The sequence below is a fragment of the Herbaspirillum sp. GCM10030257 genome (assembly GCF_042666555.1).
Taxonomy (GTDB): Bacteria; Pseudomonadota; Gammaproteobacteria; order Burkholderiales; family Burkholderiaceae_D; genus Noviherbaspirillum.
Genome location: NZ_JBHTDH010000002.1, coordinates 344,053 through 401,723 on the forward strand (window position 1 = coordinate 344,053; position 57,671 = coordinate 401,723).

Here is a 57,671-nt window from a genome sequence, read left to right on the forward strand (position 1 = left end):
TGTGAGTGTGGTGGAGGAGATGGTGAATATGATTTCCGCGTCGCGTTCCTATCAGACGAACGTGGAAACCATGAACGCGGCCAAGACCATGCTGCTCAAGACCCTGACAATCGGTCAGTAACCGGAGGCTAACGAATGGCGACCACCGTACAAGACACCGGCATGTCGACCGCAGTGCTCGATGCAATGAATCCCAAGAAGAGCGCGGCCGGCAAGTCAACCGTGGAAGAAACGCAGGACCGCTTCATGAAGCTGCTGGTAACGCAAATGCGCAACCAGGATCCAATGAACCCATTGGACAACGCGCAGGTCACCAGTCAGTTTGCGCAGTTGTCAACGGTGACCGGCATCGACAAACTGAACGATACACTGGCATCGATGATGAGCAATTATCAGTCGGGGCAGGCATTGCAGGCGGCGAATATGATCGGCCATGGCGTCCTGGTCCCCGGCTCCAGAATTGAAGTCGTCAAGGGCGCGGGCCTGATGGGGATAGAGTTAAAGGACCCGGCCGACAAGGTGACAGTGACGATTCGCGATTCCGCAGGTCTGGAAATCCGCAAGCTTGAGCTCGGTGAGCAGAAGGCGGGAACAACGCCGATCGCCTGGGATGGGAAAAGTGAAAACGGCACACCTGTCGCCGATGGAAATTACAGCTTCCAGATAACCGCCACCCGCAACGACGCTCCAGTGACTGCGACGGCGTTGCAGTTCGGCGTCGTCGATTCGGTTTCAACCAACGCCCAAGGCGTCAAGCTTAACGTCGGCGACCTCGTCGGCGTCAATCTGGCGGACGTCCGGCAAATTCTTTGATCCAAGTGCAAGACACCAAGGGAGAATGATATGGCTTTTCAACAAGGTTTGAGTGGTTTGAACTCGGCATCAAAGACCATGGAGACCATCGGCAACAACGTTGCCAACGCTGGTACCGTCGGTTTCAAGAAGTCGCAGGCGCAGTTCGCGGATGTGTATGCAAGTTCCCTGGTGGGTAGCGGCGCATCGCCAATCGGCATCGGTACGAAACTCGCGCGCGTTTCGCAGCAGTTTTCGCAAGCGAATATTTCCGGGACAAACAACCCGCTTGATATCGCGATCAACGGAGACGGCTTTTTCCGGATGAGCAATGGCGGCGCCATCAGCTATACACGGAATGGCCAGTTTCAGCTCAACAAGGAAGGCCGCATTGAAAACGCGAGCGGTGCCGTGCTGACCGGCTATCCGGTCGTCAACGGCCAGATCTCCAATGGCGCACCGGCACCGCTGACGATCACCAATACCGCACTCGCCCCGCAGTCAACGGATGAGTACGACGTCAACCTGAATCTCGATTCCGGCAAGCCGATTATTGCGGCTGCGACCACGCCATTCGATCACTCCGATCCGGCGACCTACAGTAATCAGACCTCCGTCGGCGTGTACGACAGCCTGGGCAATTCGCATGTGCTGTCGACTTTCTACGTCAACAGGGGACCTGCGGCTCCCGGCGACGGCAATACCTGGGACGTGTATGCAACTTGTGATGGCGTACCCATTGGTTATGTTCCACCGGCCGCGGCGGTTCCACTGACCAGTATCGAGTTCAGCACAGGCGGCGTGCCGGTGACGGCGATTGCACCTGTGACGGCGAATCTTACTCTGACCAACGGTGCCACATCGCCGCAGGCAGTGTCGGTTAACTTCTCGGGAACAACGCAGTACGCGCTGGAGTTCGGTGTGCGCGATCAGACCCAGAATGGTTATACCGCAGGCAATCTGGTTTCCTTCAATCTGTCCCCCGATGGCAAAATCGTCGGCAGCTATACCAACGGCCAGACCAACGTGCTGGGCCAGGTCGCACTGTCGAGCTTTGCAAATCCGAACGGACTGAATGCAGTGGGCGACAACGCCTGGGTTGAAACGGCAATCTCCGGAGCGCCCCTGGTCAGCACGCCCGGCAATAGCGGCCTGGGCGTGGTCCAGTCTTCGGCGGTGGAAGAGTCGAATGTCGATCTGACGGCAGAGCTGGTGTCCATGATCACTGCGCAGCGTATCTATCAAGCCAACGCGCAGACGATCAAGACCGAAGACCAGATCATGCAGACATTGGTGAATCTGAGGTAAGTCGCTAACGCATGACCATATCTGATTGCGGTCCCCGGCTATCGATTTCAGCCGGGTGCCCGATCGTAGGGGAAACAAGATGGACCGTCTGATTTATACCGCCATGACTGGCGCAAAGCACATCATGGAGCAGCAGGCCACGGTGTCGAACAATCTCGCGAATGCGACCACCAACGGTTTTCGTGCGCAGCTCGATTCGTTTCGCGCCGTGCCCGTCATCGCTGAAGGCCTGCCGACGCGTACGTTTGTTGTTGACGCGACCGTCGGCTCGGATTTTCGGACCGGACCAATTCAACAAACGGGACGTGCACTGGACGTGGCAGTGCAGGGCGACGGATGGATCGCAGTAGAACGCGCCGACGGGTCTGAAGCCTACACCCGTCAGGGCAGTTTCAAGCTGAGTGAAAACGGACTGCTCCAGACCCAGAGCGGCTTGAATGTAATGGGTGACGGCGGCCCGATTACGATTCCGCCTGATGTGATCGTTACTGTGGCGAAGGACGGAACGATCTCATCCGTCCCTGCGGATGCCGGACCGGGCGTCAGTACCGTGATCGGCCGCATCAAGCTTGTCAATCCGGCCGAGGCATCCATGGTGCGCGGTGATGATGGCTTGTTCAGTGTCAAAGACGGAGAAGTGGCCGACGCCGACGCCAACGTGACACTCCTGGGCGGGGCGCTGGAAGGCAGCAATGTCAATGTGGTCGATTCGATGGTCAGCATGATCAGCTTGGCACGACAGTTCGAGCTGCACATGAACATGATGAAAAACGCAGAGAACAACGCCGCTAAAGCAGACCAGTTTCTCGCTTTGAGCTGATAACCCGGGCGTCACAATCGTGCTAGCGGGAATATTGAAACGCTTTCCGACGCCATCGCATATGCACAGGCGGCGGAAGTAACGCAGGGACTAGGAGATAAAATGATTCGTTCGCTTTGGATTGCCAAAACAGGCCTGGATGCGCAGCAGACGCAGATGGATGTGATTTCCAATAACCTGTCCAACGTCAGCACCAATGGCTTCAAGCGGTCGCGCGCGGTATTCGAAGACCTGCTGTATCAGACCATGAGGCAGCCGGGAGCGCAGTCGTCCCAGCAAACGCAGCTGCCCACCGGCCTGCAGGTCGGCACGGGCGTGCGTGCGGTTGCCACCGAACGGATTTTCACTCAGGGCAATCTGCAGCAAACAGGCAACGATAAGGATGTGGCAATCCAGGGCGCCGGTTTTTTCCAGGTCATGATGCCTGACGGGACCGCCGCGTATACCCGCGACGGCTCATTCCAGGTCGATAGCCAGGGACAGCTGGTAACCTCGAGCGGTTTCCCGATTCAGCCGGCCATTACCATTCCCAATGATGCGCAGAGCATCACCATCGCACGCGACGGTACGGTATCGGTGAAACAGCCTGGCTCGCCCGCGCTTACGCAGGTCGGCGCCTTGCAACTCGCAACGTTCATGAATCCGGCGGGCCTGGAAGCCAAGGGCGAAAATCTGTATGTCGAGACCGCCGCCTCCGGCAATCCAAACAATAACGTTCCTGGAACGAACGCCACCGGGCTGCTGACTCAGGGTTACGTTGAAACGTCAAACGTCAATGTTGTTGAAGAAATGGTCAACATGATCCAGACCCAGCGAGCGTATGAACTCAACAGCAAGGCCATTTCGACCTCCGACCAGATGTTGCAGCGGCTGGGCCAGCTCTAAAAATAATCGTTCGGAATTTGCGGCAATGAAAGATTCGACTCCACGCAGGAGCTTGCAATGAAGATGGAATTTCGCGGCGTGGTGTGCGCCGTTCTGCTTGGACTGCTGTCCGGTTGTAGTTCGACGCCGGAATCGATTACCCATCAACCGAGCGGAAGACCGACACTTCCTGTGGTGACGGCAGCGCCGACAAATGGCGCCATTTTTCAGGCAGGTGCCTACCGGCCGATGTTCGAGGACCGCCGCGCACGTCTGGTCGGCGATATTCTGACGATTGCCATCAGCGAAAGAACAAGTGCCGGCAAGAGCGCCGCCACGTCGGCCAGCAAATCGGGCAGCACCTCCACCGGGGTGTCCAAGTTGTTTGGAGTACCGGCCTCGACACTGGCGAAACTTGGCGTTGGCGCAGAATCCGACAATGAGTTTGAAGAGAAGGGCCTGGCGAATTCGAGCAACAACTTCTCCGGAACCATCACTGTGACGGTAATCGATACCCTGCCAAACGGTAATCTCGTCGTGAGCGGTGAAAAACAGGTTGCGTTCGACAAAGGCGTGGAGTTTGTCCGGTTTTCAGGTGTGGTCGGCCCGGATACGGTAGGGCGGGGGAATGTCGTCCCGTCAACCCAGGTGGCGGATGCCCGTATCGAATATCGTACCAACAGCAGGATCGACAGGGCGGAGCTGACTTCGCAGCTTGTACGCTTCTTCTTCAGCCTTGCGCCTTTGTAGGCCACTGTTATGACCATTACTTCTTTTCGTCCACCGGCATTCAAAAAATTTCTCGTCCTGGCGCTTACCGCCGGATGCATCGCTTTTCCGGTCAGCGCCAAAGCCGAGCGCCTCAAGGACATCGCCAGTATTCAGGGTGTGAGGCAGAACCAGTTGATGGGTTATGGTTTGGTCGTCGGCCTCGACGGTAGCGGAGACCAGACCACGCAGACTCCGTTCACTGTTCAAAGCGTGGTCAGCATGCTGCAGAACATGGGTGTCAATCTTCCGCCGGGAACGAATCTCCAGCTGAAGAATGTGGCCGCGGTGATGGTCACGACCTCCCTTCCGGCATTCGCGCAGCCGGGCCAGACGCTGGACGTTACCGTGTCCTCGATGGGGAATGCCAAGAGTCTGCGGGGCGGCACACTGCTCATGACGCCTTTGAAAGGCGCTGACGGCCAGATCTACGGCATTGCACAGGGCAATGTGCTGGTCGGCGGGGTTGGCGCCGCCGCAAATGGTAGCAAGGCTCAGATTAATCATTTGAGTGTCGGCCGCATCTCCGCCGGCGCAACGGTTGAACGCGCGGTGCCGAGTGCGCTCGGGCAGGGCGATGCCATTCACCTGGAACTGAATGACAGCGATTTTTCGACGGCGAGCAGGGTGGTCGCTGCCATCAACAAGCGCTTCGGTCCTGAAACCGCTGCCGCCATGGACGGACGAGTCATCCGCGTCCGAGCGCCATCGAGCAGCGACGAGCGGGTATCATTTTTGGGGGCGCTCGAAAGTCTGTCCGTTACGCCCGCACAGATGGCTGCCAAGGTGATCCTGAACGCCCGTACCGGATCGGTGGTCATGAACCAGGCCGTGACGCTCGACAGCTGCGCGGTCTCGCATGGAAATCTCTCGGTCGTCATCAACACCGATCCTGTCATCAGCCAGCCGGCGCCATTCTCCGGCGGGCAGACGGTCGTTGCGCCGGTTTCCCGGATCGACATCAATAAGGAACCGGGGCAAGTGCTGATGCTGAAGGGCGGTACCTCGCTCGCGGAAGTGGTCAAGGCGCTGAATGCCATCGGTGCCACGCCACAGGACCTGCTGGCGATTCTTCAAGCGATGAAAGCGGCCGGCGCATTGCGGGCCGAGCTGGAAATTATCTGATCCCGTCATGAGTATTCCCGTCAACCAGTCTTCCGGTCTTGCGATTGATGCCAAGGGCGTTGAATCCTTGCGTCAGTCCGCCCGGCAAAAATCGCCGGAAGCGCTGAAAGAAGCCGCCAAGCAGTTTGAAGCACTGTTCATGAACATGATCATGAAGAGCATGCGCGAGGCGTCGCCAAAGGATGACCTGTTCGATAACGATCAAACCCGCATGTACACCTCCATGCTCGATCAGCAGATCAGCCAGAATATGGCTTCCAGGGGTGTTGGACTGGCCGACATGCTGGTGCGTCAGTTGTCCGCGCACTCGGCAAGTCAATCCGCCCCGCTTGGAGCCGAGCAGGCAGAAGAGCCTCGCGATCTGAGCAATCTCTTGAAGAACCACTACAAGGAAAATCCGGTGCCGCTGGCGGCGCCTGTTTCCGATGCGCAGACCTCCGGCACCGAAAGCCACAAGGCGCAACCGGCTCATGTTCAGGCATTCCGGGACCGACTAACCGCACATGCGGAAGAGGCCAGTCGAAGTACCGGAGTTCCGGCAAAGTTCATGTTAGGCCAGGCTGCGCTAGAAACAGGGTGGGGCAAGAAAGAGATCGTCGGCCGGGACGGCAGCCCCAGTCATAACCTGTTTGGCATAAAGGCAGGCCCGGGCTGGAAAGGGCGTACCGTGGACGCGGTCACCACTGAATACGTCAATGGCGTAGCGCAAAAGCGCGTGGAAAAATTCCGCGCCTATGACAGCTATGCGGACTCGTTCAAGGATTACGCTCGTCTGCTGCGTTCCAATCCGCGTTATGAGAATGTACTTGCCAATGCAAGTGATCTCAATGGTTTTGCACAGGGCTTGCAACGTGCGGGCTACGCGACCGACCCCAAATACGCTGCGAAGCTGACACAGATAATTTCGCGAAACTTGTCTGGCTGACAATTCATTCCAAGCCGCGCCATCACAGTGAGCATGTTTTTTTCGGAATAGGCTCAAGTTTTACCTTTGGCTGCCGTTCACGAATGCATCCCAGTGTCGCGACACCAAGGAAGAAAAAATTATGGCCAATATCCTTAGTACCACGAACAGCGCTCTCGCAGCCGCACAGGCAGGTCTTGCCACCACCGCCCACAACATTGCCAACGCGAAGACGCCAGGCTACAACCGCCAGGTTGTGCTGCAAGCCGCGGTCGGCGGCCAGGACGAGGGCGGCGGATTTATCGGCAAGGGTACCGAAGTCATCTCGGTCCGACGTATTTACAACGAATATCTGGGTGCCCAGATCCGGGTAGGGCAGACTACCAAAGGTCAGCTTGAAAGCCATTACGCCCAAATTAATCGCATCAATAACCTGCTCGCCGATCCCACCTCCGGTCTGTCTCCCGTCCTGCAGGACTTTTTCAAGAGCGTCCAGAATTTGGCCGCGAATCCGGAAGCCAGAGGATCTCTGCTGGCCTCGGCTGAGTCGATGGCAAGTCGTTTTCAGAGCATGGATGGCCAGCTCCGCGAGCTTCGCGTTGCAGTCAATACAGAGATTTCGACCAGCATCACCGCCATCAATTCTTACACCCGGCAGATCGCCAATCTGAACGAAGCGATTGCGAATGCCCAGAGCGGCAGCGGTCAGATGCCCAATGACCTGATGGATCAGCGCGACTATATGGTCGGCGAACTGAGCAAGCTGACCAAGGTGACTGTGTCAAAAGACGGCAACAGCTACGGGATTTTTATCGGCAACGGACAGCCGATGGTCGTCGGTTCCACCGTATCGGAACTGGCAGCAGTCACCTCGCCGACCGACATCAGCGAGGTCACGGTTGGACTGGTGACCAATGCTGGCACTATCAATCTTTCCGAGAACAGTCTGCAAGGTGGGAAATTGGGCGGCCTGTTCGATTTCCGCGCCACTTCCCTGACGAATGCGCAGAATTCGCTGGGACGTATCGCTATTGGATTGGCCACCACCTTTAACGAGCAGCATCGACTCGGAAAAGATGCGACCGGGGCGATGGCCGGCGATTTTTTCCGCATGGCGCCTCCCGCCACAAATGCCAACATCCTCAACACGGGTAACGCGGTTCTCAACGCCAGCATTACCGATGTGAATGCCTTGAAGGCAAGCGACTATAAACTCAACTTTGACGGCAGCAACTACAGTGTCACGCGTCTGCGCGATAACGTGTCGGTAGCCTCGGTTGCAGGGCCCGGCTTTCCGGCGGCCGGCATTTCCGTGGATGGCGTAAATATCGCGGTTGCTTCCGGCTCCATGGCGTCGGGCGATCAATTTGTGATCAAGCCAACCGTCAATGCCGCTTCGTCCTTCAATGTGCTTGTTACCGATTCAAATAATATCGGCGCGGCCGCACCGATCAATACCTCCAGCCCGACGACCAATTCCGGAACAGGCGTGATCAGCGCAGGCACGGTCGACAAGCATTTCACGACCAGCATGACCGCGACCCCGACCACCTTGACTTTCGTGGCAAGTGTCCCTCCCACCATCCCCGTATCCGGGACGTTGAATGATTCAGCGACGTCTCCAGGCACCGGTTTCGGATTTGAGGTGAAAGTAACGCACAATGGCGTCTCGACTATCTATCCGCCAAACACGCCGGTCCCTTATGCGGCGGGCGCAACCGTGACGTTTGGCGCCAGCTTGGCCGGTCCTCCGGCCGACGTCGGCGGTATCAGCGTACAGATCTCGGGAACGCCAGGCGATGGCGACACGTTCACCGTCAAGAACAATCTGAGCATGTCGGGCGACAACCGTAACATGGTCCTGCTAGGAAAACTGCAGACTGCCACGGCACTTGACGGGAGTTCGGTCACGTTTCAGGGAGCGCTGGCCCAGCTGGTCAGTTCGGTAGGTAACAAGACGCATGAACTGCGGGTTGGCAGCGAAGCGCAGTCCAACCTTGTCGATCAGCTTCGGCTGGCACAGGAATCCGACTCCGGCGTCAACCTTGACGAGGAAGGGGCGAACCTGCTGCAGTATCAGCAGGCCTACGTCGCGGCCGGCAAGGTCATGCAGGCGGTCAAGGAAATGTTCGACGCACTGATATCGATCGGTCGCTGATCGCGGTCCGCACGAGTGAATTGCAGACGGGAAGTCAAATGTATTTAATCAGGTCGGGTCGATAGGAGCACGGAATCATGCGCATCAGTACAAACATGATGTATGAAATCGGCAGCAGGAAAATCGGTGACCTGCAGCACGGTCTGGTCAAGACCCAGCAACAGCTGTCAACGCAAAAACGCGTCCTGACACCAGCGGATGATCCCGTTGCCGCGGCCAGCATACTTGGAATCACGCAGTCCTTGTCGATGAATGAGCAGTTCGCGGTCAACCGGCAGAATGCCAAGAACTATTTATCTCAGGAAGAAAGTATTCTGCAAAGCGTGACATCTCTGCTGCAGGACGCCAAAACCCTGGTTGTCAATGCCGGCAACGGAGCAATGGAAGATTCGCAGCGAAAATTTTTGTCTGCGGAACTGCGGGGGCGGGTTGATGAATTGCTGGGACTGGCAAACAGCCGCGATGGTGCCGGTAACTTCATGTTTGGCGGTTTTCAAATTTCGTCGCAGCCATTTTCCGCAATCCCGACAGGGGCGCAATACAACGGGGACCAAGGACAGCGAATGCTTCAGATTGGCGCCTCACGCCATATTGCCCTGAACGATACGGGCAGTTCGGTATTTGAAAACATCAAAACGGGCAACGGCAGGACGCTGACGGCGGCAGTCGCCACCAATACAGGCGGCGGCATTGTGAGCGCCGGCGCGGTAGTCGACCCTGCCGCGTTGACCGGCCATAACTACACCATTGAGTTCTCGGTCGACCCCGTAGGTGCTGATCCCTTAGACCCGCTCGTGACAACGTACACGGTTCGGGACGAGGTCACGGGCTTTTATATGAATCCGGCAACCAAAGCATTCGATGTTGCTGCTCCCATTCCTTTGCCGCCCGCCGGCCCCCGCATACCGTATGTCAGCGGGCAGTCGATCACTTTTGACGGTGTGCAGCTCGACATCAAGGGAGCTCCCGCTACGGGCGACAAGTTCACACTTGAGTCAAGCGAGAATCAAAGCATCTTCGAGACGTTGAACACCCTCATCCAGACATTGGAGATGAATGCCGTCGGCGCTGCAGGACAGGCGAAACTCACTAATGGACTGAACGCTGCCAATAACAACATTGATAACGCTCTGGCGAACGTGCTGTCGGTGCGTGCCTCGGTTGGTACCCGACTCAAAGAGATTGATGTCCTGGACAGCACCGGCGATGACCTGAACGTTCAGTACACCGAGGCCATGAGGGCGCTGGAGGAAATCGATCTGGCAGAAGCCATCTCCAACTTCACGCAGCAGCAAATTACTCTGGAAGCTGCGCAGAAGTCCTTTCTTCAGATTTCCCGTCTGTCACTGTTCAACTATATCTGACGCCGGAACCAACGCAGTTTCATGCTTTCCGGATTGCGGATGTTGCCGGGCTCAAGGCAACATCCATTGACACCGAGCTTCGCAAGCGTCTGGCAGGCCGTTGAAAACTACTGCGCGTCCCGGTGTCAAGGACCGCAGTGCCCTGAATACGCTCGTAAGCGTGCGCTCTTCGGCCTCGACCTCGATCCGCCCCGGCACTTTTTTCAGCGGCTGGCTACCGGATCTTTGGAATCATCGTTATTGTAATCTGCCGCATTGCTTCAATCCCTTCGTAGAGTACGCGCACTATCGGCGTCGTAAGATAGGGAAGCGATAATGTGAGCATAATGAATCCGATGCCGATTGTGATCGGAAATCCAATGCCGAATAGATTCAGCTGTGGCGCCGCACGCGTCAGAATTCCGAGCGCCATATTCGTCATTAATAATGCAGCAACAATCGGCAAGGATAGCTGTATTCCAGCGCTGAAAATGCGGCCAGCCCATATGACCAGTTGCTGAAAGCCGCCGTCCGTTACCGCCGCCGTCGAGATCGGCAAGGTGGAAAACGTGTCGGCCAGGGTCGATAGAAGCACAAGATGAAGATTGGTCGCCAGGTAGATCATCAGGGTCAGCAGCGCAACGAACTGGCTGATCGCCGACGATCGCCCGCGCGTCTGGGGGTCGTAAAATACGGCAAATCCCAAGCCCATGGTCATGCTGCTGATTTCCCCCGCCAGTTCGATAGCGGCGAATACGATTCGCATGGCGAACCCCATCGCAAGTCCGATGATCAGCTGTTGCATAAGGATCAGCACACCCGGAAGGGAGAACGGGTCCGTCGCGGGCAGCGAAGGTACGGTAGGTGCGATGATCAACGCCAGCATCAAGCCAAGGCCTATTTTTACGCGCGCGGGCACGCTCACATTGCCAAAAAGCGGGGCGACAGAAACCAGGCCAAGGATACGTGTCAGCGGCCAGATGAACGACGCGATCCAGATATTCAGTTCGGCGCTGGTAAAGGAAATCATGTTTTAGCGCTGCGGCTGGCCTGCCCGGACTGATGGAGCGACTCGAACCGGTAGTTCATATGGCTATGGAGAAATTGAACGAACATCGCCGCACACCGAACTGACATCTTCATTTCAATAAAGGCAATGACGTGAAACACGATGAGCCGTGGCAGCCGGCAGTAGGTTTCATCCGATCATGTTCGGAATGTTGGTGAACATCTGTCGCATATAGTCGAGCATGATCGTCAGCATCCACGGGCCAGCCACGACCAACGCAACGAATATGCCGATCAGCTTCGGGATGAAGGACAAGGTCGTTTCGTTGATCTGCGTTGCGGCTTGAAAGATACTCACGACGAGGCCGATTACCAGTGCCACGAGCAGCATGGGCGCCGCAACCATCATGGTCACTTCCATTGCCTGGCGGCCCATCGTCATGATGCTTTCCGGTGTCATCAGTCGTCTCTCAGTAAAAACTTTGTGCAAGTGAGCCGATCAGGAGCTGCCAGCCATCCACAAGGACGAACAACATCAGCTTGAAAGGCAGGGATACGATGGCCGGTGAGACCATCATCATGCCCATCGACATGAGAACGCTTGCGACCACCATATCGATGATGAGGAATGGAATGAAAATGGCGAAGCTGATCTGAAACGCGGTCTTCAATTCGCTGGTGACGAACGCCGGGATGAGCACGCGTAGTGGAACGTCTTCAGGTCCATTGAAGGCGGGAAGACGCGACATCTTAGCGTAGAGCGCGAGGTCCGTTTCGCGCGTTTGCTTGACCATGAAGGTTTTCAATGGCGCCACGCCGCGGTCAAGAGCTTGCGACATGTTGATCTTGTTTTCAGACAGCGGCTGATAGGCATCGACGTAAATTTTGTCAAAGACCGGGCCCATAACGAACAGTGTCAGGAACAGGGCTAGCCCGATCATTACCTGATTCGGCGGAGCGGTCTGCGTACCTAAAGCCTGGCGCAGCAGCGATAGAACGATAATGATGCGCGTAAAGCTCGTCATCATCATCAACGCTGCGGGAATGAACGACAGACCCGTGAGGAGCAACAGCGTCTGCAGGCTTAGGGAGTATGTCTGGCCCCCTCCCGCGGTCGGCGTGCTGGTGAAGGCCGGCATGCCGGCCTGCTGAGCGGCCGCAAGCAGAGGCGTCGACGTCAGCAGCACGATCAGCATCAGGATCAGACCACGGAAAGGCAAAGGGCGGATCGACTTCACCAACGGAAACTCACTGTGCATTACGTTTTTCAATGGTTTGTTTCAGCCACGCTGAAAAATTGTTTGCACCCGGGACAGCCAGGCTCTCTGTCGCGATCTCCTGCCGGCTCATCGTCGACAACGCGTTAACGCGACCTGGTGCGACACCGACCACGATCCACTGGTCGGCGACTTCCACGACCAGAATGCGTTCGCGGCTTCCGACGCTCACTCCGCCGACGATCTTTACCGCGCTGACCGAAACGATTTTTGACACGCCCAGGCGCCGGATCAGCCATGCTGCACCTGCCATGAGCGCCAGTACGACTATCAGTCCGAAAAATACCTGAAAAAGACTGCCTACCGAGGCCGGGGCAGTTGCGTCGACGGCATACGCGGCGGCACTAAGACCGCCAGCCGGAAGGAGGAGCAGGCATCGCGTGAAGAACGTCATTACTTATTGAGCCTTCTGATGCGCTCGGACGGACTGATGATGTCAGTCAGACGTATACCGAATTTGTCGTTGACCACCACTACCTCGCCCTGAGCGATGAGGCAGCCGTTTACCAGTACGTCCATCGGCTCGCCCGCCAGGCCGTCGAGTTCGACCACGGAACCTTGCGCGAGCTGCAACAGGTTCTTGATCGCGATCTTCGTGCGTCCCAGCTCAACGGTCAACTGGACCGGGATATCGAGAATGAATTCGATATCGTTATGGGTTTCGGTTTTCATTTCGGTGCTGGAAAAATCCTTGAACGCCACGGGCGCCGGACTGCCCGCTTGCGCCGCAGCCGCGTCAGTGCGAGCCTGTTCGGCGAGGGCCGCGCCCCAATCGTCGTCGTCGTTCATTTGTGAATCTAGTTGATCAGCCATCTTTACCTCCTTGCTGTGATGCGTTGTCCCGAGATGCGTCGCTCTCGGCCAATGACCCGGTTTCGCGCAGCCTGCGCAACGATTCATGCGCACGCAGCGACTCGTCGGCGCTATAAACCAGTTTGTTGATTTGTAGAGCGTATTGCCCGTTCATTTGTCCATAGTTGCATTCAAGGACTGGAACGCCGTCTACGGTGGCTGTAATGGGGTCGGGCACGCTGAGCGGGATGATGTCGCCTTCCTTCATGCGCAGAATGTCGCCGAAGTTAAGCTGAGCCGAGCCCAGATTGGCAATCAGTTCCACTTCGGCCGTCTTGATCTGCTGCTTCAGCAGGCGGATCCAGCGCTTGTCCATTTCCAGCGTTTCTCCCTGGAGGCTGCTGGTCAGGATGTCGCGGATCGGTTCTATGGTCGAGTAGGGCGTACAGAAATGCATCTCCCCGCTTACCGGACCCAGTTCGATAGTAAATGTGGTGCTGACAACGACTTCGTTTGGCGTGGCGATATTGGCGAACTGCGTGTTCATTTCCGACCGAATATATTCGAATTCGATCGGATATACCGGAGCCCACGACTTCGCGTAAGTTTCAAATACGATATTCAGTACCCGTTGGATGATGCGCTGCTCTGTCAGGGTAAAGTCGCGGCCTTCCACGCGCGAATGGAAACGTCCGTCACCGCCAAAAAGATTGTCAACGAGCAGAAAAACCAGGTTCGGGTCGAACACCATGAGCACCGTGCCACGCAGCGGCTTCATGTAGACCAGATTGAGGTTGGTGGGCACAACCAGGTTGCGAATGAATTCGCTGTATTTGGTTACCCGAACAGGTCCGATCGACACTTCCGCTGCACGATGCAGGAAATTGAACAGGTTAATCCTGAACAGGCGTGCGAATCGCTCGTTGATGATTTCGAGCGTCGGCATCCGGCCGCGGACGATACGTTCCTGAGTCGCAAGGTCGTAGGGCCTCACGCCGTCCGGGTTTTCAACGGTGCGCGTCTCCTCCTGATCGCCGGTTACGCCCTTGAGAAGGGCATCGACTTCTTCCTGGGAGAGAAAATTTTCAGCCATGGTGCCTACTGAACGACAAACGAGGTGAACAGCACGTCGCTGATCTGAGGCTCGGGGCCCTGCGGTGTAAACGGCTGCTTGAGCTGCGCGATGATGTCGGCGGCCAGTTTCTTTTTGCCGTCTACCGACAAAATTTCTGACGGTTTCTGGCTCGACAGGAGAATCAACAGGCGATTACGCACGTGCGGCATTTGCGTCTTGAGCAGTTCGATTTGTGTCTCATCGGCAACCTGCAAGGTCAGATTCAGTTGCAGGAATTGCTGGATGTCACTCGATTGCAGGTTGACCGTGAATGTCTCGAGCGGCATGAAGACCGGCGGCAGATCTGGTTGCGCTTTCGAGGCGTTACCGGCGACGGGGCTGTCCGAACCCTTGGTAAGATAAAACCACGCACCGCCTGCGCCTGCGAGCAATAACACTCCCAGAATAGCGATAACGAGCAGCATGCGGCTTTTCCCCGGGCTTCCGGCATTTCCGGTTCCGGGAGATGGGACGGCTTTCGGGCCGGTGGGGGCTGCTTTCGAAGCAGAGGTGGCCATCGTGAATCCTCTCTATTGCGGCATTAACGACTACATGAACTTCCGGTCATTATCTGAAAAACCCGGATAAAGAATGCCCGGAAAAGAAGGAGGAAGACCGCGCATATCAGGGCATCCGGGTAGCGGGCATCGAGAACCCCTTATACGCTTGATGACAGGGCACAAAATGCGCTCGCTTCTACCACTGATATTTTGATGCCGCGCCGACCGTGACGAGGCGGACGCAGAGCAGCGCGCCTAGTGTTGTTTTCAGGATCAAGCGAACGTATCGACGAGTCCCTGCCTGCCCGTCACTATCGTCCTGCTTATCGTTTGCATCGGCAGTTCGCCCGTATCAGCGCGTTCTTCGCCTTGCCGCTCCGATGGAGAGCGTTCCGAGTGAGCGCCTTGCTGGTTGTTCGGCGTGCCCGCGCTGACGTTCGCTTCGCCAAGCTGGATACCGGCCTCGCTCAGCATCTCACGCAGCTTTGGCATCGCAGTCTCGAGTGCCTGGCGTACTTCAGGTTGAGCGGCGGTGAACTGGGCGGTCGCCTCATTGTTTGTAACGTTCAATACTACTTGAAGCGGTCCGAGATCCGGCGGGTTAAGCGAGAGCGAGGCGCTCTGCTGACTTCCGTTCACCATCCAGACAACTTTTTGTCCCAGAGCCTGATCCCAGCCAGAACTACCCACGCGCGGGGAAAGCTGATTTTCCTGTCCGGGAATTGCGGCGGCATGGATCAGCTGCGACTGCTGTGCCTGCGAAGCGGGAGCCATATTGAAGGAGGGGGCCGCTGCCGGCATGTCCTGTACAGGCGTAGTTGCGCGCAATTCGGTTGTTGTGTTGGCTGGCACGGTAAGGTCGGCCTGCGCGGAAGCGGTTTGAGTCGGTTCTGGTCGCTGCTGTGTCACCGGCCTTTCACCGAACTGGCCCAATGCGTCCTTGAACTTGCCGGAAAACTCTGGCGTGTCCTGACGTCCATCCGGAGCGGCGGATACACTGTCTGCCGTTTGCGTAGCCTGTTGCGTATCGATGGTCGACGGCACCGCGACATCCCGGGGAGTGGCGACGGTCGTGCCGGTCGTGCCCGCGCCGGCCAACAAAGCGGCATCTTTCGAGGCGAGGGCGGCAGCGGCGGCAGGCAGACCGGGGGCCGCCGCCATAGCTTTGTCGGCGACGCCGACAATCGGATCGGACTTTACCGTTACTGGCTCGATTGCCGGTGGCGATCCAGCCATACCGGCAGCCGTATCCTCATCCAGCAATTCTGCAGCCTTGGCAAGTGGATCTTCGGAATCATTGGACTCCAAGGAACGATCCTCCACCGGACGGTCGGCAGAAACGCCGGCCGTACCGGCGATAAACTGATTGAGTTCGGCAACGAGGGCAAGCAAATCGGCTGGCGCAGTGGTAATGGCAGCCTCATCCTCCTTCTGCTGCGCAAGTGCGGTGTCGTCACTCCTGGCAGCCGGGTCTACCGCGCGGCCCTCTTTCGACGGCGTTGGCGGAATTTCGTTCTGAGGCTCCGCGGCGGTCTGGGAATTGTCGGCTGAAGAGGCGCCCTGCGATGCCTGACCGGCCGATCCGGCCTTGTTTTCGCTGGTGCGTGAATTATCAGCTTTGCTCGCCGCGTTGCGGTTCTGGACCTCGCGCGACAATACCTGTCCGAATGGAACGTCGGAAGGAGCAGTCGATTTTTCGGACGAACGGGAGTCGGCAGGGGCTCCAATATTCGTTATCGCCAAGGTTTTCATCATGCTGCGCCTTTTTCAATTCTCATTTGTACAGCAACCGTCTGGCCGCGAACTCGTCCGTTGTTTTCTGGTCGAGTTTAGCTTCCTTCTGCTCTTTTGCTTTAAGTGCCCGTGTGGCAAGCGTGTCATACGAGACGCGTTTGCGTTCGCTGTCCTGCCACGCGCTGCGGGCCGTGCCGGCACGCTTTTGTGTGTCCTGCAGCACCCGTTGTTGTCCGGCGATCGCTTCGTCGAGCTTACCCAAAAAGAGCTGGAAATTACGGTAACCGGTCGCAGTCACTCCAGCCATCAGGCTCGATTGGAAGCGCGCCGCGTAGTCATCACGGTATTGGAGCAGCATGTCCAGCTTTTGCTGCGCATCGTCCGTGAGCCGGATGGCGCGCCCAAGCCGCTTCGACGCGTCGTCGCATTCTTTTGTTGCAAGTTCGATAAGAGTGTCAAGTGCGGATTGTGTAGCCATGTCTTCGAGTATAAGTGGACGACAACGCGCTTAATCAACCGAACAGCGAGGTAAGTTGCCCCAAGCTCTCGTCAAACCGTGATTGCTCGGTAATTCCTTGTTGCAGAAAAGCTTCAATACGCGGATTCAGGGCTATCGCCTCATCCAATACGGGATCGGTTCCGGCACTGTAGGCGCCGACGCTGATCAGGTCGCGACTGCGCTGATAGCGGGCCGTCAGTTTTTTCAGGCGACGGGCGCGTTGCTGATGATCGTGCGAAGTAATGCTGTGCATTGCGCGGCTGATCGACTGCTCGATATCGATGGCAGGGTAATGGCCGGCTTCGGCCAGGCTGCGGTTAAGCACGATGTGACCGTCAAGAATGGCACGCGCAGCATCCGCAATCGGGTCTTGCTGGTCATCTCCCTCGGTCAAAACGGTGTAGAACGCTGTAATCGAGCCGCCGCCATCCTTGCCATTGCCGGCACGCTCCACCAGCGCAGGGAGCTTCGCAAACACGGACGGGGGATAGCCTTTGGTTGCGGGAGGTTCGCCGATCGCGAGAGCAATTTCGCGTTGAGCCATTGCGTAGCGTGTCAGCGAGTCCATGATCAGAAGAACATTCTTTCCCTGATCCCGAAAGTGCTCTGCAATGGCGGTCGCGTAGGCCGTGCCTTGCAAGCGCATCAACGGAGATGTATCGGCCGGCGCGGCGACTACTACTGAGCGCGCCAGGCCCTCCGGTCCAAGGATCTGTTCGATGAATTCCTTTACCTCGCGGCCGCGTTCGCCGATCAGCCCGACAACGATCACATCGGCACTTGTGTAGCGCGCCATCATGCCGAGCAGCACGCTCTTGCCGACGCCGGAGCCGGCGAACAAACCCATTCGCTGCCCGCGGCCGACGGTCAGCATGCTGTTGATCGCGCGCACTCCAACGTCGAGAATATCGTTAATAGGCGCCCGCGTCAGCGGGTTTGCCGCCCGTACGTTGAGCGGTGCCGAATGCACGGTATGCAGGGGACCCAGATTATCGAGAGGGCGCCCGGCGGCGTCCAGAACGCGACCCAGCAGTTCATTGCCGACCGGAAGATGGCGGCCCCGATCGCTCGGACGGCGCCGCGGATGGCTGACGGCACCGGGGGGCGGCAGCGTTTGCGTCACTTCGAGCGGAAACACCTGGGCTCCGGGCAGGACGCCTTCGACGTCGCTTTGTGGCATGAGAAACAGGCGGTCGTTTTCAAAGCCGACAACTTCTGCCTCGATCCGAGTGCCATTCGAGAGAGGCACGATGCATGCGCTGCCGACCGGCATTTTCAGCCCTACGGCTTCCATCACCAGACCGGTTACCCGCGTAACGCGTCCCGACACGTGAATCGGCTCCGCGATGGCAAGCAGGGCGCTGCAGTCCCTCAGATAAGCTTTCCAGCGATCTGAATGTGCCGTTTCCGGTGTCATGTGTCGAGCCAGTCCAGTTCCTTGCCGAGTGCGGCGGCAATGCGTTTCCAACGCGTGGCGGCGGACGCGTCAATCTGATTGCTGGCGGTTTCGACCCGGCACCCGCCGCGCTGCATGTGCGGATCTTCGACGACCCGCCAGCCGGATTGCTCAAGCTCATCGCCCATTATTTGTTTGACGAGTAGCGCGTCGTCCGACTGGAGAAAAAGCAGGGCGGGTTGCTGTACTGTCGGGAGATAACGGATCGCGTCGCCGATCACCGGGATAAGCAACTCCGGACGGACCTTCAGCGCATTCTTGAGCATTGCCTTGGAGAGATCGAGTGCAAGATCGAGAACGTCGACGGCGACCCGTTCGCTTGCCTGCGTCACTTCGGATTGAAATGCTGCTGCAATCCGCTGTAATTGCGCTGCCTCTTCCTTGGCCTGGAGGCGGCCTTCTTCCAGTCCCTGGGCATGGCCTTTGGTGAGGCCGGCAGCGTGTCCTTCCTCCATCCCTTGCGCATGACCTTGTTCGTAGCCGGCTGCGCGGCCTTCTTCCACTCCCACGGCGTAGGCGCGTACCCTAGCTTCATTGATTCCCTGCTCGCGCTGAGCAGCCAGCTCTGCCTGCGTCGGTGGAGGAGGGCTGTCAAATGACGCCAGCTCCCAGCGCTGATATGCAGAAAGCTGCTCCTTGGGAATAAAGTTAGACATACGTATCTTCACCCTTTGGTCCAATCATAACCTGGCCTTCGTCTGCAAGTCGGCGGACGATCGCGAGGATTTCCTTCTGCTTTTCTTCAACCTCGGACAAGCGGACAGGGCCTTTGGCCTCGAGGTCTTCTTTCATCATCTCGGCGGCGCGCTGCGACATGTTCTTGAAGATCTTGTTCCGGAGTCCCTCACTCGCGCCTTTCAGGGCGACGATCAGGGAATCCGCCTGGACTTCGCGCAATATGGTCTGGACGCCGCGATCATCGATGTCGAGGATGTTCTCGAAGACGAACATTTCGTCCATGATTGCCTGCGCCATCTCGGCATCGTGGCTCTTGAGAGCTTGCATTGCCGAACTTTCATTCTCGCCGCCAAAGAAGTTCAGGATTTCGGCTGCCGTGCGGATGCCACCCATCGGCTTCTTCTTCAAGTTCTCGTTGCCGGTCAAGAGCTTGGTCAAGACATCGTTCAGTTCACGCAAGGCGGCTGGCTGTACGCCGTCCAGTGTCGCGATACGCAGCACGATGTCATTTCGTAACCGTTCCGTGAAGTATTCGAGCACCTCGCATGCATGATAGCGCTCCAGATGCACGAGAATCGTTGCAATGATCTGCGGATGCTCATTCCGGATCAGTTCGGCGACAGACTGCGCATCCATCCACTTCAGACTTTCAATACCTCGCGCTTCGCGTGCACCGAGAATGCGATTAAGAAGCGACGTGGCCTTGTCATCGCCCAAGGCTTTGGTCAGGACGTTACGGATATAGTCGTCGGAATCCAGGCCGAAGGAAGTATTCGATTTTGTTCTTAAGCGAAATTCCTGCAGGACGCTTTCGAGTTCGTCGGACGTCACTGCCTTCATCGAGGACATTGCGGTGCCGATCTTCTGCACCTCGCGCGGGCCGAGATACTTCATGACTTCTACAGCTTCTTCCTCGCCCAAGGCAAGCATCAGAATTGCGGCTTTTTGAATGCCGAGATCACTCATTCGGACACCCATTCCTTAATAACATTGGCTACTACTTTCGGATTTTCCTTGGCCAGTCGCTTGGCGGCTTCAAGGCGTTTCTGGTACGTGCTGATCTGTTGAGCCATCGAATCATCGTCACTCAAATCGTCCATCCCGAGTTGAGCTGGTGCAGCGCCGGATTCATCTTTGAGGACCGGATTGCCTGCCTCATCTATTTCAGGGCTTTCGAGCAGCGGTGTGCCATCCGGACCGATTTCTTTTTCTTTTTCCTTCTTCAATAGCGGTTTAAGAACCTTGAAGTAGAGAAATAACAAGAGCAGCAGAAGCAGAGCGTACCTGCCGGCTTCCTTGGCAAGGTCGATCATGTCCGGCTGCCGCCAGAGAGGAACTTCCGGAAGCGCTTCTTTTTCCAGACCGGCGAACGGGCTGTTGACGACATTAAGGCTATCCCCACGCTCCTTGTTGAACCCCATCGCTTCGCGCACCAGATCGGTAATCTGCGCCTTTTCCGCCTCGGTCAACGGTCGCGTGGTGACTTTCCCATTGGCGTCCAGTATGCGCTTATAGTTGACAACGACGGCGACAGACAGACGTTTGATCCCACCCATTGGTTGCTGGACATAGCGAATCGTCTTGTCGACTTCATAATTAACGGTGCTGTCACGCTGTGCCGATCCGGTCGATGTGGCGGGCGCGCCAGGCGCCGCTGCCGCGCCGTTAATCGGTGCGGTTGCGGCTGGCTGTGGTTGGTTGGTCAGTGCGCCAGGAACGCCGGATGCCGTGTTGTTGCCGTTTTGTGATTCGCTGCTGTGCTGACTGCGTACCGCGGCCGTATTGGGCGTCTGATTCGGCTTGTAAACCTCGGCGGCCTGTTCGCTGGAGGAAAAGTCAACATCCGCCGTTGCCTCGGCGCGAACATTGTTTGGTCCAACGATCGGTGTGATGATCGATTCGATGCGACGGACGATGCTCTGCTGCAGTTCCTGAATATACTTAAGCTGCGTGGGATCGAGTCCGTTCGAGCCCGGTGATTTTCCGGTCTCGGAAAGAAGATTGCCGCTTTCATCGACCACGGTGACGTTTTTCGTCGGTAGCTCCGGCACACTACTGGCGACCAGATGCACGATGGCGCTCACCTGCTGCGGATCGAGTCCGCGTCCGGGGTGAAGATTCAATAAAACAGAAGCCGTGGGTTTCTGTTGTTCACGCACAAAAACGGAGGACTTGGGCAGCGCCAGATGGACGCGGGCGGACTGGACTGCGGCGACCGACTGGATTGACCGTGCCAGCTCACCTTCCAGGGCACGTTGAAAGTTTACCTGCTCAAGGAATTGTGAAATGCCCAGCTTCTGATTTTCCATCAGCTCGAAGCCGACATTGCCTCCTTTCGGGAGACCCTGCGAAGCCAATTTGAGCCGAGCATCATGCACTTGATCGGCCGGGACCAGAATTGCCCCGCCACCCTCGGCGAACTTGTAGGGCACATTCATTTGTTGCAAGGACGCGACGATGGCGCCGCCATCCCGGTCCGAGAAATTGGAAAATAACACTCGGTAATCGGGTTTCTGCGCCCACAACCACATGCCGGCGATGATGGAGATGGTCGCAGCCGTGCCTGCCATGATGGCAATCTTGCGTCCTCCAGCTGTCTGGATAAAGCGCATGGGGTTGGGCGTGGACGCCGGCTGCTGCTCGTCCAGAGCTACTGCCATAAGCCGCCTCCGGAAGCGTCACTGATTTGTTTGATCGTGCTGTTCACTTGGATTCTTGTTCGTAGAAACTCGTTGGCTCAGTGTGGATTGTCGGGGCGTCGCAGGATTTCAATCATTGGAACAGAGCAACATTTCTGCTCTTTATCCAGCCAACTTATAGTCATGGGAGTGCTAGGATGGCGTTGTAAAAAGCGGAGGAGTCCGTCATCCGTATATGGGTGACGGCTTAACGAAGGAAGGCGAGAAATGAAAGCAGGCATGATCGACGCAAGCAAAATCGAATCAATGTTGGCTCAGCTGAAGACTGCGGCTACCCGCGCGCAAGGCGGCGTCAATCCGGTTCAGAGCGAAAAGCCAGCAGTCAAGGCAGATTTTGCTTCAGTCCTGAAGCAGTCTCTTGACCAGGTCAACAGCGCGCAGCATCGCACTGAAGTGCTCGGGCAGCGATTCGCAGCGGGTGACGAAAGCGTCAACCTGTCCGATGTGATGATCTCCATGCAAAAATCGAGTATCTCTTTTCAGGCAACTGTCCAGGTCCGGAACAAGCTGGTTTCGGCTTATCAAGACATCATGAACATGCAGGTGTAGCATCAAATATGATGGCGCTGGTAAAGCGCCGGCGGCTGCACTCAAGGCGAAAGGCCTTTAGCTGCTCATTCCGGTCTTGCGAGCGTTCTGCTCGCGCTCCAGTTTTGTGATGTAGCGCTGAATCGCTGCCACCCCTGCGTTTGAAAAATCGACAAACCTGAATCCCAGGCGTCGAATTTCCTTGCGGCTTGCAAGCGAAACCTCGTGTGAATTCTGAAACTGAAGCGTCGTGACAACGGCCCCGCCCGGCAAATCGATCCGGCAATTTTCATAAATTGCGTACAACGGCGGATCGATCTGCATCTTGTCATCAATGACAGCAATTCCGCCAGCGCTGACGTTATACAAGGGCAGCGATACTGTTGATGCAATTTTGCCGGTTTCGTCAGGAATCGGAATATGGCATTTCACCTGGTCACTTAGCGGCACAGTCACCCGATAGGAATCCCGGCGCTGCAAGCGAATCATGATTTCGGGAACCGGAACTCTCAAGGCAGGCCGCTCGTCATAGTCGCAGTTCTCCGCATGCGGCACGAAAAACAAAATACGGATGTTCTCAAGGACGGTTTCGAAGGAAATCTCGTCGCTGTCCACGATCCGCCGATTCGTGAGCGCATTCGGCGCGCAATCGATGATTACCATGTCATTTGCATCGTCGACATCCAGTATCGAGGTTACCGCCGAATCGCTGCCATCCTTGGTTTGCAATCGGACCAGTTGCCGGCGTTGGGAAACGGCGCGAAGCAAGTTCACAATTTCACGGCGCGAACGAACTCGGAACGGGCTGAGATCAAGCTGGTCATCATCAATCATAGATGTCATGTGAACCTACCTTCAATGGCGCAAATCAAAACACAACTCGTCATGATACCTTGTCGTTCCCTTTTTGAGCAGCCTCAAGATGGTGCAGCCAGGCCAATAATTCCGCGACGGCCCGATACAATGCGGGAGGAATGTGATCATCCAGTTCCACTTGCATCAGCAGCGCGACCAACTCCCTTGATTCATGTACGAATACGCCATGTTCCTTGGCACGCGCGATAATTTCATCCGCGATCAATCCTTTGCCTTTGGCGACAACCTTGGGCGCGGCATCACCCAGATTGTAGGCAAGCGCAATGGCATTCCTGTTAGGTGGCTGAGCCATTATTCTCGCCCCTTATCTGCGTCCTTGTACCTTATATCAAAGCCATCAAGGGCAACAGGACGCGGCGCCGAGGCAGTTTGCCTGGCGGCAGGCGTGCGAAAGATGTCGGCCTGCGCAAGCCTGTATCCGATGCGTGCCTCAAACCATGTCATCGCGCTTCACCGTCAGCAGATCGACCGGCGAGCCGGCCGCCCCGAGCGCGGACACCAGCTCATTGCCATGGGTCCGCAATATCAGGGCAGTCTCTTCACTGGCCGCCCGAATCTGTACCTGCAAATGGTTTCCATTGAGGCGGATCGCTGCCGATATGGCGCCAAGGGCAGGCAGTTCGAAACGGACCACGCTTTGCCATGAGCGATCGGCGTCATCATGACCGCCATGCGCGGTATCCTCCGTCACCTCCCATTCCATTTTCTGGCCAGGGAAAAGTTCTCCCTGCCAGGCGACGCGGCGCTGTTCCAGAGTATCAAGCTGCAGGCTGATCATCCGCGCGGATTCGCTAGCAGGACTGTCCGTGCGCGACGGGGCAAATGCATCCGAAAGTCCTGCTGCATCAGACCGCGGGCCGGCGTCCGCCACGCCATTTGCACGAAAACCGTCGCCCACTCTTAGGTTGACCGATATTTTGTCCTGAACCGGCTCCTGAGCTTCGGCTCCGGGTTCCTTGCCGATCACATTGTCTTTCTGCCGTGGTGCGGATGCAGAAGCCTGGCGATTTTCGGTCGCTGCGTGCTCGGAACCAGCATCATCGGTTTGTCCATTCGCTGCGCGCGGCGCTTCCGCTCGGATATCGTCGTGCGTGCCGGTCGTTACGTGCGGGAGCGGGGCGTCCAATACGGGAGCTGCATGCTTCGCCTGACTCGTGTCTGGTGTAGTACGCAACGTGTCGGCTGCAGTATCCGCATGAAGCGGTGCATTCTGCGAATTCTGTCCATTCTCTCCATGCTGCCGTAATGCGGCGTTTACCAATGCCGGGTTGCTGAGTTTCCCCTGCGGTTCGCGCATCAGCTCGGTCAGCGGCCGCTGACCACTTGCCCATTGCTGCACGTGGGACTCGTAAAACAGGCCGCTGTAGGACAAGGTGTTTTTCAGCGCCACAGCAATCTGTGTCGGCGGAGCGGCAGGCGAGTCAAGCAAAGGAGCTTTGCCGACAAGAGATGTCGGCGCACCTTCTTTTTGCGTTGCACGCAGCACATTGTCGATCAGGCGCGCGGTATCGCTCAACTTTGCTTCTGTTTGCACGGCCGGCAAGCGCAATAGAAAAGTCGGCCGCGGTTGCATCCCATTGAACGTCAGATCGAGCGTGTCGCCGGTTTGTGTATTCGGCGGGAGGCTCATGCGCACAGGCGTATCGAGCAGTTTTACCATGAAGGAACCGTCATTCATGCGCGACAGCACCTGCGCCTGAAGCGCCCGGCCGACCGCCATCTGGTTCAGTCGTTGATATAAATCTTGCCGTGCATCCCCGATGGAGACGATCGGTCTGGCCGCTTCGACTGCGCCAACGGGCCGGGTGCCATTCATGTCGGCGCGCGGGAACACCGATTAGCCCGACTGGTTCGATCCGTACGCCTGAGATAGTTTGCGCTCGGCGCCGGTGCTGTTAATCATCGCAGACAAGTGTCGCATCCAAGGCTCGGTGATATTACGGATCTCGCGGTCATCGGCCAGGATCTTCTGGATAATGCGTACTTTCTGTTCACGCGCGACCGTTGGCAAAGGCACTGGCGCCTCTTCCTGCTTCAGGTTCGCCACATGGCTGGCGCACAGCACTTCGAGCGCTGCCAGCTTTTCCCAGTCGCCTTCGCGTGCGGCAGTGACCATTTGATTGGTAATGCCTGCAACGGTCTCGTACAGGGAAATGACTTCTTCGCTGTTCATAATGAATTAAGCCTTAACGAGTGTGGACGTGCTCGGCGCAAACGCGTCGTATGCGGATACCCGGGGAGGGGCGGCAAGAGCTTGCGCCGAAGTGGCGGCAGCCGGGTCAATTGCTTCCCAGGCACCTTTCAGATCTTTCAACAAACGCTGCACTTCCTCAATCATCTCCGGCCGATTTTCCAGGTTTGCTGTCATTAGCCGGGTGCTCATGTATTCGTACAGGGCATCCAGGCTTTGTGCGATTTCCCCGCCTGCCTCTTTGTTGAGGCTTGCACGAAGTCCGCTGTCGATGATGGCAATTGCCTTGGATATCGCTTGGCCTTTGCCAGCGATGCTGCCGGTTTGCATGTGCTGCAAGGCGACGGCGAGCGCGGTCAGCGCTCCGTCGAACAGCATGACAATGAGCTTGTGTGGGCTTGCAGCGACGACGCCAGTTTCCACGCCGACCTTGGCATAGGCATTTGCACCGCCATGGGAGGATCCGAACATTGATGTTTTCCTCTATATTCCTTTGTTGCTTATTGCTGAGACATGCTGCTGATCTGGGCAAGCTGCTGAGATAAGTAAGCGCTGGTCGAACTCATCCGGCTGATCATTGTGTCCAGGGCCACGAACTGCTTGCGGTACCGCGCCTCTGTATCCGCCAGCCTTGCATTGAGGACTTCATTTTGTTTACCGATGTCCTTGATAGAACTCTTTAATCCATTGGTCCGTCCCGAGATCAGGCCGCTATTCCCGAGGAATCCGTCGACGAGATTATTGAGGTGGAAAGCAAAACCTTGGGAGAAACTGACCGTTCCTCTGCTCGCATTCTCCGCCCCGCCGGTAATTTCCAGTTTCAGTCCGGCCGCTGGCGACCCGGTTGCTCCCGTCAGGAATTGTCCCGATCCACCCGCGGTCACACCGCCAATGGTGCCGGCAACATCAAGGCCATCGGTGGAAGCCGGCGTAGGAGTGCCGAACAGCGAGTTGGTCGCACTTCCGGTGACCGACACCTTCGATGTCGATCCGTACTTGTTTGAACTCACCACCAACTCGCCAGCGCCGTTGATAGTGACCGCAACTGCGATGCCGGCGGAGGAGAATCCGGAGGCGGAATTGATGGTCGATTGTAGATGTGCGGCGAGCTCGGCTGCGCTGTACGCGGTTCCGCGCGGTGTAAGCGACACTGAGGCGGTAACCCCGTCGATTGTCAATGTCAGGTCTTTATTGCTTGCATCAATCGTTGTTGCACCCAAAGCGCCCGTTCCTTGCACTTTGCCTTGCGTTGCAAGCTTCGTAATAAATACTTCATGCGTGCCTTGGGTGCTGGCCGCTGTCGATCCTGCAAAACTGACAAGACTATCCGTTGTTTTTCCGATAGACGAGAACAAGGCGGCGACATCCGTCAAGTCTTTCGTCATGGCTGCGGACAGTTTGGTGGAGTCCGCAGACATCACTCCATCCTTAGAGATGGAAATACCCACCTGATTCAGGGTTTTCAGCGTGCTGTTAGAGCCGCTTGACGCCGATGAAAACATCTTGCGCAACTGGGATTCAATGTTGCGAATGGAGGAGTCGCCAAGCAGCACGCCTGCCTGTCTTGTTTCTGCATCGTAGCTGGTCAGCTTGTCGATGGTTGAATCAAGGTCGTTATAGGCTTTAACAAGCGAGGTGACAGCGGATTGAACGCTGGCTGTATCCCGTTTGACATTCAAATTGGCTGTGCCGACTTTGGAAACATCCAGCGAAATACCTTCGATGGCGCCGGAAATGGAATTGGTCTGGCTCGTGACGGAAATGCCGTTAATGGTAAGCGCTGCATTCTGCGCGGCGCTGGTTTGCGTCATCTTCTGCGTTCCGGCCGGATCGTAGGTAAACAGATTCGTCAGGTCAGGTTCGGCTCCTTGCACCTCGATCTTCATGCTGGATGCTTCGCCGGTCTTATTCGACTTCAATACCAGGTGATAGGGTGTCGCACTGCCATCCGAAACAATGCTCGCCGTGACGCCGAGATTGGCTTTGTTAATGGCATCGCGAATTCCCTGCAGCGAATTGTTTGTGTTGTCGATTGTTACTTCGCCGCTGGTCTGGTTGGCATCCTGGGTAAAGCTTGCGCCTCCGTAGGTGCTGTACGTCCCTGCGGTGAATCCCGCGGCCGATGGCGCACCGCCCGCGATCGTAATCGCGCTGGCGGAACTGAGGGAGACGGAGCTTGTAAACGTCTTGGCGCTTCCGATACCAATGGCTGCAAAGCCACCCGAGGTACCCGATTCCTGGGCAGTGATATTGCTGCCGTCAGCCATGGTGAATTTAAGCGTTCCCGAGGCCGCAAGACCCGAAAAGGAAATGCCTGCGGCCGCCAATGCATTGGCAACAGACGCATCCTGCAATCGGGTGTCGATATTGGCCCCCGTGGTTGCGGACGTACCGAGTACGGCCTCATCGATAATGGTGACTCCACCGACTGCAAGTAGATAATCGCCGGCCCCGGACGTGGTGGTGAATGCCCCCAATGCGCCCGTATCGGTTGTCTGCGCCGTGGCGGTTACGCCGGTGGTTGCACTTGCAAGATTGATTTGAGTTGCGAGCGCTTTTGCGCTGTTCGTGGAACCGCTGGTGGTGATCGTCGTGCCATTGATGCTTAGGGAATTCGCAGCGATTCCACTTGCAGGAACGCTGGCGCCGAGATTAGTGCCAGCGTTGACGATATTGCCACTGATCGTGCCAAATTTGAAAAGCAGCTTGGTGCTCGTGCCTGTTCCGAGTGTCCCGTTTGTGGTTGCTATGCCGGCCGACGAAAGCGTTTGCGCCTGGGCCAGTTTTGTCACGTTGACACTGTAGCTGCCGGGAGTAGCCTTGGATGTCGCCGCCGCCGAAACGGTTTGCGTATCCGACGAACTGGCAACCAGCGACTGAAAGGTTGTCGGCGTATTCAGCTTGGTTAGTGCATTTTGGAATGCGCTAAGCGAGCCGGACAAGGTGCCAAAGGCAGAAAGTTTGGCCTGGTAGCTTGCCTCCTTCTTGGCGAGTGCTGCCAACGGCCGTGCTTCAGCCTGCATCAGCTTCGAAATGATGCCATTGATATCCAGATTGGAACCGATACCGGGAGATGAGATAGCCATCTTGCCCCTCCTTTGCAAACGTGATCACTCTATCTCAATATCGGCAGCGCCGAACCGGACTTTAGAGCAGGATTTACCCGCCTGTTTTACTTAAGGTCATGCCTTTTCTCTAATTAGCAAGCCTTGCACCCGATCCAGTGCTTTTGCGATTTCAAGCGCTTCGGCAGTTGGTATTTGACGGATAACTTCTTTTGTCTGCTGGTCGACGACCTTGACAACTGCCTTCTCGGTATCGGAATCCAGAGAAAATTCAAGATCTTGCGAAAGCTTCTTTAGAGTTTCGTTGATCTGCGCGACGGCAGAGGTAACCTGACTCATCGAGGGAACGTCGGCTGCCTGTTTAACGGCATTGACAGTTTGTACTGGGGTAGCTGCTTCGCGCGCCGCGATTGAGGGAAGGTCCGCGCTGAAGTTGCCTGTGTCAGAGATCCGTTGGCCTGACTGGGCCGTATTATTGCCAACTGGTTTGATATCCACGATCTTCTCCTTAAAAAGACGCCCCGACTGAAAAGGTTCCAGCCGGGGCGTCGTTCTACACTAGCTTGCCGCCTTGGTTAATTAACCGCGGAGGAGAGCCAGCACGCCGTTTGGCAGCGAGTTTGCCTGAGCCAGCATGGCGGTGCCTGCCTGCTGCAGGATCTGGCCACGGGTGAGGTTGGCCGTTTCCGACGCGAAGTCGGCATCCTGGATTCGGCTACGTGCGGAGGACAGGTTCTCCGACGTGGTCTGCAGGTTGCTGATGGTCGAGGCGAAACGGTTCTGGATCGCACCGAGTTGCGCACGCGAGTTGGTGACGCTGGTGAGGGCGGCATCGATGGTACGCAGCGCATCATTGGCACCGGCAGTCGTGCTGATGTCGAGCGAAGCGATCGACGACAGCGACGAAGCGTTCTGGGTATTTGCCGCACCGGCGAACAGACCGCCTGTGGCGGCGCTGGAGCTGACGGTGTAACCAGTGCTGGAGCTCAGCTTGATCTGGCCGCCGACACGGCTGCTGTCGGTGCCGCCGCTGGTCAGGTTCACTGCAGCGCCGCTGGCGCCGCCAGCGAACGGATCCTGGCCTGTCAGGGTAACAGTGCCGCCGCCGGAGTTGATGAAGTCTTCGACGGCAATGTCGTAGCCATCCTTGCTGGTCAGGGTGACGGTGCCGCCGCTGACTTCAGCGGTGATGCCGGTGGAAGCGGTCTGCGCATTGATTGCTGCCGCCAGTGGCGACATGTCGCTTGCGCTGCTGATGGTGGCGCCGATCGCTACCGAGCTGCCGTTGCCAGTGAGGTTGAAGGTCACGGTACCAGCTGCGCTCAGGCCGCCCAGCGTGGCCTTGGTTTCTGCAGTTGCCGTCACACCGGTGGTGGATGTCTTCTGGTTGATCTTTGCAGCGATGGACTGCGAGGATTCGCCGGCGACCACGCTTACAGTTTCAGTCTCGCCATTGCCGGCGATGGTGACGGTCTGGGTATCGACGTTGTTGGCGGCAGCCGTGCCGGAAGCGGCGGCGACGGCGGCGCTGCTGGAGTCGGCACCGCTGACGGACTTCAAGCCATAGTTGCCGATTTCTGTGCCGCGGGCGCTGGCGATGCCGACCGTGATGGTCTGGTTGGCATTGGCGCCGACCTGGAACTGGGTGGCCGACAGCGAGCCGTCGAGCACGTTCTGGCCGTTGAACTGGGTAGTGGTGGCGACGCGGTCCAGTTCCTGCTTGAGCTGCGAGACTTCCTGCTGCAGCGAAGCACGGTCGGAAGCGGAGTTGGTGCCGTTGGCCGACTGCACGGCCAGTTCACGCATACGCTGCAGCAGGTCGCTGGCGGTGCCCAGGCCGCCTTCAGCGGTCTGAGCCAGCGAGATGCCGTCGTTGGCGTTACGTACTGCCTGGTTCAAGCCCTTGATCTGGGACGAGAAGCGTTCTGCAATGGCCAGACCTGCGGCGTCGTCCTTGGCGCTGTTGATGCGCAGGCCGGAAGACAGACGTTGCAGGGAAGTGGCGAGGGACGACGCGGAAGTCGTTAAATTGCGTTGTGCATTTAACGATGCCGAGTTGGTGTTGATTACTGCTGCCATGGTGGCTCTCCTTTAGAGGACTGAGAAATCCGGCACTAGCCTGGTAACTCCGGCCTGCCTTCCCTGAGCGGTAATGGCAAAACAGCCGTTGTCACAAGGTATATCGGGCGAGGTTGGGAAAACTTTAGCCTTTATGCATGATGTTTTTCCAAACTTGTCCAAACCCGTGTCGGGTATCTTCTTTTCGGATGAATTTGACAAATCTTTAGACGGGAAGCGAGCCAGGCGGTCTTTATGAAAATTGACGGCTATGCAAAAAAACGATTTGAATATTCTTGCAGAAATGGCAAGCAGGCCAAGGGCGAATCAGATCTTAAGGCCGCATTTAATGCGACAGATTCGAGGCAAGGCACAAAAGAATGCGGATGTTGAAACTGCAACGGAATTTTGGAGGGGGGAACCGAAGCGAAAAAGAGATGGGTAAAAAGAAAACCCCGACGGGACGACATCCGGTCGGGGTGTTACATATATATATATATATATGCGGTTACGCTGATTAGCCGCCACGGAGCAGGGAAAGCACGCCGTTTGGCAATTGGTTTGCCTGAGCCAGCATGGCGGTGCCTGCCTGCTGCAGGATCTGGCCACGGGTGAGGTTGGCCGTTTCCGACGCGAAGTCGGCATCCTGGATTCGGCTACGTGCGGAGGACAGGTTCTCCGACGTGGTCTGCAGGTTGCTGATGGTCGAGGCGAAGCGGTTCTGGATCGCACCGAGTTGCGCACGCGAGTTGGTGACGCTGGTGAGGGCGGCATCGATGGTACGCAGCGCATCATTGGCACCGGCAGTCGTGCTGATGTCGAGCGAAGCGATCGACGACAGCGACGAAGCGTTCTGGGTATTTGCCGCACCGGCGAACAGACCGCCTGTGGCGGCGCTGGAGCTGACGGTGTAACCAGTGCTGGAGCTCAGCTTGATCTGGCCGCCGACACGGCTGCTGTCGGTGCCGCCGCTGGTCAGGTTCACTGCAGCGCCGCTGGCGCCGCCAGCGAACGGATCCTGGCCTGTCAGGGTAACAGTGCCGCCGCCGGAGTTGATGAAGTCTTCGACGGCAATGTCGTAGCCATCCTTGCTGGTCAGGGTGACGGTGCCGCCGCTGACTTCAGCGGTGATGCCGGTGGAAGCGGTCTGCGCATTGATTGCTGCCGCCAGTGGCGACATGTCGCTTGCGCTGCTGATGGTGGCGCCGATCGCTACCGAGCTGCCGTTGCCAGTGAGGTTGAAGGTCACGGTACCAGCTGCGCTCAGGCCGCCCAGCGTGGCCTTGGTTTCTGCAGTTGCCGTCACACCGGTGGTGGATGTCTTCTGGTTGATCTTTGCAGCGATGGACTGCGAGGATTCGCCGGCGACCACGCTTACAGTTTCAGTCTCGCCATTGCCGGCGATGGTGACGGTCTGGGTATCGACGTTGTTGGCGGCAGCCGTGCCGGAAGCGGCGGCGACGGCGGCGCTGCTGGAATTGGCACCGCTGACGGATTTCAGGCCATAGTTGCCGATTTCGTTGCCGCGGGCGCTGGCGATGCCGACCGTGATGGTCTGGTTGGCATTGGCGCCGACCTGGAACTGGGTGGACGACAGCGAGCCGTCGAGCACGTTCTGGCCGTTGAACTGGGTAGTGGTGGCGACGCGGTCCAGTTCCTGCTTGAGCTGCGAGACTTCCTGCTGCAGCGAAGCACGGTCGGAAGCGGAGTTGGTGCCGTTGGCCGACTGCACGGCCAGTTCACGCATACGCTGCAGCAGGTCGCTGGCGGTGCCCAGGCCGCCTTCAGCGGTCTGAGCCAGCGAGATGCCGTCGTTGGCGTTACGTACTGCCTGGTTCAAGCCCTTGATCTGGGATGTGAAGCGCTCTGCAATGGCCAGACCTGCGGCGTCGTCCTTGGCGCTGTTGATGCGCAGGCCGGAAGACAGACGTTGCAGGGAAGTGGCGAGGGACGACGCGGAAGTCGTCAGATTGCGTTGTGCATTTAACGATGCCGAGTTGGTGTTGATTACTGCTGCCATGATGCTTCTCCCTGTTCCGAAATTCGTTTGTCTTGGTGCGATACCGTGTTGTTTAGGGTATCGGCTGGCTCTGCAAAATCTTTAGCGCTGTTCTGACTGTTTTTTATTTCCAGCCAGTTTGCTGCCTGGATATTTCGTTGTCGGATCACGGGCCGGAATCTTTAGGCTTTTTTGAGCCGAGGGAAATCCCGATTTCAGTCTACGGTCAGGATTGGTACCAGTCGCGCCGTGCGGCAATGCATGACATCGCTACCGGGTGGGGCAGCATATATATAGAGAGAAAAGGGCCCGAGGCCGGGAACGACACCGGAACTGCTATTGACGGTTGCGCAGGCCGGCCAGGTGGAACGGCGTTCGGGGGAAGATATGTGCGGTCAAGAATTCACGCAGGTTGCCGTAATAGGCGTGTGACTACGCGACGGGGACAGGGTGGGATTCTCGAATTTTCTTGCCGCTTTTTCGTGGGCAATCGTCCAAGACAGGTTAGTCTACCTTAATCGAGACAAGGTCAAGCCCTCAACAAACTGCGAAAACATACTCATTTCCTTGCTACGGTAACCGGCATGAATAGAGGAGAATTCGGAGAATGGCTACTCCAACCCGCAGAACCGCGGAGAACCGGTATGAATTCGACAATTTACGTTACGCAGCCGTATCTTCCGCCGCTTGAAGATTTCATTCCCTATCTGCAGAAGATATGGGACAGCAAGACGCTGACCAACAGCGGTCCGATGCATCAGCAGTTCGAGCAGGCCCTGGCCGATTTCCTCGGCGTTGAACATATTGCACTGTTCGCAAACGGCACGCTCGCTCTGGTCACAGCCTTACAGGCATTGCGGATTACCGGCGAAGTCATCACAACACCATATTCATTCGTCGCTACTGCGCATTCATTGCTGTGGAATGGCATCAAGCCCGTCTTTGTCGATATAGATCCGAAGACATTGAATCTCGATCCGAGAAAGATCGAGGCGGCCATCACGCCGCAGACTACCGCGATCATGCCGGTGCATTGCTATGGTAATCCGTGCGATGTAGAGGCCATTCAGAAGATCGCCGACAATTACAACTTGCGCGTCATTTATGACGCAGCCCATGCCTTTGCCGTAGAGGATGACGGCGGCAGCCTGCTACGCCACGGGGACTTGAGCGTGGTGAGTTTCCATGCCACGAAAGTATTCAATACGTTTGAAGGCGGCGCCATCATCTGCCCGGACGCCAAGACAAAGCATCGTATCGATCAGCTGAAGAATTTTGGGATTGTCGATGAGGTTACTGTCGTTGCACCTGGAATCAACGGCAAGATGAGCGAAATTAACGCTGCCTTTGGCTTGTTGCAATTGCAGCATATCGATCGCGCGCTTTCGCGTCGGAAGGAAATCGACCAGGCGTATCGCAACTTGCTGAAAGACGTTCGAGGCATCCGGTGCATCGAACTCCTAGGCCAGAAGAGAGGGAACTATGCTTATTTCCCGATCCTTGTCGATGCCGAATATCCGTTAACCCGCGATGCGTTGTATGACTATTTGCTTGAAAATCGAATTCATAGCAGGCGCTATTTTTACCCGCTGATCAGCGAGTTCTCGATGTACCGCGGCGCGCCCAGCTCAGCATCTGCCAATCTTGTAACGGCGGCCAGCATTTCCTCGAAAGTTCTTTGCCTTCCGATCTATCCGAATCTTTCCGATGCCGAAGTTGAAGGAATCGCCGCGCTGATTATCGGTGCTGCCCAATAATGGGCCTTACGCTCATGCGAGTCTGTTTCTTTCCTTGCTTGTGATTGCCATGAGAACAGCATACAAGACATCCATTTATTCCGTTTTTGCCGCGTACGCAAAGCAGTGGCCGGACCGTCCGGCCTTGGTATTCCCGGATGGCACAGCCGTCGAATATGGCCATTTGCATCGGTGCGCAGAGAAACTGGCCGCACATCTGATGGAGATGGGGGTTTCACGCGGGGATGTGATCGGGCTGTTTCACCGGAAGGCCGTCGAAGGTTACATCGCAATGTTGGCATGCCTTCGTATAGGCGCTGCTTATGTGAATCTAGACGAAGATAATCCGCCGACACGGATGCGCCTTGTCCTGGAAAAATGCTTGCCCCATATCATCTTGGCTGATGGATCAGTTCGCCCGGCGGCTGTTGATACGTGTACAGCCGCAAACATTTCACTGTTAATGGTCGATCAAGTCTTGGCTCGACCCAGCACGGACGTACCCCTGCCTACGCATGAAGAGGTAATCGGTACTGACATCGCGTACTTGATGTTTACCTCTGGTTCTACGGGTACGCCAAAGGGAGTGGCGATCAGCCATGCGCAAGTCCTCAACTTTGCAGCGTGGGCGCGAGATGAGTTCAGCGTGCGCGAAGATGATGTATTCACCAACGTCAATCCGATGTATTTCGATAATTCGGTATTCGACTTTTACGCGTCGCTGTTGAACGGGGCTTCCTTGGCGCCGGTACCACCTTCGTTATTACGGGACCCGCATGCCCTGGTCGATCATGTCGCGCGCTCCGGCTGCACGATATGGTTTTCCGTGCCGTCGCTGCTGATTTATCTGTTAACTACCCGCGCATTATCGTCGGAGGTATTGCCCCTGTTGCGCAACATAGTTTTTGGGGGTGAAGGCTATCCGGTCCCCGAGTTGCGCAAACTGCACGCATCATTCGGTGATCGCGCCCGGCTGGTTAATGTATACGGACCCACCGAATGTACCTGTATTTGCTCGGCACATGATATAACGCCGGCACACTTGGAGGCATCGGCAGGTTTGCCGCCTATCGGAAACCTCGCTCCGAATTTTCGAGGACTGCTACTGGATGGTGACGAACCGGTGAGCCCGGGTGAAACCGGAGAACTTTGTCTGATCGGACCCAACGTAGGCCTGGGCTACTTCAACGATCCGGAGAGAACTGTGGCGGCGTTCGTCCCCAATCCCTTGTGCCGGACACATCGGGAAATGATGTATCGCACCGGAGACCTCATGCGCGTGGATACATCGAACGGTCTGATCCATTTTGTCGGGCGCAAGGACAACCAGATCAAGCATATGGGATACCGGATCGAGCTTGAAGAGATCGAAGCCGCGCTCGGTTCGGTACCCGGCGTGGAACAATGCGCGGTTATATATAAGCGGATTCGTACCCAGTTCGGCCACTTGATTGCCTTTGTGTCAACTGCCGACGAAACGCTTGAGCCTGATGGAATAGGCGATTGCTTGAGAAGCAAACTGCCTGAATATATGATTCCCAATAGAATTCACGTTCGCGAAAAACTTCCCAAGAACGCGAACGGAAAAATTGATCGACAACGACTTTCCGAAGAAGCCTGATATGCAAAAAGCCAAGCGTTTGCTCGCTGATGCCCTGCGCCTCGATATGGCGCAAATTTCCAATGATGCCTCGATGAAGACCATGAAGCAGTGGGACTCGCTGTCCCATATGGAATTGATCGTCCTGGTTGAAGAACATCTGGGCTGTACTCTGTCGCAGGACGAATTTGTCCAGATCACGACGCTCGAGGGTCTCGACAGGGTACTGGTCGCATACGGAGACGCGAATTGAACCTTGCTGGTGCGCGTATTGTCGTGACCGGTGGCGCAAAGGGCATCGGTTTCGCTACCGCCGAAGCACTGGTGGCGGCCGATGCGGTGCCTATCCTTTTGGATATGGACGAGGCTGCGGTTCGGCAGGCCGCCTCCCAATTGAACTGCCCCTGGCATTCTGTCGATGTCACCTCGGCGGAACAGGTTGACGCGACGGTTGCGCTGGTTTGCGAGCGTCACGGTGTACCTCAAGGTGTGGTCAATAACGCGGGCATTCTCCGTAGCGCGCCACTGATCAATATTGCATCTCGGGAAGATGGACGGCACCCGCTTGAGTTGTGGCAGTCCGTCATTGACACCAATCTCACATCGGTTTTTTTGGTAACCCGCGCTTTTGCGGATCGGATGGTTCGCAGTCGTGTGCGCGGTGTCGTTGTGAACATGAGTTCGGTCAGTGCGCGTGGAAACATGGGGCAGTGCGCCTACGCCGCAGCCAAAGCCGGGGTCGAGGCAATGACCAGCGTATGGGCGAAGGAACTGGGTCCGTTGGGGTTGCGCTTCGTGTCGGTCGCTCCCGGGTTTGTCGATACGCCATCCACACGAGATGCCGTGCCGGCCAATGTGCTCGACACATTGAGGCGTGAAACTCCTTTGCGAAAGCTGGGAAAGCCGGAACAGATAGCGCAAGCGATATTATTCGCTCTGACGAACGACATGATTACTGGTGCGACGATTCCGGTCGATGGTGGATTGGTAATCTGATGAAGTCTTTGTGCGTGAATCGAGGTGATTACTGATGCGATGGCGTAAATTGGGCAAAGTGTTCGATACCTCGAAGCATACGCTTCCGCTCGGATGTCAGCATTTCTCACAAGCCCCGCAGGCGCTCGTTCTGGAAGACAGAGTCCGTGTTTATTTTTCAACGCGAGAGCTGGATGCCGCATCCGGCAAGTACCTGAGTCACGTCGCTTTTGCTGACTATAGTCACGACTTCAAGGAACTGCAGGGAATTTCCTCGCATACTGTGATTGCACTAGGCAAAAAAGGCACGTTTGACGAACATGGGATTTTTCCCATGAATGTCGTCAGGTACGGCGACCTGATCTACGGTTACACATCTGGCGTCAATCGACGGGTGTCGGTCCCGGCGGACGGGGCGATCGGATTGGCGGTCAGCCGAAATTCAGGTCATACCTTTGAGCGAATGGGTGACGGTCCCGTTCTGGCACCATCGTTGCGAGAGCCATGCATCGTGGTGGACCCCTTCGTCCAGGTGTTCAACGGCGTCTTTCACATGTGGTATGTCTTCGGTCTTGGGTGGAATGCCCCGACTACCAACGTTGAGCCGGACCGCGTCTACAAGATCGGTCATGCGACCTCGCGAGATGGCATAAGCTGGGAAAAAGAAGAAGGCAAACAGATCGTAAGCAATGTCTTGGGACCTGATGAATGCCAGGCAATGCCTACAGTTATCCATCTTCATGATGGTTACCACATGTTCTTTTGCTATCGGCACGCTTCGGATTTCCGGCGCAACCGCAACCGCGCGTACCGGATAGGTCATGCCTGGTCTGCTGATTTGTGCGTCTGGACCCGTGACGATTCCATGCTGAAGATGGATACCACTCCCGGTGACTGGGACTCCGACATGCTGTGCTATCCGCATGCTTTCCGGTGCGGCGATAATATCTATTTGCTTTACAACGGGAACGAGTTCGGGCGTCATGGATTCGGGCTTGCGGTGCTCGAAGCGTAAGCCTTCCAATCAATGAATTCGACAGCAGGGGGACATGTGATAGCAGGCGTGATGCAGCCTTATTTCTTACCCTATTTCGAGCATTTCCGACTGATTGCAGCATGTGATCAATGGATCGTTTTCGATATCGCCCAATTCGTACGCAAGTCATGGATGACTCGCAACCGTATTCTGAATCGGGAAAAAGGGGTTGCCTATATTTCCGTTCCAGTACAGCACACCGGCCTTGATACGCCGATTCATGCAGCCTTGCTCGACAATGGACAGGATTGGCGTGGCAAATTGCTGGGGCGCCTACGCGTCTATAGTGCCGAGGCGCCTCACTATCGGACGATATCGGAACTGCTTCAGGATGCGCTGGAAGATGATTTCAAGACTGTTTCATCGCTGAATACGGCGTTACTCCGAAGGTTCTGCGATTACCTGGAAATTCGCACGCCAATTCTTGTCTGTTCGGAACTGAATATCGATTTTCCGGCCGGGTGCGATGCGGGCGAGTGGGCGTTTCATGTGTCTAAAGCAATCGGAGCTTCAGAGTATCGCAATCCATCCGGCGGCAGGGCGCTGTTCAACCCAGAGTTTTATCGCCGAAACGGGATGCAGCTCAGCTTCCACGAGCATCGGCCGCGCCAGTATTCGACAGGAGGCTTCGACTTCGTTCCTGATCTGTCGATTATCGATTGGCTCATGTGGAACAATAAAGCTACGCTGCAGCAGTGGTTGGCGTAACCAATAATTCGGCCGCGCCAAAGCCGGCACGGCCGAATTCATTTCCGCAATAGAATAGCCAGCGCCGTCCATCCATCTCCAGAAATTGCGTCGAGCAAATCATTTGCGAGTCCCACCCCTCATCAGAGCGCTCAAGCAGGGACGGGATTTCGTAGCGTGTCCAGTTTTGAAGATCATCTGATCTGGCGTAAGCCAATCGATATGCCCGCTCATGCCGGGTTCTGAATCCCGTTGCATTTCGATAGGCAAAGAAAGCGTGCCACTGGCCGTCAATCTGTATAGGGCACAGCAGATCCTGGCATTCATCGTCCGACAGTGCGGGAACAATGGATGTTCTCCGTTGTTTCCAATGCAGTCCGTCGGACGAGGTCGCGTGAGCGTGCTGAAAGACGATCTCCGGTCCAGCCTCCGTTTCAATCCAGCGCTTTCCGCTTACATACCACATATGCCAGCAGTCATTGATGATCTTCACGATGGGGCTGTTGACCATATATGGCTCGTCGAGACTTAGTCCCAGAACCGGACCAGGTGCGATGCGGCTGAAGGTTTTGCCATGATCATGACTGACGGCGACGCCGATCGCGGTGGTATACGGTACGGATTCCATGCGGGTCCACCCGGTGTAATACATGTAGAGATCATTGCCGTCGCGAACAACCGAACTTGGCATGATTCCGAATTCATCGAAAGCACCCGTTTGTCCGAGTTCAAGAAGCGGCTGGGGTGAAACAGCCTTGATATCTTGCAGGTTGTATCTGGAGAGGTCGACGTATCCCGGGCGGGAAACATATAGTCCTTTACTATCACGCTGGGGGCGCGTTGCAAAGAATACGCGAACAGTATGTTCATCAAGCAGGAGCGGAGTAGGGCATTGGGCAAATTCCATCATCCATGGATGCGGATGCAATAACTGGGGATCGAAAAGTTTTCCTAAACGCTTCCACGAAAAAACAGGAGTCATCTTCAACCTTCCCGAGAGCCCAACGTCGCAAGTTTGGTAATACGCAAAAAGGATTTGCTGTCGAGACGATAAAGGTCTGTGTCCCGTTGCACAAATACGCTGTTTGCCGCAGCACCTTTGGTGATCAATGTGCCAGCCCCGACAAAAGAATCCGCTCCAATGCTGATGTCACCGCCTACAGTGGCGTTAAGACCGAAGAAACAATAGTCCGCAATCTGTGCCTTGCCCCCGATCGTCGTACCGGCTGCGACCCAGCAATGATTGCCGATCGATGCATGGTGCCCGACCAGGCTGTTATTCCACAGCCAGACGTTGTCTCCTATCTGGGCTCCAGGCTGAACTCCCGCACCATCGAGAATGAGGCAATTTTCACCCATATCGAGCCACGGACCGCAGTTGGCCCGTGTGCTGACGTAACTTACCAGTTCGTATCCTTTCGCTTTCGCTTCCTCGCATTTTTCGGCGCGCACCCGATTTAAGTCGTGGTAGCCCATCGCGATGAACAGCGCATAGCGGTCAGGGGGATAGAGTTGTTCGATATCCTCAAAAGCGACGACAGGAAGGTTTGCCGATTTTGCAAGATCCGATTCGCCTGTCTCAAGCCACTTGCGGTCCAAGGTGAATGCGACAACATCATAGGCGGCGTCTCGCAGAATGTGCCGATAGACGACTTCGCTCATCATGCCAAGTCCGAAGATAACGATCTTTTTCATGTCGGGGCCATGCTAATTTGTAGTTGGTGAACTGCGGCAAAATGCGCGGGGGGCGATTCGCTACGCAGGAGGCGGTTCGGCGTTCTTAAAAGGATACTCGAAGCCATGTTCCCATATACAATAAAAAACAAATTTTATCTATCCCGGATGAGGTAAACACGATGCATGCTCGCGAAGAAAAGTTTTATGTTGACCCTGCTACTCGAGAGGAACTAGTGCTGGTTGATGCGAAAGTATCCTCCGACGGAGCAGTGATCGAGGGCGGGCTGGTAAGTCCTGCAGGTAACCGCTTCGAGATCCGCAACGGCGTACCCGACTTTATCTATCCGTTCGAGCTTCCGGATGTTGATAAGAAGTCGCTGCAACAGTCCGAACAACGCGCCGGTGTGTACGACCAATACCTTCCGCTGACTTTCAGCACTTATGGCGAAGATGAGCAACAGGTGCGCAGCAATATGGTCGATAAGCTTAACCTGCGTTCCGATTCGGTCGTACTCGAGATTGCGGCCGGGACCGGGCGTGACTCCGAAATTATTGCCCAAAGGCTGGGACCGGAAGGACGGCTTTACATACAAGATATTTCGCCTTCGTTTCTGGCACATAACGTCCAGCGCATGCAAAACATTGGCGCAAATGCCGAGGCATCACTTGCCAACGGTTATTATTTGCCATTCCGGGATAACAGTTTTGACGCCTGTTTTTCTTTCGGCGGAATTAACGGCTTCGCCGACATCAAGCGCGCTTTCGCGGAGATGGCACGGGTGACAAAGCCCGGCGGCAAAGTAGTGGTCGGCGATGAATGCATGCCGCCCTGGTTGCGTGACACAGAATTTGGACGGGTTCTGATGAATTCGAATCCGGAATTTTCTTATCCGCTGCCACTCGACAAACTTCCCGTTGAAGCACGCAAGACGTCAGTTCAATGGATCATTGGGGGCGTCTTTTATCTTATCGATTTTGAGGTCGGTGAAGGCGAACCTTATGCCGACTTCGACTTCCCCATACCTGGCGCACGGGGCGGAACCCATAGAACCCGTTACTACGGTCAGCTCGAAGGCGTCACACCGGAAGCCAAGAAACTGGCTTACGAAGCCCGCGCGAAGACCGGTAAAAGTATGCATCAATGGCTCGACGAGGTGGTGCGTGCTGCGGCGCAGCGCGATCTGGGAGCGGCTGACTGAATGCGGCGGCCTGGCTAGTCAATGCCGACGCATTGACTCTGCGTTGGCTCTGCCTTCAGTTTAACGATCGTTTTTGCGATATCAATATTTCAGAAAATAATGAAAATGCAACCGACAGAAATGACTGAAGTTGGTGCGCATGAAAGCGCCATACTAGTTTTCCCCGCAACGCATCCAGCGGGACGCGACTTTATCGAAGCCGCGAGAGAACGGGGCGAAAACATCATTGCTGCTTCGTCGGTGCCGGATGCGGAACTGGAGGAAGAGTTGGGGCACTTGATGCGATTGCCGCATGTGCACGATCCCGACTTTCAGCTCCAGTTTCTCGAGTTGCTGAAAAAATACCGCGTTTCCAGCATTTATGCGCCTGTAGCTGTGGTGTATTCCTGGCTGGACAAATTCATTCGGACGAGCGATTTTCCGATTCGCTTAATCGGTGATTCGCCCGTTAAGCGGGAAATGAGTCGCTTCCATCGATCGATGGAGAAGGCTGGACGGTATAAAAAGTTTATCGATGCCTGCGCTGATGGACGCAATGAGTTGACCGTACTGGAAATCGCTTCCATCTTCAAACTGGCAAACAGCATTTACGGCGAATCCAACGATCAAAAAATTGCAGCCATGATGGCTATCTTTTCCACCGCCCCGGAAGGCGATGTGATCGAAATCGGGTCGCTGGCGGGGAAGTCCGCTGCGGTGCTTGCGCTGCTGGCGCGGCGCTGCAGGATCGGTCATGTTCTTGCGATCGATCCATGGTTAGCGGGGCCGGCAACGCAGCACGATTCGCCGGAAGCGGTTCGGGTAGACGTGGTCAATGAGTGGAATTATGAAACCTTCCCGCAAAATTTCACTATCAATCTCCTGCCGGTCGGCTTGGGCATCTTGAACTATCTACGTCTCGAATCGGTAAATGCCTTTGAAGCTTTCCGGAATTGCCCTGAGGTGAGCAGTCCGATATTTGGAAAGGTGAATTATCAAGGGAAAATCTCGGTAATTCATATCGATGGGAATCACGATTATTCGCAAGTGAAGCAGGATTGCGAATTGTGGCTGCAACTGATGGTGCCGGACGGCTGGTTGATCCTGGATGACTATCTATGGGCGCACGGCGATGGACCTTATCGTGTAGGAAATGCGCTCTTGTCGGATCGTGCGAATGAGATCGAGCGCTCGTTTGTCTGCGGCAAGGCGCTGTTCATCAAATTCGGGGCGTCCAGCATGCGCTTGTAAACGGCGGCGAAATAAGCTTGCACAGGAGCCCGAGCAACTGTAGCTAATTTACGATCCTGGTCTTCATGAGACCGGATTACCGCGTATCGCACCACTTGGTCCAGATCTGGCGATAGGCTGTTTCAAGATCCTGGGTAAAACGCTGTCCGGGATGTCCGGGCGACATCAGACGTGCCGGCAGCGACTGCCGGATCTGGTCAAGCCGGGACAGATCTTGTGCGATTTCAATGGCGCGCTGCAGATATTCTTCTTCGCTGGAAGTGACGAATTCATGCAGGCCGGCATTGCCCATGATCGAGGCGCCACTGCGAGTGACCGGAGAGCTGCCTGCCAGCGTGAGCACCGGCACTCCCATCGACAAGGCATGCAGACTGGTGGTGCCGCCGTTGTACGGGAATGGATCGAGCGCCAGATCGATCTGGTGATGCAAGGCCAGATACTCAGGCATCGCCATCTTTGGATGCATGACGAGCCGGTCGGCGTGGATGCCATGGCGGCCGAAGGAGTCGGCCATTTTTTGGCGCGTCGGTTCGTCATTGATATTGCCCAGCACCAGGCGCGCATGCGGCAATGCCGACAGGATCCGTGACCACAGTGCAATCGCCGGCTCGGTGATCTTGGATAAATGATTCAAACAGGCGAAGGTAAATGTTCCTTGCGACAAAGCCGGCAGTGCATTGACTGGCGGACGCATGGCGGCCGGCTGGAACTGCGAGGTCGCCGGCAGGCGCAAGAGCGTTTCGGTGTTGTGGCACTCGGTCAGGCCAGGCGGATCCATGCCGGCATCGGTCAGGCGGTAATCCATGGCGGCCAGGCCGGTGGTGTAGGGATAACCTATCCAGGTCAGCTGTATCGGTGCCGGCTTGCGGGCGAAGGTCAGCAGACGGTTATATGCGGTATGTCCCGACAGGTCGACCAGAATGTCAATGCCATCATCGCGGATGCGCTGGGCAAGGGCATCGTCCGACATCTCCTTGCAGACAATCCAGTGATCGCTAAGGGCGGCAAGACGATGGGTGATGTCGTCTTGCTGGTGATGGTTGTAATAGCAGAACACCTCGACCTGCGACTTGTCGTGGCGGGCCAGAGTAGGCTCGAAATAGTTGGCCACCGCATGGTTGCGGAAGTCGCCGGACACGTAGCCGATCCTGAGCCTCTTGTGCGGATCGGGCGCGTTATGATGCGCTTGCCAGAACGGCTTGAGCGGAGCCTCGAATTGTTCGGCAAAGCGCAGGTGTTCGGCGAATGTTTGATCGGCACTGCAGCTCGGCGTGCTGAGCAGGGTGAACAACAGATTGCTGTGGATGTCGTTTCGCCGCGGGTCAATGGTTAAGGCTTGTACATAGAGTTCGATTGCTGACTCGGAATAGCCTTGGTCGCGTATCAGATTGCCCAGGTTGTTATATCCCACCGCATGCATTGGATTAAGCGCGAGGGATTTCTGATAGCACTGTATTGCATCATCGATTTTGTTTTGATCTCGGCGTACATTTCCCAGATTGTAGTGAGCCGCCTCATCATTGGGATTGAGAGCGATGGCTCGCTCCAGGCACTCTGCCGCCTCCAGCAAGTGGCCTTGCTCATACGCCGCAGTTCCCAGGTTGCAGTAGGCGCCTGAGTGGTCTGCGTCAAGCATTAATGCTTGCAGATAGCATTCCATGGCTTTCGCCATCTTGCCTTGGGCTTTTAGCGCAACGCCCAGGTTGTTATAAGCGTCCGGCTGGTTTGGATCGAGCGAAAGCGATTGCTGAAGATATTCAACCGCCTTTTCCAAATGGCCCGATCCTTTAATGGCAAGGGCAAGGTTGTTATACATTGGAGCAGTCGGCTTGATGGCAATCGCCTTTTCAATCAGATCAATCGCACGTTGGTAGTCGCCGTGCTGATGTGCGATAGCGCCAAGCAGATGCAGTGCGTCAGCATGTGATGGCTGAATGCAGACTATCTGTCGGTAGAGTTCTTCGGCCTGGTTAAGCCGACCCTCTCTATGGTGCGACATTGCTGTTTCCATGGCGTCGTGCAATGACATTCCTGCAATCAGGCGCTGACTGGAGTGCGACTTCTTCGCCGCCGGATTGTTTGGATGAACTTGTTTTGTAGACATGGAATAAATCTTAAGCAGCAATGCTCGTCGGTGTATTGCACCACTTGGTCCAGATCTGACGATAGGCTGTTTCAAGATCCTGGGTAAAACGCTGTCCGGGATGTCCGGGCGACATCAGACGTGCCGGCAGCGACTGCCGGATCTGGTCAAGCCGGGGCAGATCCTGTGCGATTTCAATGGCGCGCTGCAGATATTCTTCTTCGCTGGCAGTGACGAATTCAGGCAGGCCGGCATTGCCCATGATCGAGGCGCCACTGCGAGTGACCGGAGAGCTGCCTGCCAGCGTAAGCACCGGCACTCCCATCGACAAGGCATGCAGACTGGTGGTGCCGCCGTTGTACGGGAATGGATCGAGCGCCAGATCGATCTGGTGATGCAAGGCCAGATACTCAGGCATCGCCATCTTTGGATGCATGACGAGCCGGTCGGCGTGGATGCCATGGCGGCCGAAGGAGTCGGCCATTTTTTGGCGCGTCGGTTCGTCATTGATATTGCCCAGCACCAGGCGCGCATGCGGCAATGCCGACAGGATCCGTGACCACAGTGCAATCGCCGGCTCGGTGATCTTGCCGAGGTTATTGAGAGAGGCGAAGGTAAATGTTCCTTGCGACAAAGCCGGCAGTGCATTGACTGGCGGACGCATGGCGGCCGGCTGGAACTGCGAGGTCGCCGGCAGGCGCAAGAGCGTTTCGGTGTTGTGGCACTCGGTCAGGCCAGGCGGATCCATGCCGGCATCGGTCAGGCGGTAATCCATGGCGGCCAGGCCGGTGGTGTAGGGATAACCTATCCAGGTCAGCTGTATCGGTGCCGGCTTGCGGGCGAAGGTCAGCAGACGGTTATATGCGGTATGTCCCGACAGGTCGACCAGAATGTCAATGCCATCATCGCGGATGCGCTGGGCAAGGGCATCGTCCGACATCTCCTTGCAGACAATCCAGTGATCGCTAAGGGCGGCAAGACGATGGGTGATGTCGTCTTGCTGGTGATGGTTGTAATAGCAGAACACCTCGACCTGCGACTTGTCGTGGCGGGCCAGAGTAGGCTCGAAATAGTTGGCCACCGCATGGTTGCGGAAGTCGCCGGACACGTAGCCGATCCTGAGCCTCTTGTGCGGATCGGGCGCGTTATGATGCGCTTGCCAGAACGGCTTGAGCGGAGCCTCGAATTGTTCGGCAAAGCGCAGGTGTTCGGCGAATGTTTGATCGGCACTGCAGCTCGGCGCGCTGAGCATGGTGAATAACAGATTGCTGTGGATGTCGTTTCGCCGCGGATCAATGGTTAAGGATTTTCGCAACAAATCGACCGCCAGCTCCGGCTCCCCCTGGTCACGTACCAGATTGCCCAGGTTGTTATATCCGTCCGTATTTTTTGGATTAATGGCGACTGATTTCTGAAAACTTTGCCGCGCATCGTCGTATCTGGCCAAATCCAGCAGCGCATTACCTAGGTTGTAATGCGTGTCCGCATCTTCATCATTGAAAGACAGCGCCTTTTCGTAACACCGGACAGCATCCAGCAAATGTCCCTGCACATATAGAGCTGCGCCGAAATTGTAATGGACGCGGCTGGCGGTCGGATCGATAGCCAGCGCCTGGGAATACAGTTCGATGGCCAATTCGACATGTCCCTGGCCTCTGGCGAGATTGCCAAGATTATTGTATGCCATGGCGTTTCGAGGGTCGGCGACGAGGGCGGCTTGATAGGACTGAATCGCTGCCTCGAGCTTACCCTGATCCCTTAATGCATTCGCAAGGTTGTAGTGCGCGGCCGCATTGCCTGGATCGTAGGAAAGTGCAGTTTCATAGCATTTCACCGCTTCGCTCAAGTGGCCTTGTTCATAAGCTGAAATGCCGAGATTGCAGTAGGCCTCGGTGTGTGCCGGATGAAGCGAAAGGACTTGAAGAAAGCACTCGATTGCCTCAGCCTGTTTCCCCTGGTCTTTCAGGGCGACGCCAAGGTTGTTGAGCGCACTGACATGCTTCGGGTCGATTGTAAGGGCATTCCTGAAGCAGGTGATGGCAGCGTCTCGCTGACGGCGTGCGCTGAACACCATGCCCAAATTGGCATGCATTGCAGCAGACGGGGCCAAGTCGATTGCCTTGGCGATCAGTTCAGTTGCATAGACATGGTCGCCTTTCTGATGTGCGATGACGCCGAGCAGATGCAGCGCATCCGCATGGTTCGGGTTTGCCGCCAGAATGTCCTTATACATTTCTTCTGCTTCGTGAGTCTGGCCGGCGCGATGGAGTGACATCGCTTTGTCGACGGCCGATCGAGGCGATATGCCGCCAGTGCCTCCGGAAGAGCGCAGCGAGTCGCTCAGGCAGCAGTTTTTGTATTTTTTTCCGCTGCCGCAAGAGCAGGGATCGTTACGACTGAGTTTGATTGAAGCCATGGTATGTACGCTGAATCAAGGTATTGAATGGCATATGGGTTTCAGCGTGCCCGAGGCTTAGTGCCCAACGCCAGGAACATGGACTGTTTTTCTCATGACGATGCCGGTGTGGATTTTCATCTCGATGAGTTTATGAGTTTTCTTGCATTGCCGGTTTTGCAGCAATCACGCGATTTTTTCCAGCCCGCTTCGCCTGGTACAACGCTTCGTCGGCCCGCCCGATGATTGAATCCTGATTCTCGCCTTTGCTGTGCAATGCCACCCCGGCGCTGAATGTAATCAATAGCCGCTCATTGTTGTGCATGAAGATCTGCTTGGTCAGTTCGCGTTGCACGCGGGTGACCGTTTGCATCGCATCTTCCAGCGGCGTATCCGGCAATACGATCAAAAACTCTTCGCCGCCGAATCGTGCAATTACGTCCATTGTGCGTAGGGTCTTCTTCACAACTTGCACGAGATGAATCAACGCACCGTCGCCCGCGCTATGTCCGTGCGTGTCATTCAGCCGCTTGAAGTCGTCGAGATCGAGCAGGGCGACGCAAAGCGGAGACTTCTTGCGATTGGAGCGCGCCATCTCTCGCTCCAGCACATCATCCAGTCCGCGCCGGTTAAGACTACCGGTCAATTGATCTTCACGCGCCAACTCACTCATTTCTTCCAGCTTGGCTTCCAACTCATGAATGCGTGCATCCGCTGCCTGGACTTCGTGGCGGGCAAGCTCCATTTCGTCGCGCGAACGCAGTGCTTCGGTTTGCGCTTCTCGGGTGTCCTGCATGATCTGATCGAGGATCTTGTTCAGATCAAGGATGTCTTTCGCCTTGCCGATTTGCTGTGAATAGTTGCCGATTTTCTCATGGAAGTTGCCCGTGCTTGTCGCAACCGCGCCGATGCGGTCGATGAAGGTGAGCATCATATTCTTGAGCGTGCTCTTTGCTTCCTTCAAGCTGTGCTTGAGCATGCCCTGTTTATAGATAACGTCTTTCAGGTTGCGGGTCGCATCGAGCAGGGTGGCATGGTTGACGGGTCCATCGAGCAGCGCCTGAACGCGCGCAATCTGCCCGCTCAACCAGCTGTCGTCTTCCAGCAGTTCTCCGACATTTTCAAAGAGGAGCCTGAATAGTCGGAGCAGCAACTCATGTTCTTCAGCAAGGTCGCCGCTCTTCAGTTCGATGCGGAAGCAAAGCTGCTTGAGCCGCGCATTGAGTTCGGTCAGATCTTTTTCGTTGCGCGATAGTCTGACTTCCTCCGCAAGCGCTTCGGATTCCTTGGCGAGGTCGGGCGCGCCATGCAGCAGGGAAGTCACCGCTAGCGTCCAGGTGCGAATCAGCATCTCTCGCATCAGGCGCGTGTGCACGGAGCCGCTGGTTGGTGACGGTGCTTCGGCTGGCAGGATGTCGGTCAGCTGGTTCAATGGCACCGGCAGTGGATCGACCAGCGGGAGGACAGCCGGTTTCGATGGGAGGAGCGGCAAGTCGTCGACGAGCGACATGGAGGCGTTCACCGACGCAGTGCGGGTCGCAGTGTCAGCCGCAATGGTTTCTATGCCGATTGTCGGCGCATCCGGTTTGCCCGCATGGTGCTGTATCAGATGTCTGTCCGTGAGTTGGGTGAGTTGCTTGCCGTATTCCTGCCAGTTGCGCGTTTCCAGTGCACGGGTAAATTGGTCCGAAAGCAGGGCAATTTCCCGTGGCGCCTTTTTCAGGCGAGCTGCAAATTCGGCAAGGACTTTTTCCGGCGACGACTCGTTCTGGGTGCCAGCAATTTCATCGTACATATCACGGTAAGCATCCGGGGTTGGCGCAATCCGCTGCACGGCCAGACGGCGCAAGGCTTCCCGTGCGATTTCGGCGGGGCTTTGCGATTCTGTTCTTTTAAAGGCGTCTTGCATGGTAGTGACTGCGTGCTCTCGGATGGTGTTACCCAATGTCGTGAAATGTTATCGCTGATATTGCTCCGCTCATAACTCAATTAGCGGCTGAAATTCAGCCTTCTTTAGGCAATCGGCGATAAACATCCCTTCCAATAGTCGTTATATGCTCGACCGGGGCCAGGAATCCGTGGTAGAAATGAGGGAAGAGGGCTACTGTTGATCCGGCGATGGCAGGGTAAATGATGAAGAGCCGGTGGAGCCTATTCGACCAGATTGTTCTTGATGGCGTAATGCGTGAGTTCCGCGTTATGTCTCAGTTTCATTTTTTGTAAGAGCCGCGTGCGGTACATGCTGATTGTCTTTACCGACAGCGAAAGCTCGGCCGCGATGTCGCTGACGGTCTTGCCCGAGGCGATCATGATCAGTGTCTGATATTCGCGATCAGATAGCACTTCATGCGGAAGTACATTCCTGTCATCGCCGATCTGGTTGGCAAGTTCCTGCGCCAGCGCCGGGCTAATGTATTTTTTTCCAGTTGCCACCTGACGGATGGCATCGACGAGCTGGTCGGGCGCACTTTGCTTGTTGAGATAACCGGCGGCCCCTGCCTTGAGGGAGCGAATCGCATATTGGTCCTCGCGATGCATTGAGAGCATCAATACCGCAACTTTCGGAAATTCCTTTTTTATTTGCTTGAGGACTTCGATGCCACTGCGATCGGGCATGGAAATATCAAGCAACAGCACATCGCATGCGCCACCTCGAACCAGCTTGATTGCATCAGAACCGTTTTCCGCGTCACCTGCGACGACAATATCCTTCGTATCGGCAAGAATTTGCTTGAGCCCCTCGCGCACAATGGCGTGGTCGTCGGCAATGAGAATGCGGATGGTTCCTGCTGCAGTCATAAAATACCTAAAACTTAAAGAGTTATCATTTGCTACGTGGCCAACAGTGGAATTTTTAGCACCACAATACTGCCGCCGCAAGCTGCACGGGTGACAGTCAAATGCCCGCCTAGCGCGCTGGCCCGCTCTATCATGCCGCGAATGCCGAAAGATTTGGGCTTGATGCGGTCTGTTGTGGTAATTCCGCGACCATTGTCCGTGACCTCCAGCGTCACACTGCGGTTGGTGCGCACGAGCTTGACGGCGACACGGGTGGCATTGGCGTGCTTGCCGACATTCGTCAGTGCTTCCTGAAAAATGCGAAAGAGGGCTGTCGACTGGTCAGGGTGCAGCGCAATGTCTTTTTTGTTTGACGAAAACTCGCAGGGAATGCCGAACTGTTTTTCGAATTCCTTCGCCTGCCAGTCGATCGCCGCAACGAGACCGAAATCCAGAATGCCCGGCCGTAAGTCGGCCGAAATACGGTGTACCGCCTCGATGGTGCGGTCGACAAGCGCCTCGACATAGTTTGCTTTTTCTAGGAGCGCGGCTTCCTCATGAGGCAGGCGACGCGTCAGCAGGCGCAGCGCCATTTTAATGGCTGTGAGATTGCCGCCAAGGTCGTCATGCAGTTCGCGCGAGATCCGCATCCGCTCATTTTCCTTGACGGTCTCGACATGCGCCGCAAGTTCTGCCAACTGCGCGCGCGAAGACTTGATTTCCTTCTCTTCCAGCTTGCTCTGCGTGATATTGGTCATAATACCTTCCCACTGCACACTGCCGCATGGCAGCGCCCGCGGCGTGCATCGCAGATTGATCCATTTCACGTCTTTCCATTTCTCAATCCAGATCCTTCCTTCCCAGTTCCACGCTTTCATTTCGGCGGCGGACGCCGACATCGACGCAAGATAGGAAGGCCGATCTTCGAGCAGGATCAGATGAAGAAATAGCGATGGCTCGGCACACAAGGGCTCGGCGTCAATGCCGAGCAGTGCTCGGCAGCCTTCGCTCAGATAGGGGAACGACACGCTCCCGTCAGGTTTTTGCAGAAACTGATAAACGAGCCCGGGCGTATTTGATACGATCGCTCGTAAGCGCGCCTCGCTTGTATGCAGCGCCATCGCCGATTCATGACGGGCGCTTGTGTCGTTGCCGATAGCAATGATTACCGGCGCGGCGTCCGTATTGCAATAGAAGAATCGGAATTCGATTGGATAGCACGTACCGTCCTTGCGAACATGTACCATATCGATAGCTGCGCGGCTTGTGCGACCGTCGCGTAATGGTTGTAGCGTATTTTGCAGAAGCGCGCGCGATGAGTCCTGTGCGATGTCGAGTGGCGTCTTCTGCGTAAATTCATCCTGCGTGTATTGCATGTTTTCGCGAGCGGCGTGATTTACCTGGACGAAGCGCAGCGTAGCGCAATCGACAACGTAAATTTCGCTGAACGATCCCTGCATGACAATCGGCAGCCATTCCGTATGCAACATGTCGATTTTTCTTTCCCTTGGTATCGATTTAACCGACGTGCTTGTCCACGCCGGCGGGTGCGAGCACAGGTGGCGTCCATTGGTCCAGCCAACTCGCAAACTGCTCCGCAGGCATGGGCTTGCTAATGAGATAGCCCTGACCCTGATCGCAACCCATCCTGGCAAGCAAGTCCCATGCCGCTACTGTTTCAATTCCTTCAGCAACGACCATCAAGCCCATGTTATGACCGAGATCGATAGTTGAACGAACGATTTTTGCATCTTCGGCATCGCTCTCCATCTTCAGCACAAATGATTTGTCGATTTTCAGTTCCTGAACCGGCAGCCGCTTCAGGTAGGCAAGTGAGGAATAACCGGTGCCAAAATCGTCGATTGATAAGTCGACCCCCATCGCATGCAATCCTTCAAGCGTTTGTTGGGCTCGTGCCGGGTCGTCCATGATCGCGCTCTCCGTAATCTCGAGGCAGAACGCTGATGGAGGCAGCCGATGGAGGGCAAGTATCGCGCCAAATTTTGCCGGCAATTCCTGATCCAGCAGATCGCGTGTGGACAGGTTGACTGACATCCGCAGTTGCTGTCCTCTGTTCGCAAGCTGCGCGCATAAGGCGGCCGATTGCTCGAGCACCCATCGCGTCAGAACACGAATGAAACCGGTTTTCTCGGCGAAGGGAATGAAGTGATCAGGAAAGATCATGCCACGCCCGGGATGTACCCAGCGCACCAGTGCTTCCATGCCGATGACCTGGCCGCTGGTCAGCAAGACCTTGGGCTGCACGTACAGGCGGAACTGATTGTCTTCCGCGGCGCGTCGAAGTTCGCTCAGCAATGACAAGCTTTCCTGATTTGTCTTGTCGATGGCAGGATCGTAGACCACCGCTTCATTGCCACTGCTTTTGGCCGCATACATCGCAACTTCTGCGCACCGTAGCAGCGTCGCCGCATCGCTTCCATGTCGGGGAAAAGCTGCGATGCCGATACCCGCGCCGAGGTCCACGTCTTGGTCTGCCAGCGAGATCGGGATTTCGAGTGAAGTCAGGATACGACGGGCAATGCGACGTGCCTCTTCGCCGTTCGTACTTGGTAGTAGCAGGGCGAACTCATCGCCCCCAAGTCGCGCAAGCCGGTGCGTGGGATTGGTCAATTGCGCTTGCAGACGTTCGGCCACCTGGCGCAACAATGCATCGCCAAAGCTGTGGCCCATGACATCGTTGACATGCTTGAAACGATCGAGGTCCATCATCAGCACTTGACAGGAGGCACACTCCTTCTTAGCCGTGGCGATCGATTCATTGAGCAGATCGACAAACTGGGCGCGGTTGGGCAGGTCGGTCAATGTGTCCCAGTAAGCCAAGCGGCGAATTTCGATTTCACGGTTCGAGATGCCATCACGCATCCGGGCAAAGGCCCTGGAAAGGTCACCGATTTCATCGTCGCGCCGGATCTCGATTTGGCCGCGGTAGTCGCCGGTGCCCAGGCGTCTGGCGGTCTCTCCCAATTGACGCAGTGGGCCCGTGATGCGCTTGGCTACAAACACACTGCCAATGACAGCAACAACGATGCCGATTGCGGTCAGCACCAGAAGACCGATCTGCAGCCGGCGATAAGGCGCAATGGCTTCGCTGATGGAACGCTGCAGGACCACAATTACAGGTCTTTCCGAATCCTGTGCAAGTTGAACTACGCGCGCGCTCACATCGTTATCGCCGACGGTCAGTTGCGGAAAGAACTTTGTATCGGTCGGCATGCTCTGCAACTGTATGGCGAGGCTGGTTGCATCAGCGTCGCTAAGCGTGGTGACATCGCTTGTCCACTGACCATTCATACCGCGGCTCAGTATTGATACCTGCAATGACGACAGCTCGCGCATATCCGCGGCGATGCGTTTCTCAATTGAGAAAGCCATGGCGACCCAGGCAATGGCGACTGGAGCTTTCACTGGAACGACGACGACTTGGTAAAGACGGTTGTTTACGATGCCGATCCCGGCAGCGCTGCCAGTTTGTTCTGCCTGGTCGACCAATTGAAGGACGGTATTTTCCAGGTAGACCCCCGACGTGATTGCAGTGGATGCCTTGATGCTGCGATCCAGTCCTATCAAGAAGGCATGCGACGCCTCGATGCGTGCGCCATGATTGGCAAGTGCCGATTCAGCGGTCTCTCTGTCATTGCTGCCGATCGCCTGCTTGAAGCCGTAATCTGAAGCTAGCAGCCGTGCTCCCTGAGTGAGCTGTTGCGCATATTGATCAAGCAGCCGCCCGAATACGCGTTCGCCGATTTGAAGCTCGTCACGCACTGCCAATTGCGCGTTTTCGCGAATTCCGGTTTGTATTGCAAAGAAACCCGCGAGCTGCACCGCAAGTATGAGTACAAGAAACAGGATGACAATGCGGCTTTCAAGACTGCGCAAGCGCATGAGACTTTCCTATCTGGCGTTCATGTTGAAGGTGACATTTGCTGCGACGTCGCTCTCGGTCAACGTGATTTGCTGTTCCGGTATTTGCGCCGAGGGAGGCAGGCTGGCGTGCCATGCCTTCAGCCGATACGTGCCTGAGGCAATGCCGTCAAGCTTGGCCTTGCCGGATATATCGGTCTTGGCAAAGTAGGGCGTGGAAACGACATGGATATAAGCGACCATCTGGTCATGGATATTGCAGCCGACGACAACGGTCCCCGGCTTGTCAAAGTAAATTGGATTTTCCGGTTCCCCCGCATAGAGCTTCAGATCGAACACCTTGGCGGGCGAAAGCGAATACACGTGATGGCGAACTGTATCGTTGTTGGGAAACGAGATATTCGTGCCGACCTGTACGACGGTCATCGGAGGTAGGAATTTACGCCCCTTTTGCTGTATCTCGGTGGTCTTTGGGGTCTTTGGCAAAGCCGGTTCCGATACCGGTTCCGCATATACCGCAGCGCCGGGCAATGCCGCGCCAGTCGGAGCGACAACATGAACGAATATCGAAGCAGCATATGCATTGCTACCACCTAGCGCGACTGTGGCTGTGAAAATAATCACAGGCACGACCACGTTCGCCCGAGTCGCGAGCATGCACGGGGGAAATTTAAAAGTCAGCATCTTGGAGGCATAGAGGTGCATCGCGGAATTCTATCTGGCAATACTTGGAACGACTTTATCACAAGCAATTGAAGTTGAATCGCTGGCAGCAAAGATGCGCGAAAAAGTGCGAGAAACTTTATCTCTTGATTGATGCGAGGATTAGCAGGAGGATGCGGAGCTGCAGTTGAAAGAGGATCACGCGCAACTCGAAGGTGAGCTAAGCAATACAAGTTGCAACAGTTTGCGCATATTGAATCGTCAAACAGTAAACAAACCCGGTAAACCAGAAAGGGGTTAGATCTTGCGATCTAACCCCTCGTTATACTGGTGCGGCTGGCAGGAATCGAACCCACGACCCCTTGGTTCGTAGCCAAGTACTCTATCCAGCTGAGCTACAGCCGCGAAAAACAAAATTATAGCACCCATTCAACAAACTTTGGAAGCCCCTCCCATAAGCATTTTTATCATTTTTATTTCCTGTATGCTTTTCTGCGAGCTGGGCAACCTTATGCCGCTTCCACTACTTCTGAGCCGATGCCGTTGCAAAGGATGGTTGTTAGTTGTGCTGCAGGCAAGGGGCGGCTGAAGTAATAACCTTGCATTACATCGCATCCACGATCACGCAGGAAAGCCAGTTGCTCTTCGGTCTCCACACCCTCGGCGATGACTTTGAGCTTGAGGTTATGGGCCAGCAAGATAATGGTCGAAACAATAGCGCAGTCGTCCAGATCGTCAGGGATATCACGCACAAACGATTGGTCGATTTTCAGAACCTGTATCGACAACCGCTTCAGGTAGGACAATGACGAATAGCCTGTTCCAAAATCATCAATGGAAATTTGCACACCCATGGCATGGAGCTGGTTGAGCACGGTGATCGCATGATCGATATCGTCCATGAGGACTCCCTCGGTCAGTTCGATTTCCAGAAGTGCCGCCGGAAGCTTGAATTCGTTTAATACAGAAGTGACGGTATCGACAAGATTGTCGTGGTGGAATTGGTGGGCCGACACGTTCACTGCTACCCGTGTTGGAAAGCCTTGTAGCATCCATTGCCGGGCTTGCGCGCATGCTGTGCGCAGGATCCATTTGCCAAGCTGGACGATTAGCCCGGTTTCTTCAGCAACCGGGATGAATTTTGCGGGCGAGATCATGCCGAGTTCGGGATGGTGCCACCGGACGAGGGTTTCGACGCCATGGATCGTGCCGCTTTCAATATGCTTCTGCGGCTGGTAATGCAAAAGCAGTTCATTGCGGGACAGCGCGCCGTGCAGACAGTTTTCGAGTTGCATGCGCTCCATGATCCACTTGTCCAGATCGTTGCTATAGAATTCGAAGCGGTTCTTTCCCAGTGACTTGGCATGGTAGAGCGCGATATCAGCATGCTTGATCAGCATGTCAGCCTCAGCGCCGTGTATCGGATACAGGGCAAGGCCGATGCTCGCGCCAATGTGAAGCTCATGCGTATGCAATATAAACGGCTCCTGTAGTACTTGCAGCAGTTTGGTGGCCAGGCTTGCAAGATGGTCGGCATCGGATATGCCAAGCGCAAGCAAGGCATATTCATCGCCGCCCATCCGTGCCAGTGTGTCGGACTCACGCAAGACGCGTCGCAAGCGCTGCGCCACCTGTAATAGCAAGTGATCTCCGGCGTCATGACCAATGCTGTCGTTGATCATTTTGAAGCGGTCAATATCCAGTAGTAAAACACCGAATGATGAGCCGTCATGTTGTTCGTGGGTCGGCAAAGCTTGTTGCAGCCGTTTTGTAAAGAGAGCACGATTTGGAAGGTCGGTCAGAAGATCGTGGGTCGACTGACGCAGCAGCCGTTCTTCGGCGAGCTTGGTCTCGGAAATATCGCTGAATACGCCCACATAATTGATAACGTGGCCATTGTCATCCGTCAGGCGGCTGATATTGAGTAACTGCGGATAGGTTTCGCCGTTCTTGCGCTTGTTCCAGATTTCGCCTTGCCATTTGCCGTAGTCACGCACGGTTTGCCACATGTGCCGATAAAATTCACGCGGCTGGCGTCCGGACGCGAGGAAACGGGGATTGCGTCCAGTGCTTTCCGTGGCTGAATACCCGGTAATGGCGGTAAAGGCGCGATTGACAGTCAGGATGTTGGCATGTTCATCCGTGATGGCGATGCCTTCCTGCGAATGCTCGAACGCCTGGTTGGCAAGTCGCATCGACCGCTCGTCTTGCTTGCGTCTCGTAATGTCCCGGATGGTTATCTGAACAATGGCGTTGCCGCCGACCGACACGGCATGGATGCCGGTTTCCGCAGGAAATTCGCGGCCATCCATCGACTGGAAATACCATTCAAACGTCTGCGGACCATGCTGCCAGGCCGCATCGATCCTTGCGTACAGCCCCATGTTCGAGTGATCGCCGTCGGGTTGCCGGGCGGGTTGCAGCGAAGCGAGATCCATTGTCTGCATACGGCTCGTATCGGCAATGCCAAACAGTCTGAGGGCGGCTCCATTGCATTCACTGATCTGATCGGACGCCATCAGAATGACGCCTTCACCAGTGCCTTCAAACAGGGTGCGAAACAGGGCGTGGCGATGTTCAAGTTCGACCGATTGCCGGCGTTTTTCGGCTGATTCCCGGTAAGTGATCCACGCGGTCAGGCAAAAGAAGATAGTGGCGAGTCCGGACAGGCTGAGCAGTACTCGCTGCGCGAAGTCGTTCTCTTTCAGGGCTTGTAGAAGGGCTGCGCGAACGTTCGCTACACCCGGTTCGGTCAAGACAACGGGGAGTCGTGCCTCTACCAGGGCCAGGTTGATGGAGGTCTGATTCAGGCCCCACCATCCAGCAAGGCTGACGAAAAAGCCGGAAGCCGCTCCTACCAGAAACATGAGCAGGAGAAGTCTGGATGTGACAAGTTTATGCATCAGGCTTTCTCTGTACGATGAATAGTTTCAGTCTGACCACTGCTGTGCTGTCGTTTTTATTTTTTTGCAGTGGAAAGTTCCGTGGTGTGCCGTCTGTTCAAGCCATCATTTATTTCCTTTTAGCAATTTTCATGCCACTTGATTGATCTATGGCTATGTTGTATCGCACACTGGCAGAACGGCATGGAGATTGGAACAACGGTTATTTGCTGAATCAATAGGAGAGGGACACGACAGACATGATTCTCGTCTATGGGAAATTTGCCCGGAG

Annotated in this window: 51 protein-coding genes and 1 tRNA gene (1 of these 52 running past the window's edge); 19 read left to right on the forward strand and 33 right to left on the reverse strand. The window is 55.9% G+C overall.

Translation table 11 applies throughout. The features are described 5' to 3' along the window. The 10 genes from flgC to flgL all read left to right on the forward strand — a co-directional run. Positions 1–121, forward strand: partial view of a flagellar basal body rod protein FlgC gene (flgC, locus tag ACFQUU_RS04125; RefSeq protein WP_382243048.1) — the end only. Its footprint begins 290 nt before the window's first position; only the last 121 of its 411 coding nucleotides appear in the window; its start codon lies beyond the left edge, outside the window; its stop codon occupies positions 119–121. Positions 122–135: 14 nt separating this feature from the next. Then, a complete protein-coding gene (gene flgD / locus ACFQUU_RS04130; RefSeq protein ID WP_382243051.1) occupies positions 136–813 on the forward strand; it encodes a flagellar hook assembly protein FlgD in 678 nt (225 codons plus the stop codon). Between the two features lie 30 nt (positions 814–843). After that, positions 844–2,100, forward strand: a complete 1,257-nt coding sequence (gene flgE / locus ACFQUU_RS04135) for a flagellar hook protein FlgE (protein WP_382243054.1) — start codon at positions 844–846, stop codon at positions 2,098–2,100. A gap of 79 nt (positions 2,101–2,179) precedes the next feature. Then, a complete protein-coding gene (flgF, locus tag ACFQUU_RS04140; protein WP_382243057.1) occupies positions 2,180–2,920 on the forward strand; it encodes a flagellar basal-body rod protein FlgF in 741 nt (246 codons plus the stop codon). A gap of 102 nt (positions 2,921–3,022) precedes the next feature. Then, positions 3,023–3,805, forward strand: coding sequence for a flagellar basal-body rod protein FlgG (gene flgG, locus ACFQUU_RS04145; RefSeq protein WP_382243060.1), 783 nt, complete (start codon positions 3,023–3,025; stop codon positions 3,803–3,805). 57 nt (positions 3,806–3,862) lie between these two features. Further along, on the forward strand, positions 3,863–4,534 hold the full coding sequence (locus ACFQUU_RS04150; RefSeq protein ID WP_382243063.1) for a flagellar basal body L-ring protein FlgH: 672 nt from the start codon (positions 3,863–3,865) through the stop codon (positions 4,532–4,534). A 9-nt stretch (positions 4,535–4,543) separates the two neighbouring features. Next, positions 4,544–5,677, forward strand: coding sequence for a flagellar basal body P-ring protein FlgI (locus ACFQUU_RS04155; RefSeq protein WP_382243065.1), 1,134 nt, complete (start codon positions 4,544–4,546; stop codon positions 5,675–5,677). Positions 5,678–5,684: 7 nt separating this feature from the next. Beyond that, positions 5,685–6,602 carry a flagellar assembly peptidoglycan hydrolase FlgJ gene (gene flgJ / locus ACFQUU_RS04160; protein ID WP_382243068.1) on the forward strand — a complete coding sequence of 306 codons (918 nt, stop codon included), beginning with the start codon at positions 5,685–5,687 and terminating at the stop codon, positions 6,600–6,602. 121 nt (positions 6,603–6,723) lie between these two features. Then, positions 6,724–8,739 carry a flagellar hook-associated protein FlgK gene (gene flgK, locus ACFQUU_RS04165; protein WP_382243071.1) on the forward strand — a complete coding sequence of 672 codons (2,016 nt, stop codon included), beginning with the start codon at positions 6,724–6,726 and terminating at the stop codon, positions 8,737–8,739. A 77-nt stretch (positions 8,740–8,816) separates the two neighbouring features. Continuing rightward, positions 8,817–10,103 carry a flagellar hook-associated protein FlgL gene (flgL, locus tag ACFQUU_RS04170; RefSeq protein WP_382243074.1) on the forward strand — a complete coding sequence of 429 codons (1,287 nt, stop codon included), beginning with the start codon at positions 8,817–8,819 and terminating at the stop codon, positions 10,101–10,103. Positions 10,104–10,317: 214 nt separating this feature from the next. Here flgL and fliR read toward each other — a convergent pair whose 3' ends face one another. The 13 genes from fliR to fliF form a co-directional block, all read right to left on the reverse strand. Further along, the gene (gene fliR, locus ACFQUU_RS04175; protein ID WP_382243077.1) at positions 10,318–11,112 is read right to left on the reverse strand and encodes a flagellar biosynthetic protein FliR; all 795 of its coding nucleotides are present in this window, start codon (positions 11,110–11,112) and stop codon (positions 10,318–10,320) included. A gap of 168 nt (positions 11,113–11,280) precedes the next feature. Then, on the reverse strand, positions 11,281–11,550 hold the full coding sequence (fliQ, locus tag ACFQUU_RS04180; protein WP_382243080.1) for a flagellar biosynthesis protein FliQ: 270 nt from the start codon (positions 11,548–11,550) through the stop codon (positions 11,281–11,283). 10 nt (positions 11,551–11,560) lie between these two features. Beyond that, positions 11,561–12,286, reverse strand: a complete 726-nt coding sequence (gene fliP / locus ACFQUU_RS04185; protein ID WP_382243381.1) for a flagellar type III secretion system pore protein FliP — start codon at positions 12,284–12,286, stop codon at positions 11,561–11,563. A gap of 52 nt (positions 12,287–12,338) precedes the next feature. Beyond that, positions 12,339–12,761 carry a flagellar biosynthetic protein FliO gene (gene fliO, locus ACFQUU_RS04190; RefSeq protein ID WP_382243083.1) on the reverse strand — a complete coding sequence of 141 codons (423 nt, stop codon included), beginning with the start codon at positions 12,759–12,761 and terminating at the stop codon, positions 12,339–12,341. Beyond that, positions 12,761–13,180 carry a flagellar motor switch protein FliN gene (gene fliN / locus ACFQUU_RS04195; RefSeq protein WP_382243086.1) on the reverse strand — a complete coding sequence of 140 codons (420 nt, stop codon included), beginning with the start codon at positions 13,178–13,180 and terminating at the stop codon, positions 12,761–12,763. The genes fliO and fliN overlap by 1 nt, the downstream gene beginning before the upstream one ends. After that, on the reverse strand, positions 13,173–14,252 hold the full coding sequence (gene fliM / locus ACFQUU_RS04200; RefSeq protein WP_382243089.1) for a flagellar motor switch protein FliM: 1,080 nt from the start codon (positions 14,250–14,252) through the stop codon (positions 13,173–13,175). The genes fliN and fliM overlap by 8 nt, the downstream gene beginning before the upstream one ends. Before the next feature lie 5 nt (positions 14,253–14,257). Next, positions 14,258–14,791 carry a flagellar basal body-associated protein FliL gene (gene fliL, locus ACFQUU_RS04205; RefSeq protein WP_382243092.1) on the reverse strand — a complete coding sequence of 178 codons (534 nt, stop codon included), beginning with the start codon at positions 14,789–14,791 and terminating at the stop codon, positions 14,258–14,260. A gap of 255 nt (positions 14,792–15,046) precedes the next feature. Then, a complete protein-coding gene (locus ACFQUU_RS04210) occupies positions 15,047–16,528 on the reverse strand; it encodes a flagellar hook-length control protein FliK (RefSeq protein ID WP_382243095.1) in 1,482 nt (493 codons plus the stop codon). A gap of 19 nt (positions 16,529–16,547) precedes the next feature. Next, positions 16,548–16,985, reverse strand: coding sequence for a flagellar export protein FliJ (gene fliJ, locus ACFQUU_RS04215; protein ID WP_382243098.1), 438 nt, complete (start codon positions 16,983–16,985; stop codon positions 16,548–16,550). A gap of 34 nt (positions 16,986–17,019) precedes the next feature. Then, the gene (gene fliI, locus ACFQUU_RS04220) at positions 17,020–18,423 is read right to left on the reverse strand and encodes a flagellar protein export ATPase FliI (protein ID WP_382243101.1); all 1,404 of its coding nucleotides are present in this window, start codon (positions 18,421–18,423) and stop codon (positions 17,020–17,022) included. Continuing rightward, entirely contained in the window at positions 18,420–19,118 is a 699-nt protein-coding gene (gene fliH, locus ACFQUU_RS04225) for a flagellar assembly protein FliH (protein WP_382243103.1), read from the reverse strand. Before fliH ends, fliI begins: the two co-directional genes overlap by 4 nt. Beyond that, the gene (fliG, locus tag ACFQUU_RS04230) at positions 19,111–20,106 is read right to left on the reverse strand and encodes a flagellar motor switch protein FliG (RefSeq protein ID WP_382243106.1); all 996 of its coding nucleotides are present in this window, start codon (positions 20,104–20,106) and stop codon (positions 19,111–19,113) included. Before fliG ends, fliH begins: the two co-directional genes overlap by 8 nt. Next, positions 20,103–21,800 (reverse strand): flagellar basal-body MS-ring/collar protein FliF, encoded by a 1,698-nt coding sequence (gene fliF / locus ACFQUU_RS04235; RefSeq protein ID WP_382243109.1) that lies wholly within the window; start codon positions 21,798–21,800, stop codon positions 20,103–20,105. Before fliF ends, fliG begins: the two co-directional genes overlap by 4 nt. 246 nt (positions 21,801–22,046) lie before the next feature. On the opposite strand from fliF, the gene fliE reads away from it, so the two are divergent. After that, a complete protein-coding gene (gene fliE / locus ACFQUU_RS04240) occupies positions 22,047–22,388 on the forward strand; it encodes a flagellar hook-basal body complex protein FliE (protein ID WP_382243112.1) in 342 nt (113 codons plus the stop codon). A 57-nt stretch (positions 22,389–22,445) separates the two neighbouring features. On the opposite strand, the gene ACFQUU_RS04245 is transcribed toward fliE, so the two are convergent. From ACFQUU_RS04245 to ACFQUU_RS04285, 9 genes are all read right to left on the reverse strand, one after another. Beyond that, positions 22,446–23,210, reverse strand: coding sequence for a flagellar brake protein (locus tag ACFQUU_RS04245; RefSeq protein WP_382243115.1), 765 nt, complete (start codon positions 23,208–23,210; stop codon positions 22,446–22,448). Positions 23,211–23,250: 40 nt separating this feature from the next. Then, the gene (locus tag ACFQUU_RS04250) at positions 23,251–23,535 is read right to left on the reverse strand and encodes an EscU/YscU/HrcU family type III secretion system export apparatus switch protein (protein WP_382243118.1); all 285 of its coding nucleotides are present in this window, start codon (positions 23,533–23,535) and stop codon (positions 23,251–23,253) included. A 138-nt stretch (positions 23,536–23,673) separates the two neighbouring features. Further along, complete coding sequence (locus ACFQUU_RS04255) at positions 23,674–25,059, reverse strand: flagellar hook-length control protein FliK (protein ID WP_382243121.1); 1,386 nt, start codon at positions 25,057–25,059, stop codon at positions 23,674–23,676. A gap of 21 nt (positions 25,060–25,080) precedes the next feature. Continuing rightward, complete coding sequence (locus ACFQUU_RS04260) at positions 25,081–25,416, reverse strand: flagellar protein FliT (protein WP_382243124.1); 336 nt, start codon at positions 25,414–25,416, stop codon at positions 25,081–25,083. A gap of 6 nt (positions 25,417–25,422) precedes the next feature. Further along, complete coding sequence (fliS, locus tag ACFQUU_RS04265) at positions 25,423–25,905, reverse strand: flagellar export chaperone FliS (RefSeq protein ID WP_382243127.1); 483 nt, start codon at positions 25,903–25,905, stop codon at positions 25,423–25,425. Between the two features lie 29 nt (positions 25,906–25,934). Then, positions 25,935–28,520, reverse strand: a complete 2,586-nt coding sequence (gene fliD / locus ACFQUU_RS04270; RefSeq protein WP_382243130.1) for a flagellar filament capping protein FliD — start codon at positions 28,518–28,520, stop codon at positions 25,935–25,937. A 96-nt stretch (positions 28,521–28,616) separates the two neighbouring features. Further along, positions 28,617–28,997: a flagellar protein FlaG gene (locus tag ACFQUU_RS04275; protein ID WP_382243133.1), complete on the reverse strand. Its 381-nt coding sequence runs from the start codon at positions 28,995–28,997 to the stop codon at positions 28,617–28,619. An 81-nt stretch (positions 28,998–29,078) separates the two neighbouring features. Beyond that, positions 29,079–30,578 (reverse strand): flagellin, encoded by a 1,500-nt coding sequence (locus ACFQUU_RS04280; RefSeq protein ID WP_382243136.1) that lies wholly within the window; start codon positions 30,576–30,578, stop codon positions 29,079–29,081. Positions 30,579–31,074: 496 nt separating this feature from the next. Continuing rightward, positions 31,075–32,577 carry a flagellin gene (locus ACFQUU_RS04285; RefSeq protein WP_382243139.1) on the reverse strand — a complete coding sequence of 501 codons (1,503 nt, stop codon included), beginning with the start codon at positions 32,575–32,577 and terminating at the stop codon, positions 31,075–31,077. 623 nt (positions 32,578–33,200) lie between these two features. On the opposite strand from ACFQUU_RS04285, the gene ACFQUU_RS04290 reads away from it, so the two are divergent. From ACFQUU_RS04290 to ACFQUU_RS04315, 6 genes are read left to right on the forward strand one after another with little or no spacing between them, the layout of a single operon-like run. After that, a complete protein-coding gene (locus tag ACFQUU_RS04290) occupies positions 33,201–34,313 on the forward strand; it encodes a DegT/DnrJ/EryC1/StrS family aminotransferase (protein WP_382243142.1) in 1,113 nt (370 codons plus the stop codon). A gap of 49 nt (positions 34,314–34,362) precedes the next feature. Further along, a complete protein-coding gene (locus ACFQUU_RS04295) occupies positions 34,363–35,913 on the forward strand; it encodes an amino acid adenylation domain-containing protein (protein WP_382243145.1) in 1,551 nt (516 codons plus the stop codon). Between the two features lies 1 nt (position 35,914). Continuing rightward, on the forward strand, positions 35,915–36,145 hold the full coding sequence (locus tag ACFQUU_RS04300) for an acyl carrier protein (RefSeq protein ID WP_382243148.1): 231 nt from the start codon (positions 35,915–35,917) through the stop codon (positions 36,143–36,145). After that, positions 36,142–36,888, forward strand: coding sequence for an SDR family oxidoreductase (locus ACFQUU_RS04305; RefSeq protein ID WP_382243151.1), 747 nt, complete (start codon positions 36,142–36,144; stop codon positions 36,886–36,888). The genes ACFQUU_RS04300 and ACFQUU_RS04305 overlap by 4 nt, the downstream gene beginning before the upstream one ends. A 34-nt stretch (positions 36,889–36,922) precedes the next feature. Beyond that, positions 36,923–37,882 carry a hypothetical protein gene (locus ACFQUU_RS04310; RefSeq protein WP_382243154.1) on the forward strand — a complete coding sequence of 320 codons (960 nt, stop codon included), beginning with the start codon at positions 36,923–36,925 and terminating at the stop codon, positions 37,880–37,882. A gap of 51 nt (positions 37,883–37,933) precedes the next feature. Then, the gene (locus tag ACFQUU_RS04315) at positions 37,934–38,611 is read left to right on the forward strand and encodes a WbqC family protein (protein WP_382243384.1); all 678 of its coding nucleotides are present in this window, start codon (positions 37,934–37,936) and stop codon (positions 38,609–38,611) included. Here ACFQUU_RS04315 and ACFQUU_RS04320 read toward each other — a convergent pair. Together ACFQUU_RS04320 and ACFQUU_RS04325 are read right to left on the reverse strand one after the other, a co-directional pair. Continuing rightward, a complete protein-coding gene (locus ACFQUU_RS04320; RefSeq protein WP_382243157.1) occupies positions 38,586–39,572 on the reverse strand; it encodes a hypothetical protein in 987 nt (328 codons plus the stop codon). The genes ACFQUU_RS04315 and ACFQUU_RS04320 overlap by 26 nt on opposite strands. Positions 39,573–39,574: 2 nt before the next feature. Further along, positions 39,575–40,285, reverse strand: a complete 711-nt coding sequence (locus ACFQUU_RS04325; protein ID WP_382243160.1) for a DapH/DapD/GlmU-related protein — start codon at positions 40,283–40,285, stop codon at positions 39,575–39,577. Between the two features lie 161 nt (positions 40,286–40,446). Between ACFQUU_RS04325 and ACFQUU_RS04330 the strand changes: the two genes are divergently transcribed. Then, the gene (locus ACFQUU_RS04330; RefSeq protein ID WP_382243163.1) at positions 40,447–41,466 is read left to right on the forward strand and encodes a class I SAM-dependent methyltransferase; all 1,020 of its coding nucleotides are present in this window, start codon (positions 40,447–40,449) and stop codon (positions 41,464–41,466) included. 105 nt (positions 41,467–41,571) lie between these two features. Further along, positions 41,572–42,696, forward strand: coding sequence for a class I SAM-dependent methyltransferase (locus tag ACFQUU_RS04335; protein WP_382243166.1), 1,125 nt, complete (start codon positions 41,572–41,574; stop codon positions 42,694–42,696). 76 nt (positions 42,697–42,772) lie between these two features. On the opposite strand, the gene ACFQUU_RS04340 is transcribed toward ACFQUU_RS04335, so the two are convergent. The 9 genes from ACFQUU_RS04340 to ACFQUU_RS04380 all read right to left on the reverse strand — a co-directional run bounded on the left by ACFQUU_RS04340 (position 42,773) and on the right by ACFQUU_RS04380 (position 57,400). After that, positions 42,773–44,800 carry a tetratricopeptide repeat protein gene (locus ACFQUU_RS04340; RefSeq protein ID WP_382243169.1) on the reverse strand — a complete coding sequence of 676 codons (2,028 nt, stop codon included), beginning with the start codon at positions 44,798–44,800 and terminating at the stop codon, positions 42,773–42,775. A 10-nt stretch (positions 44,801–44,810) separates the two neighbouring features. Beyond that, entirely contained in the window at positions 44,811–47,195 is a 2,385-nt protein-coding gene (locus ACFQUU_RS04345) for a tetratricopeptide repeat protein (protein WP_382243172.1), read from the reverse strand. 130 nt (positions 47,196–47,325) lie between these two features. Further along, positions 47,326–49,083, reverse strand: coding sequence for a GGDEF domain-containing protein (locus ACFQUU_RS04350; protein ID WP_382243175.1), 1,758 nt, complete (start codon positions 49,081–49,083; stop codon positions 47,326–47,328). Between the two features lie 242 nt (positions 49,084–49,325). Next, positions 49,326–49,973: a response regulator gene (locus ACFQUU_RS04355; RefSeq protein WP_382243387.1), complete on the reverse strand. Its 648-nt coding sequence runs from the start codon at positions 49,971–49,973 to the stop codon at positions 49,326–49,328. Between the two features lie 32 nt (positions 49,974–50,005). Further along, the gene (locus tag ACFQUU_RS04360; RefSeq protein ID WP_382243178.1) at positions 50,006–51,442 is read right to left on the reverse strand and encodes a histidine kinase; all 1,437 of its coding nucleotides are present in this window, start codon (positions 51,440–51,442) and stop codon (positions 50,006–50,008) included. A 28-nt stretch (positions 51,443–51,470) separates the two neighbouring features. Then, entirely contained in the window at positions 51,471–53,855 is a 2,385-nt protein-coding gene (locus ACFQUU_RS04365; RefSeq protein WP_382243181.1) for a putative bifunctional diguanylate cyclase/phosphodiesterase, read from the reverse strand. A gap of 9 nt (positions 53,856–53,864) precedes the next feature. After that, positions 53,865–54,458 carry a methylamine utilization protein gene (locus ACFQUU_RS04370; RefSeq protein ID WP_382243184.1) on the reverse strand — a complete coding sequence of 198 codons (594 nt, stop codon included), beginning with the start codon at positions 54,456–54,458 and terminating at the stop codon, positions 53,865–53,867. 367 nt (positions 54,459–54,825) lie between these two features. Next, a tRNA-Arg gene (locus ACFQUU_RS04375) sits at positions 54,826–54,902 on the reverse strand. Positions 54,903–55,006: 104 nt separating this feature from the next. Continuing rightward, positions 55,007–57,400, reverse strand: coding sequence for a putative bifunctional diguanylate cyclase/phosphodiesterase (locus ACFQUU_RS04380; RefSeq protein WP_382243187.1), 2,394 nt, complete (start codon positions 57,398–57,400; stop codon positions 55,007–55,009). Positions 57,401–57,671 lie beyond the last annotated feature (271 nt).

What these genes read in the sequence shown, in the direction of transcription:
- flgD (WP_382243051.1), top strand. Translation starts at nt 136, where the DNA reads ATGGCGACCACCGTACAAGACACCGGCATGTCGACCGCAGTGCTCGAT.
- flgE (WP_382243054.1), top strand. Translation starts at nt 844, where the DNA reads ATGGCTTTTCAACAAGGTTTGAGTGGTTTGAACTCGGCATCAAAGACC.
- flgF (WP_382243057.1), top strand. Translation starts at nt 2,180, where the DNA reads ATGGACCGTCTGATTTATACCGCCATGACTGGCGCAAAGCACATCATG.
- flgG (WP_382243060.1), top strand. Translation starts at nt 3,023, where the DNA reads ATGATTCGTTCGCTTTGGATTGCCAAAACAGGCCTGGATGCGCAGCAG.
- ACFQUU_RS04150 (WP_382243063.1), top strand. Translation starts at nt 3,863, where the DNA reads ATGAAGATGGAATTTCGCGGCGTGGTGTGCGCCGTTCTGCTTGGACTG.
- ACFQUU_RS04155 (WP_382243065.1), top strand. Translation starts at nt 4,544, where the DNA reads ATGACCATTACTTCTTTTCGTCCACCGGCATTCAAAAAATTTCTCGTC.
- flgJ (WP_382243068.1), top strand. Translation starts at nt 5,685, where the DNA reads ATGAGTATTCCCGTCAACCAGTCTTCCGGTCTTGCGATTGATGCCAAG.
- flgK (WP_382243071.1), top strand. Translation starts at nt 6,724, where the DNA reads ATGGCCAATATCCTTAGTACCACGAACAGCGCTCTCGCAGCCGCACAG.
- flgL (WP_382243074.1), top strand. Translation starts at nt 8,817, where the DNA reads ATGCGCATCAGTACAAACATGATGTATGAAATCGGCAGCAGGAAAATC.
- fliR (WP_382243077.1), bottom strand. Translation starts at nt 11,112, where the DNA reads ATGATTTCCTTTACCAGCGCCGAACTGAATATCTGGATCGCGTCGTTC.
- fliQ (WP_382243080.1), bottom strand. Translation starts at nt 11,550, where the DNA reads ATGACACCGGAAAGCATCATGACGATGGGCCGCCAGGCAATGGAAGTG.
- fliP (WP_382243381.1), bottom strand. Translation starts at nt 12,286, where the DNA reads ATGCTGATCGTGCTGCTGACGTCGACGCCTCTGCTTGCGGCCGCTCAG.
- fliO (WP_382243083.1), bottom strand. Translation starts at nt 12,761, where the DNA reads ATGACGTTCTTCACGCGATGCCTGCTCCTCCTTCCGGCTGGCGGTCTT.
- fliN (WP_382243086.1), bottom strand. Translation starts at nt 13,180, where the DNA reads ATGGCTGATCAACTAGATTCACAAATGAACGACGACGACGATTGGGGC.
- fliM (WP_382243089.1), bottom strand. Translation starts at nt 14,252, where the DNA reads ATGGCTGAAAATTTTCTCTCCCAGGAAGAAGTCGATGCCCTTCTCAAG.
- fliL (WP_382243092.1), bottom strand. Translation starts at nt 14,791, where the DNA reads ATGGCCACCTCTGCTTCGAAAGCAGCCCCCACCGGCCCGAAAGCCGTC.
- ACFQUU_RS04210 (WP_382243095.1), bottom strand. Translation starts at nt 16,528, where the DNA reads ATGATGAAAACCTTGGCGATAACGAATATTGGAGCCCCTGCCGACTCC.
- fliJ (WP_382243098.1), bottom strand. Translation starts at nt 16,985, where the DNA reads ATGGCTACACAATCCGCACTTGACACTCTTATCGAACTTGCAACAAAA.
- fliI (WP_382243101.1), bottom strand. Translation starts at nt 18,423, where the DNA reads ATGACACCGGAAACGGCACATTCAGATCGCTGGAAAGCTTATCTGAGG.
- fliH (WP_382243103.1), bottom strand. Translation starts at nt 19,118, where the DNA reads ATGTCTAACTTTATTCCCAAGGAGCAGCTTTCTGCATATCAGCGCTGG.
- fliG (WP_382243106.1), bottom strand. Translation starts at nt 20,106, where the DNA reads ATGAGTGATCTCGGCATTCAAAAAGCCGCAATTCTGATGCTTGCCTTG.
- fliF (WP_382243109.1), bottom strand. Translation starts at nt 21,800, where the DNA reads ATGGCAGTAGCTCTGGACGAGCAGCAGCCGGCGTCCACGCCCAACCCC.
- fliE (WP_382243112.1), top strand. Translation starts at nt 22,047, where the DNA reads ATGAAAGCAGGCATGATCGACGCAAGCAAAATCGAATCAATGTTGGCT.
- ACFQUU_RS04245 (WP_382243115.1), bottom strand. Translation starts at nt 23,210, where the DNA reads ATGACATCTATGATTGATGATGACCAGCTTGATCTCAGCCCGTTCCGA.
- ACFQUU_RS04250 (WP_382243118.1), bottom strand. Translation starts at nt 23,535, where the DNA reads ATGGCTCAGCCACCTAACAGGAATGCCATTGCGCTTGCCTACAATCTG.
- ACFQUU_RS04255 (WP_382243121.1), bottom strand. Translation starts at nt 25,059, where the DNA reads ATGAATGGCACCCGGCCCGTTGGCGCAGTCGAAGCGGCCAGACCGATC.
- ACFQUU_RS04260 (WP_382243124.1), bottom strand. Translation starts at nt 25,416, where the DNA reads ATGAACAGCGAAGAAGTCATTTCCCTGTACGAGACCGTTGCAGGCATT.
- fliS (WP_382243127.1), bottom strand. Translation starts at nt 25,905, where the DNA reads ATGTTCGGATCCTCCCATGGCGGTGCAAATGCCTATGCCAAGGTCGGC.
- fliD (WP_382243130.1), bottom strand. Translation starts at nt 28,520, where the DNA reads ATGGCTATCTCATCTCCCGGTATCGGTTCCAATCTGGATATCAATGGC.
- ACFQUU_RS04280 (WP_382243136.1), bottom strand. Translation starts at nt 30,578, where the DNA reads ATGGCAGCAGTAATCAACACCAACTCGGCATCGTTAAATGCACAACGC.
- ACFQUU_RS04285 (WP_382243139.1), bottom strand. Translation starts at nt 32,577, where the DNA reads ATGGCAGCAGTAATCAACACCAACTCGGCATCGTTAAATGCACAACGC.
- ACFQUU_RS04290 (WP_382243142.1), top strand. Translation starts at nt 33,201, where the DNA reads ATGAATTCGACAATTTACGTTACGCAGCCGTATCTTCCGCCGCTTGAA.
- ACFQUU_RS04295 (WP_382243145.1), top strand. Translation starts at nt 34,363, where the DNA reads ATGAGAACAGCATACAAGACATCCATTTATTCCGTTTTTGCCGCGTAC.
- ACFQUU_RS04300 (WP_382243148.1), top strand. Translation starts at nt 35,915, where the DNA reads ATGCAAAAAGCCAAGCGTTTGCTCGCTGATGCCCTGCGCCTCGATATG.
- ACFQUU_RS04310 (WP_382243154.1), top strand. Translation starts at nt 36,923, where the DNA reads ATGCGATGGCGTAAATTGGGCAAAGTGTTCGATACCTCGAAGCATACG.
- ACFQUU_RS04315 (WP_382243384.1), top strand. Translation starts at nt 37,934, where the DNA reads ATGCAGCCTTATTTCTTACCCTATTTCGAGCATTTCCGACTGATTGCA.
- ACFQUU_RS04320 (WP_382243157.1), bottom strand. Translation starts at nt 39,572, where the DNA reads ATGACTCCTGTTTTTTCGTGGAAGCGTTTAGGAAAACTTTTCGATCCC.
- ACFQUU_RS04325 (WP_382243160.1), bottom strand. Translation starts at nt 40,285, where the DNA reads ATGAAAAAGATCGTTATCTTCGGACTTGGCATGATGAGCGAAGTCGTC.
- ACFQUU_RS04330 (WP_382243163.1), top strand. Translation starts at nt 40,447, where the DNA reads ATGCATGCTCGCGAAGAAAAGTTTTATGTTGACCCTGCTACTCGAGAG.
- ACFQUU_RS04335 (WP_382243166.1), top strand. Translation starts at nt 41,572, where the DNA reads ATGCAACCGACAGAAATGACTGAAGTTGGTGCGCATGAAAGCGCCATA.
- ACFQUU_RS04340 (WP_382243169.1), bottom strand. Translation starts at nt 44,800, where the DNA reads ATGTCTACAAAACAAGTTCATCCAAACAATCCGGCGGCGAAGAAGTCG.
- ACFQUU_RS04345 (WP_382243172.1), bottom strand. Translation starts at nt 47,195, where the DNA reads ATGGCTTCAATCAAACTCAGTCGTAACGATCCCTGCTCTTGCGGCAGC.
- ACFQUU_RS04350 (WP_382243175.1), bottom strand. Translation starts at nt 49,083, where the DNA reads ATGCAAGACGCCTTTAAAAGAACAGAATCGCAAAGCCCCGCCGAAATC.
- ACFQUU_RS04355 (WP_382243387.1), bottom strand. Translation starts at nt 49,973, where the DNA reads ATGACTGCAGCAGGAACCATCCGCATTCTCATTGCCGACGACCACGCC.
- ACFQUU_RS04360 (WP_382243178.1), bottom strand. Translation starts at nt 51,442, where the DNA reads ATGTTGCATACGGAATGGCTGCCGATTGTCATGCAGGGATCGTTCAGC.
- ACFQUU_RS04365 (WP_382243181.1), bottom strand. Translation starts at nt 53,855, where the DNA reads ATGCGCTTGCGCAGTCTTGAAAGCCGCATTGTCATCCTGTTTCTTGTA.
- ACFQUU_RS04380 (WP_382243187.1), bottom strand. Translation starts at nt 57,400, where the DNA reads ATGCATAAACTTGTCACATCCAGACTTCTCCTGCTCATGTTTCTGGTA.